Genomic DNA, 56,392 nt, shown 5'->3' with positions numbered 1-56,392 from the left:
ACCGGGACGGGCGGCGGCGCCGGACTGGCCTCCGCGGGTAGCTCGTCGCCGCCCTCCAGCGGCGGCAGGTCTTCCTCAGCACGAGCCTCGTTCACGGTGCCCATGCGGTTCCGCAACGCGATCTCGTGCGCCTGATACCGCGTCAGCAGGTCGCTGCGCAGCAGGCCCTTGCGGTTGAACTTCACGTTCCGGCCCGCCGGCAGCAGCATCGTCAAGATCCGCTCCAGCCGCACCAGCCACGGATCCACGCTGTAGGTCAGCAGGTCCAAGCTGCGTTGCTCGATGTTGGCGTAGGTCAGGGACTCGCCCGTCTCGTACCCGAAGATCTGCGCGTACCCGGGCCCGAACAGCCGGCAGCACTCGGCCGAGGTGGCGCCCTGGGTCTCCAGCATCTGCGACTCGTTCGGCGCGACCTGGATCGTCTGGAACTTCCACCCTCCGCCGAGGACGAGCGGCTCGCGCGCGCCGCCGCGCAGCGCCGACAGGAACCGCTCCTTAGCCGTCTTCGCCTGGTCGGGCTTCAGATGCGCGTCCGTGGTCAGCAGCCCGGACGGGTGCGCGCCCTGATGGAACCAGCGGAGCCCGAACTGCGTCGACTCCACCCCCAGCGAGACGACCCCGGCGCCGTACTCGATCGGAGACGCACCCAGCAGCCGACCCGGCACCGGGTACACCCGCCGGTGCCACACGTCCCGGGTCGGGACCTCGCGGCCGTTCATCCGCCACTCCGGCGGGTCCCCGTTCCACGGCTGGTGGACGCTCACGTGGTCGGGGTGCTGCAACTGGATCATCGTCGGGGTGCCGCGCAGCGTGTCGCGCATCCCGTCCGGGACGATGCCGTACAGGTTGCCGCGCAGCATGAACGACAGGACCGCCTGATACAGCCAGTCGGGCAGCCCGTGCCCGTCGCCGCCGAGGTCGGCCAGCCACGCCGGGACCGGCAGGCGCCGCTTGTCGGGCGCGTCGGAGGAGAACACCTCGATCGGCATGCACTCGGCAATCGTCGCGGTGAGATTCACGCACCCCCACACCGCGACCTTCTGCAAGCTCCACTCGATGCCCGTACCGCCCGGCACCGGTCCGCCGGCCTCGGAGTTCGCAGGGATCACGCTGGAGGCGGCGAAGAACGAACCGAGGTTCGCCGCGCGCCGCTCGACGCCGCGGCCGAACAGGACGCTCACGGCGAGGACCCTTCGCCGGGCCGCCGCCGATCGTCGAGCCGGTCGGCCAGCAGCGCCGCGCCGGCCACGATGAACCCGGCCGGGTGCCACGCCTCATACGCCCCGTACGCCACCAGCACCACACCCGCCAAGGCCCGCACCGCCAGAACCCCCGCCAGCACGGCCCGCAGCGCCGTCCCGACCGCGCCAGCCGCGCGGGCGATCACGGGTACCCCAGTCGCGCGGCGGGCCGCCAGGCGACGCCTCAGCGCCCCCGGCCGACCCGCCGCCCCAACCGCTACCACGCGCACTCCACCCGCCTATTGTCAACCATGGTTGGCAGGAACCTCAACATTGGTTGATATCCGGCTACCAGATGTCGTTCAGCGGGTCGTCGTCCTCGGCACCCCGCTCGTTGTGTGCATACGCCGCGTTCGTCACCGCGACCAGCGGACAGATGTCGGCGTCGCCCCGCCGGTCCCACGTCTTGCGATCCCCGAGCGGCCGGTCCGTAGCGCCCTTGACCGCGTCGTTCAGCGGCTCCTGGTCCAGGTGCACCACGTCGCGGGAGTCGGTGATCCCGTCCACCACCTGCCCGTACGCCTGCGCGACCTCACCCGAACCCAGGCTCATCACCTCGATCCCGGCGTCCTCCAGCTGCCGGATCAAGCTCGACGCCGGGCCGCCCTTGTCGACCGCGACCGCCGCCACCTCGTACCGCTCGCACAGGTCCACCACCCGCGGCACAACCCACGTCGACCCCGCCTCGTGCGCGATCACCTCCAGCACCAGCGCCCCGCCCTCGTCGCGGAACGCCGCGCCGATCGCCGCCATCGACCGGTCAGGCGTCATGTCGACACTGAACGCCGGCCGCCGCGCGCCCTCGTCGCCCGGGCGCGGGCCCTCGCCCTGGACGGCCTGGCGGCCCCACTGCTGCTCGGTGATGACCTCCCAACCGCCCTCGTCCTCCTCGTCGGGCGGGTAGTCGGAGATGCCGAGCCGCTCGCGGGCGAACTCGACCGCGCCCATCGTGCGGAGCTCGGCCGCGACGAACCGCTCGGTCAACCGGATCCCGTACGCCGGGTTCGCCTGCGCCCACAACCGCGGGTCGGCCATCGCGCCCTTCACCCGCGGATGGTCGTCCGGCAACGACCACTCCAAGAACGCCAGCCCGTCCCCCGCCGCGGCGCCCTTCTTCAGGTACCGGCCCACCACCTCCGCGGCCAGGCCGAGCCGCTCGGCGATCCCCTCGACCGCCTCACCGGCGGCCGCGTGCCGCGCGCAGATCGCGGCCAGCGCCCGATGCCTCAGCTTGCCGAGCTGCTCGGAGATCTCCCAGCCCTGGCTGCTGGCGTAGACGATCTGGGGGTTCGGGCGCGCGGACATCGTCGGCATGATCGCGCCCATCATCGCCGCATCTAGCTTGAACGCTTCGTCCAGGATCGTCTTGTCGCCGGAGAACCCCCGCGCGGACTTGTCCGAGCGGGCCTTGAACAGCAGCCGCTGCCCGGACCGCAGCAGGATGCCCTCCTTACCGTGGGCCTCCGACACTTTCCGCACCCGCCGCGACAGGTCCGGGCACCCCATGATCAGCTCTTGGATCCGCAGGAACATCTCCCGCGCCGTGTCGAACTGGTGGGCGCTGAACAGGATCAGCGGGTCGTCGAACAGGAACAGGCACGCCAGGACGTAGGCCTCCAGCGCTCCACCTTTTCCGTTTTGCCTCCCGACGATCAGGACGTTCTCCAGGCTGTTCCACTGCCTCGGCGCGGTCGGCGACTCGGCGGTGAAGTCGTTCAAGACGTCGGCCTGCCACTCGTCCAGGTCGAGGCCGGCCAGCCCCGCCAGGTCCCGGACATCCGCGCCCCACGTCCGCTCGTAGGCCGGGACCGTCCGAAGCCGCGGCCGCCGCGCACCCCGCAGGCTCACGCGCCGCGCTCCTCACGCCGCGACCGCAGCTCGTCCAGCCCGTCCTTCGCCGGCGCCGGCGGCCACAGATCAGCCAACCGGCGCAGCGTCTCCCGCAGCTCCTTCGCCACCTGCGCCGCCTGCTGAGGGAGGGTCGCCTTGTCCTGCCGCCGCGCCAGGTCGATCGCCGACGCCCCAAGCGTGCTCGCCTCGGCCTCCTTGCCCATCGACGCCACCTCGGCCCGCGCCGCCTCCTCCACCGGCCCCATCACACGCCCCCTGACCTGCGCTCATCACAGCCCGTCACCGTTTTCTCTCGCGAGGGGAGAGAAAACGTGGACTTGGTGACGGGTCTTCCTATATCCGTGATCAAAAACCGCTGACCTGCGGCAACGCGGTCGCGTGGTCGGGTGGTCATGGGCTCTCCTCTCGGTTGATCGTGGTCACCATGCCCGCATGCCCCTGGGGTCTGCTTGCTCTCCGTGTTCGGCGAGCCAGGTGTCGATCAGGCGGTGCCAGGCCTTGGGCCGGTCCTTGGCCCTGGCGTGCAGTACCTCGGGCGGTGCGGTGAGGGTGATGACCTGGGCTCCTGCCTTGGCGTACTGGCGTTGCCGGCCGGGGCTGGGGCTGGTGTCGATGATCCATACTCGGGCGCCGCCGCGGTGGCAGCCGATGGCTGCGCGGATCGCGGTCTGGCGTGCGGCCTTGGCGACGTAGGCGACGGGGGCGGGGTGGTCGTGGCTGTCCGGGCTGCCGAGCGCGACGGCGAGGGCGTCGTAGTCGACGACGATGTCGCCGGGCTTGGCGTGCGTCTGGACGTGGGTGGTCTTGCCGACGCAGGGCGGGCCGGTCACGACGGTGAGCACGTCACCACTTCCTCGGGCGCCAGGGCTTGCGCTTGCTGCGCTGGGTGGATCCGTCGCCCCAGCTGGAGTTGCACCCGTAGTGGGCGGGGGCGTAGTTGGCGAGGACGGTCTGCCCGCCGTTGTTGCGCTCCTCGATGTGGTGGGCGGAGAAGCTCCAGCGGGATCGGGTGGGTGGTCCGCCGTCCTTCTCTGGCCGGGTGTCGATCGGCTGGTGGCAGAGGTAGCAGGGCTCGCCGGCCGCGGCTCGCTTGCGGACGATGACGGCGATGACCTGATGGCGCTTGCCGAGGCCGGGCTTGGCCATGGTCAGTCCCGCTCGGGGTTGGGGTCGTAGACCATGACGGGTTCGATGTCGGGGCCGAGGACGACGAGGTTCACGCCCGGCATCCGTTCGGCGAACTTGGCCCTGAGCTGATCGACTTCGTAGTCGCTGAGCATGCGCCGGGCGTAGCGGATGACGAGCGTCTGCCCCGGACGGACGACGGTGACCTGGTCGGGCTGCTCGTCATCGACGGCAGGGGTGGCGGACGCGTCCTGTGGACGGTCGGGCATCGGGCTCTCCTCTCGGCGGGCCGCCCCGACGCACCACGCGTGCACGCCGGGGCGGCCGGTCGGCTACTGCTCGGCGGTCAGGGCGGGCCCGCGGAACGCCATCTCGGTAGCCGTCCCCTCGTCGACCTTCGGGCCGAAGATGGAGCGGGCGGCGTCGTCGGCACGGCAGATCTCGTACGTGCTCGTCATGTCGGTGATGCGCATCTCCTCGCCCTCGGCGGCGTCGTCGAAGGGCGCGGCCACGATCGGGACCTCGTCGGCGTCGAAGCGGCGGATGGGCATGGACAGCTTGATGGCCTCGCCGTCCTCGGTGGTGAGGTGGGCGATGGCCGTGAAGCCGGTAGGTGAGGCGCCGAATATGCCGAGGAGCCCGGACTTCTCCATGGCGTGGTGCATGAGCTCCTTGGTGTTCTCGAAGTACTCCTTGCGCCAGGGGCTGTGGGTGGCGAAAACGCGCATCACGAAGTCGTGGTGGACGAGGAGGTCCCGCGCGTCGCCGGCCTCGATGAGGTGCACGGAGGGGTGGTCGTCTTCGCGGCCCTCCTGGTCCTGTTCGGCGAGCTCTTCGAGGAAGAGGCGGTAGAGCTCGACGTCGTCGAGGCCGGTGGGCTCGATGAGGCTGAACAGCCGGACCCAGAATCCGCCGTCGGGCTCGCTGAGGACCACGCGGACGGACCCGAAGCCCCACAGGTTCGCGTGCGTGTCCGGGTTGAAGTGCAGGCCCTGCTGCTCGGCGAAGTCGACGAGCTTGTCGAGCGCGTCCCAACTGTTGCGGTCGGGCTCGGTGGTGCGCAGGGTGGCGACGGCCTCGCGCATGTCCGCGATGTGCTGGGCGTGGACGCTGGTGGTGGTCTGGTCGGTCATGGCTAGGCTCCCCTTCAGGCCGGGGCTGTTAAGGGCAGCCCCGGCCTCGTTGTGGTCGGTCATCGGGTCGCGTCGATGAGGGCGGCGATAACGAGCAGGGCGACGAGCACCAGGGGCACGAGGCGGACCATCGTGACGGCCCACCGCCGTTGGAAGTCGTTCACAGCTCCGCCTCCAGCCGGAACCGCTCGTAGGTCGCGCGGGCGTGCTCGACGACCCGCGCGGTGTGCTTCAGGCACAACTGGACGTCGGCCTCGGGATCGAGGACTTCGCCGGTGCATCGTTCGTCGTTCGCCCGGATGTATCGGCACCGGATGATGCGCTTGGGCGCCTGCTCGCTGATGGGCATGTGGATCTCCTTCTGGTGGGGGTTGCTCAGAACGGCGGGTCGTCGCTGAAGCCCTGGCGGCCCTGCTGCTGGCCGGCGGGCGCGCTCTGGCCGAACCCGCCGCCGGCCGGGGCGCCGCCGGACCGCTGGGCCTTGGTGACCTTCGCGGTCGCGTTGCGGAGGGAGGGGCCGATCTCGTCGACCTCGACCTCGAAGACGGTGCGCTTCTCGCCCTCGCGGGTCTCGTAGGAGCGCTGCTTGAGGCATCCCTGCACGATGACCCGCATGCCACGGGTGAGGGACTCGGCGACGTGCTCGGCGGCCTGCCGCCAGACGTTGCAGGTCAGGAACATCGCCTCCCCGTCCTTCCACCCGTTCGCGGCCTTGTCGAAGAACCGGGGCGTGGAGGCGAGGCGGAAGGACGCGACCGCCTGGCCGCTCGGGGTGAAGCGCAGGTTCGGGTCCTCGACGAGGTTCCCGACAATCGTGATCTGGGTTTCTCCGGCCATTTCAGCTCTCCTTCTTCGGCTGGCAGGTGGGGCAGATGTGGACTCCGGACACGCCTTCCGGCATCCAGTCCGGGTTCCAGACGACGCACTCGTTGCCGCCGCACTTCGGGCACTCGCAGCACGGGCCGCGGTGGAACCAGTCGGGGTGGTCGGCGAAGACTCGGGCGATGATGGCCGCGCTAGCGGCGGAGGTCTCGCCGCTGGCGATGTGGGCCTGCAGCTCCCGCTCGTACCGCTGGTACTCCGGCACGTTGGGGTCGGTGAGCCGCTCGTGCCATGCGACCTGGCCCTCGGTAATGCACAGGACGCTGCAGAACCGCCGCATGTGCGCGGTGGTGACGAGGGTGACGTGGTCGCGGTCGAGGGGCTTGCGGCATTGCAGGTTCGCGCAGGCGAACCAACCGATCTCTTCGTGGATGCTGTTGATCAAAATCCCTTTCCTCCGATCGTTTCGGGTGCGATCTGCCAGGGCCATCCCTCGGGGTCGCCCCAGGTCAGGTGTGTGGGCCAGTTGCGTTCGTCGCGGGCGCCGCGCCAGGGGCGGACCTCGACGTCGCGGTACGGTTCGCCAGGTCGGACCTCTTTGCCGGGGTCGGGCGCGATGCCGAACCCGAACTCCGGCCAGCGCAGTAGCAGCGAGGAGCCGAGCGGGCGGACAGAGCGGTTCTTGCCTGCCTCGCCGTGCCCGGCGTGGGCCTCGGTGACCAGGGCGCAGTCGGCCTTGGTGCGGGCGGCGTCGAGGATGCCGACGACCTTGCGGGCGACGCGCTCGTCGTTCATGTCGCCCATGTGGAGCCGGTAGAACGGGCCCACGATGAGCAGGTCGGGGCGGTGTGCCGTGACGCGCTCCATGAACCACGCGGCGTCGTTCTCGCGGGTGAGGTCGATCCCCTCGGGCCGGTGGATGAGCCGGAGCCCGCCGTCGGGGACGCGGCGCCGGGTCTTGATGGAGGCGGCGGCGAGCGGGCGGAACCGGCGGCGGCCCTGGCGCTCGGAGTTCTCGCAGTCGATCATCAGGACGCGCCGCGGCTCGTAGGTCTCGCCCCAGGCGAACGGGTGGATGCCCGCTGCCGCGCAGACGGCGAGCTGCCGGGTCAGCATGGATTTGCCGAGGCCCTCGAAGCCAGTGAGGATCAAGCGGTCGCCGCGCTCAAGCAGGCCGGGTATGACCCACTCGTACGGAGGGTCGGACTGGCCGATGAACTCCCACAGGTCCACGGCGAGGTCGACCCTGGCGGGCTCGTCGCTGGTCCAGGTCTCGACGAACTCCTCGATCGTCTTGCCGGCGGCGAGGTGGTCGGCGGCGTCCTTCCCTGCGGCTGCCTCGACGATGCGGATGCGGGCTGCGATGCCGTCGAGCATGGCGGCAACCTGCCGGGCGTGCGCCTGGCCGGGCTTGTCCGCGTCGGCAACGATGGTGACCTCGGCGTCCCGGAGAGGTTCGCCGTATTCGGCGCGCCAGCCCTGGCCGGTCCCGCCCGGGTTGCAGGTGGCGACGACGCCGCGGGCCTCCAGGGCGTGGACGTCCTTCTCGCCCTCGCAGATCCACACCGGCTTGCCGTCGCGCAAGGCCCCGATCACCGCGGGCAGCCGGTAGAGGACGCGGCGGGTGTCGCCGAGGCTCCAGCGGTATCCGCGCTTGGCGGTCGGGTCGGGGACGCGGCATGGGAACTGCTTGCCCAGAGTCCGCATGACCTGGAACAGCAGGACGCCGTTCTCGTCCACATAGTCGTAGACGGCGATGGCGGGCCCGTGCGGTGTCCACTCCTCGCGCCGCTGATCGTCGCGTGGCGTGCAGATGTCGGCCTCGGTGAGCCCGATCGCGGCGAGGATGTCCACGGTCTCGCATCCGGCCTGGCACTTCAGTACGACCGGCTGGGTATGGCCGGGCGAGACCGACAGGGACGGGTTGCGGTCGTCGTGGGCGGGGCAGCGGGCCGAGAACGAACCGCCGGACTGGCGAACACCTTCCAGCTTGGGGAGGACGAGTTCGCGGAGGACGTCCATCAGTTGTCCAACCATCCGCCGACGGCGCGCAGGTGCGGGCCGGACTCGTCTTCCCAACGCTCCCCGTTCAGCCAGCCCTCCGGCATCTTGATCTTCTGGCGTGGCGTGCCCTCACGGGCCATCCGGTCGCGGTAACGCTCGGCGCCGGTGATGATCACTTCGGGGTCGGTCTTCTTGACCGCAGTCGCCCACCTGGTCCGCGCGACCTTCTTGCCGTCCTTGCGGGGGTAGGCGTCCCAGAAGCGGCACCACTGCGGGTCGTCATCGCTGCCGGGCGTCGGCCGCTTCGATGTGGAGGTCGAGTGCTCCATGCAGGTCTCCATCGAGGTACTCGATGGAGGTACTTCCTGTACTGCATCTGATGTGTAGTGCATCTGTGTGTCGGAGGCCGTTTTGGATTCCGCGACACCCTCCGCGCGGACTCCGCTCGGATTCCGCGCGGAAGTGGTGTCGGAATCCGCAGCGCCCTCCGAGACGCCCTCCGTCGCCTTGCGCTTCCGCTCGCGGTCCTTGGCTCGGTAGCGGCCGATCTCGTCGGCGCTGCGGTTCCACTTCAGCCAGCTACGCACCTGATAGCCGTCGTCCACGGCCTCCCAGAGTTCGACGTCGACGAGCCGTCGGGCACGCTCCACGGCATCGCTCATCCCAACGCCCACGAACCGCACGAGCTGGGTCCGGCTCAGGTAGCCGTCCTGCTCGGGTCGCGAGGCGCAGAAAGCCAGCCCGCGGATGAACAGCAGCTCGGCCGCCTCGCCGGCCTCGGCGATGGCGTCGTCCATGAAGTAGTTGGCGGCCAGTGGGGCGTAGGTCCCGACGCGGCGGACGCGCTCGATGGCCACCTATCCCTCCTCATGGTTGATGAGCCCGCACGACGGGCAGTAGGAACCGGGGGCAACGCGGTCGCCGCACTCGAAGCAACCCCGAAACGGGGCGAGCTGGCCGTCGAGCGCCGCCACGATGTCGACGTGACCCTGCCGGGTGGCGATAGCACGGGCACGGGCGATGCGGCCGCGCAGGTCGACGAGTGTGGACAGCTCTTCGCCGATGAGCTGGAGGGCGGGGCCGTACTGGGCTTCACGCTCGCGCTCGGCCGCTCGGGCGTTCCGCGTGGCCCGCTTCCCCTCCGTGGTGCCGGACTCCTCCGGCTGGTTGTTGATCACAGGACACCCCAATGTGTCGAGGGTTGATCGCTGGCGCGGCGGCCGGGGAAGGTGCCGTCGCGTGGAGAGGTGTGGAGGTGGGGAGGGTCAGCCGGTCAGGCGGCCGGTCGCTCGGAAGCTGCGTTCCTCGGCGGCGAAGCCCTGGACGAGGGCGGCCCATGCAACGACCGCAGGACCGTTCCCGAGGACGTCGATGCGGGCGGCGGTCGCGAGCGCCGCGCCAACCTGGCGGGCCGCGCTGGCGGAGGCGTCGGCGGACCGGAGGACGCCATGGATCAGCACGGTCGCCAGCCCGCCGTCAGCGTCCACAGCGGCGCACGCGCGGTTGGCGGCGGTCTCGTCCACGAAGCCGTGCCGGTCGACCTGCAACTCGATGAGGGCGCCAACCTGGATCGCGGGCGCCCTCATCGGGTCGCCGCCCGGTCCTTGGCGGCCTGCTCTTCGACCCAGTTGAGCAGGTCGGACTCCCAGGCGACCAGGCGTCGGCCGAGGCGGAAGATGAAGTCCATCTCGCCCTTGTGGCGCTTCCACCGGATGGAAGCCTCGGGCATAGGGAGCCGCTCGACGATCTCCTCGAACGGCAGCAGCCGGTCCTCGGCACGTGCGTGTGCCGGTCGACTGCCGTTGGTAACGTGCATGACATCTCCGCTGGTAGGTGGGGATAGCCCGGCGAGGTCTGTACTTGGCGGTTCGGCCCTCGCCGGGCCCCCGGAAGGTACTGCTGGCGACGCAACGGCGCTGCGCGTCACACAGCACAGCACACGCCACCCCCTTGCGTCAATGCGCACCCCGCATTACCGTTGCGCCGTGTGCAGCGCTTGGCAGATGTGGGGTGGAGTGTGTGAGCGAGGTCAGTGCGGAGCGTCGCCTGGGTGCCTGGGTGCGCGACGCACGCATCAAGCGGGGCTGGAGTCAGCGAGAGCTAGCTAACGAGCTGGCCAGCTACGCCATCAAACTCGACCCGTCCGGCATCACGCGCCTTGAAAAGGGCCAGCGCCCAATCCGCCTGGATGAGGCGGCGGCGATTGCGCGCGTGTTCAACACGACCATCGAAGAGATGGTGTCGCCACCAGACAACCTCCTTTTCGAGGCCGCCGAGACGGCACGGCAATGGCTGGCCTCAACAAAGGCCGCAGAGGGATATGGTCAACAATTCGCGGAGCTGATCAAGAAATACGGCAGCATGCAAGATCTCATGCAACCGGATCTCCCGGAGGATGTCCGGGACGCGCGCAACGAAATATGGCACGCCCTTGAGTGGATGACTAACTATCTCAGTAGAGTGGCGGAGCACCACCTCGATCAGCGCGCGAAGGGTGGGGACACATCACCTTGCTTCCCCGTGGAGAAGGGCGCTTTCACCTTGACCAGGGAAGGCAAGGACTACTATCTGACGCTACGGCCTCGTGGCACAGCAGGCGAGAGACATGGGCACGCTCTCAAGACTGGTCCGTACGCATCCAGGCATGCCGCGCTCAGGAAGTACGTCTCGCTAGCGCGCAAGAACGAAGATGGATCAGTAACTCTCGAAGATAGAACAGGTCCGGCGGATGATGCACTGCGCGCACGTCAGCAGCTCGTCCGTCGCGTGCGAGCCTTGTACGAGCAGAGTATGGCCCCCGCCGATATCGCCAAACACCTCGATGAGACCGAAGAGGCAGTCGAGCAAATGATTTATGAGTTCGATGAAAATCCGCATCTTTATGACGAGCGCGGAGAGTAGTTGTGGGACGTCCCCCTCTTCCCGTAGGCACGGCCGGGAAGGTCCGCTTCCAGAAGCTCGGGCCGCGCCGGATCAGGGCCCGCGCGAGCTATCGCGACCACGACGGCGAGGTCCGCGAGATCACCCGGTACGGCACCACCCAGGCCGCGGCCGAGCGCCGGCTGAAGGAAGCCATCCGCGACCGCGTCGGCCCGCCTGCCGGCGGCGAGATCACGGCGGAGACCCGGCTGCGCGACGCGGCGAAGCTGTGGCAGGCCGAGATCGCCGAGTCCGAGACGCTGACCCCGCAGACGCGGGAGATCTACGAGCGTGCGCTCGACCGCATCCTGAAGGCGTTGGGCGGCCTGCTCGTGCGCGAGATCGACGTGCCGCGGTGCGACGCGTTCGTGAAGGCTGTGCGCACGAACCACGGCCCGAGCGCGGCGCGCACGGCCAAGTCCGTGCTCTCCCTGCTGCTCGGGATGGTCGTCAGGCACGGCGCCCTCGACGCGAACCCGGTCCGCGATGTCGCGAAGATCTCGACCGGCCGCAAGGCGCGGCCGCGGGCGCTGACGGTCGAGGACGAGACGGAGATGCTGACGAAGGTCGCCGCGGACGAGGGCGCGCGGGAGCTGGACGTCGTCGACTTGGTGGAGTTCCTCGACGGCACCGGCATGCGGATCGGCGAGGCGCTCGGCGTGCGCGCCAAGGTGGTCGACCTGGAGGCCGGCGTGCTGGAGGTGTGTGCGACCGCCGCGCGCCTGAAGGGCCTCGGCACGGTGCTGCAGCTCCGCCCGAAGACCGAGGCGGGCTGGCGCGTGATCGCCCTGCCCGTCCACGTGGTGGAGCTGTGCCGCCGCCGCATGGCGATGACGTGGCCGTACGGCGACCGGCAGGTCACGGTCCTTGCCGAGGATGGCCGGACCGTCCAGCGCCCGGCTGAGGACGTGGGCCTACTGTTCCCGGGGCTGTTCGGCGGGGTGCGTAACCCGTCCAACGGCAACCGGGACATCAAGGAGGTGCTCGGGCGCGTGGACGCCGAGCGGTTCGGGTGGGTCACCTCGCACACGTTCCGGAAGACCGTCGCGACCCGGCTGGACGACGCCGGCCTGAGCGCTCGCGCGATCGCCGACCACCTCGGACACGCCAAGCCATCGATGACCCAGGACGTCTACATGGGGCGTAGCGTGGCGTCCGCCGAGGCGGCCAAGGCGCTCGGCAGGAGAGGCTCCTAACGTGGGCGTAAAGTGGGCGCACATACAAGAAGCCGCCGACCAGAACTCGTCTGATCAGCGGCTTCTCTTGCCGTGGAGGTGGCGGGAATCGAACCCGCGTCCTTCGGTGATGGGTCAGGGCTTCTCCGGGTGCAGCCTGCTTGACGTTTTCTCAGCCCCGGCGCTCACGCAGGCGTGTCGCCGACGGGCTCAGCCGCTGTTTGTTGTCCCTACCGGTCCCGCGACCGAACTGGCAGGTGGAGTCTCCTTACGATGCCAGACCCCGGGACGGAGACGCGCCCGGGCTGACAGAGTTCGCTCCTCGCTCAGGCGGCGAGGGCGAACTCGGACTGCTTCTTGTTGGCAGTTATTGGTTTGCTGTCACAGGATTTACGAGGTCACGACAGCAACCCTCGACCCGCTTCCCCTGGCTCGAACGACCGAAGTCGAAGCCGGTCACCCCCATGTTCAGTTGTCAAAGCGACCGTCCCGTCGCCGATCAGCGAGCAGGACGTCCGCACGATGACGTTACAAGGATAACGCGTGCCGGGGCAAAGTGATTCCCGCCGGGCACACGTGAACCCCGGTGGACGCGAGCGGTGTCGCGTCCACCGGGGTCGACCGGCAGGGTCGGGCCGGTCCGGACGGCAGAGCCTCCCCCGAGACGAGGCTCTGGTCTCATCACGGCGACTGAGTCCGCAACCCCCCAAGCGGTGGCTCAGTCACCCGTAAAGACGCACGTGGGAGGCGGGTTGGTTGCGTCCCTCCGGTAAAGAACCGGCAAAAGGCCTGACGCGCCTAACCGCCCAGGAACTTCGCGGCGATGCTCGGGGTGTTGACGGGGCCCTCGACGGCGATCGCGAAGGCCCGGTCGCGGCTGGAGCCGACGAACCACGTGACGGTCTTGGGACGGCCGCCCTCGTTGTAGGTGGTGAGGTCGGCCACGCCGCCGAGGTCGCCCACCACGCGCGCCCCGTGGGCGCTGCCGTGGGTCGCGGAGCGCTTCAGGACCCTCTTGAGGTTGGAGATGGTCTCACCCGGCGGACTCACGGTCGGCGGCGCCTGGGCCGTCGTGGAGGGGTTCTTCATGACGTAGGGCGGCCGCCAGGTGCCGCTGTACGCCGCGGCGGCCACCATGGCCATCGCCAGGGGGCTGGCCTGGACGCCGCCCTCGCCGATCATGGCCGCGGCCTTGTCGCCGTCGTTCGCGGGGGCCGGGACGGATCCGGTGAAGGCCGGGACGCCGAGGCCCCAGTTCTTGCCGATGCCGAGCTGGCCCGCCTCCCGGAGTAGGGTCTGCGCGTCCAGCTTGCCGCTCAGCTGCGCGAGGGTCGTCTTGCAGGACGCCGCGAAGTGGTTGGCGAAGGTGCTGTCGGAACGGGCTCTGTTGGTGAAGGTCTTGCCGCCTATGGTCACCGTGCCGGGGCAGGTGGTCTTGGTGGACTGGTTCATGCCGGCCTGGGTGAACAGGGCTCCCGCGGACACGATCCCGAACGTGAGGCCAGGCTGGTAGTGGGCCTCGAAGGCGAGGTTCCGTCCGCCGGTGTTGTGGTTTGACACGGCGAGCACCTCGCCGGTGCTCGGCCGCACGGCCACCATCGACGCCGGGTACGGCACGTTGGCCAGTGCGGCGTCGGCGCTGCGCTGGAAGACGGGGTCGAGGGTCGTCTGGACCTCCTGCGGCTCCTGGCCGGACCAGGAGCGCAGCCGCTCGGTGTTCTTGCCGGACTCGTCCTGCGCGACGACGCTGACGGTGGGGGTGCCGGCGAGGCGTCGCTGCTGGAGCAGCTGGATGCCGTCGACGCCGATCGTGTCACCCGGCTGGTAGGGGGCGCCGACCTGCTGGAGCCGGTCGGCGGTGGCCGGGCCGAGGTTGCCGATCAGCTCGGGCGCGTACGCGGGCCCGATCGGCGCGCGGACCGCCTGGAAGCGAAGCCCGGGGATGTGGGCGAGGCGCTGGCTCAACGCGTTGTGGGTGGGGGCCTGCAGGGTCAGCAGCGGCAGGAACGTCTGCGGCGGCGCGGACCGGACGCGGCCGAGGAGGCGCTCGGAGTCCAGCCGCCGGCCACCGTCGATCTTGGTCTGCTTGGCGAGCTGGTCGATGGTCTTCTGCGGGTCGGCGAGCTGCCCGGGGAACACCCCGAACTGGTAGGCGTCGATCTCGCGCAGCGCGCTCTGGCCCCCGGTGTCGGTGATGGGGGCGCGCTTCGGGGCCTCCGACACCACGGCGAGGCGCTGCCCCGGCTTCAGCTTGGTGTTGATGATGGACGGGTCCCAGACGACCTTCCACTTGCCGCCGACGCGGCGCAGGTGCATGAGGCCCGGGTACTCCCACGGCTGGCCGTTCTCACCCAGGTCGATCTTCACGGTGAAACGGGCGTCGGCCTCGTCGCCCTTCTTGACGATCTGGTCGACCCCGGAGCCCTCGACCTCGGTACCGAGGGAGAGCCGCAGGGACGCGGCGTCGAGCTGCTCGCGGACACGGCCGAGGGCGCCCTCGACCTGCCTGCGGTCGGCGCCGACGGTCCGCCCGGCCGCGGCCTCGTAGTTGCCGACCTGCCAGGCGATGAGGAAGTCGCGCACGGCGGGCATCGCTGAGGGCTCGGCCCAGCACCCGGTCGTCATCGTCCCGACGAGGCCGCCGCAGGCGGCCAGCGCGACCACCCGGCGGCGCCGGGGCGAAAGGAGCGGCCCGCGGGCCACGGCACGGGCCCGCCTCCGGCCTCGGTTCGTCATCGACACCCTTCACCGTCTCCTGAACCGGGCCGCCGCCGCCTTCTGCATCTCCCGGTCGGCTTCCCGCTTGGCGATGGCCTGGCGCTTGTCGTAGGTCTTCTTACCACGGGCGAGGCCGATCTCGACCTTGGCCTTGCCGTCCTTGAAGTACAGCGAGAGCGGGATCAGCGTCCAGCCCGGCTCCTCCGACTTCGCGATGATCTTCTGGATCTCGCGGCGGTGCAGCAGCAGCTTGCGGCGCCGGCGGGGCGCGTGGTTGGTCCAGGTCCCCTGCGTGTACTCGGGGATGTGGACGTTCTCCAGCCACACCTCCCCGTCCCGCACGTGCGCGAAGCCGTCGGCGAGGGAGGCGCGGCCGGCGCGCAGGGCCTTGACCTCGGTGCCCATGAGCACCATGCCCGCTTCCCACGTGTCGTCGATGTGGTAGTCGTAGCGGGCCCGTTTGTTCTGGGCGATGAGCTTGCGCCCGGTGTCCTTCTTGCGCCCGGTGTCCCGTGCCACGTCCTCAGTCCTTGTCCGGCGTCTCGTCTTGGTGCGGCGTCTCGTCTTGGTCCGGCGCCGCCACCTGTACCAGCATCGTCGCCTAGTCCGGCATTTCGTCCCTAGCCCGGCATCGTCGCGTCGAGGCCGCGCAGCACCGTCCGGGCGCGCCGCTCGGCCGCCTTCGCGGGGCGGTCGGCGGAGACCTCCACGTCGGGTTCGATGCCGACCCCGTCGAGGTTACGGCCGCTCGGCGTGCGGTAGCGACCGACGGTCAGCTCGATGACCGACCCGTCGGCCAGCCGGAGGGGTTCCTGCACCGAGCCCTTCCCGTACGTACGCGATCCTACGATCACCGCGCGGTCGCGGTCGCGCAGGGAGCCCGCGACGATCTCCGCGGCGCTGGCGGTTCCCGCGTCGACGAGCACCACGAGCGGTGTCCGCGCGTCGCCGGGGGCCGTGACGGTGCGTCGCTGGACGGGCCTGCCGCGCGGCTCGTAGGTCACCACGAGGCCGCCGGGCAGGAAGGCCGACGCCGTCTCGACCGCCTCGTCGACCAGCCCGCCGGGGTTGCCGCGCAGGTCGAGCAGGACGCCGCCGCCGGGGCGGTCCGCCGGTGACCGCCCGGTCACGGCCGCGCGGACCTGCCCGCCAGTCCCGCGGGTGAAGGCGCCGACGCGGATCATCCGCGCGTGCTCGGGGAGTTCGGTCACGGTGACGTCCCCTCCGGAGACCCTTGTGCGGACGAGGTGGAACAACCTGGTTCGACGCTCGCGTTCCACGGTGAGTTCGACGGTCTCGTCCGGACGTCCGCGCAGCGCCTCGGCCACGCGTGAGATGTCCCAGCCGGTCACGGAGGCCCGCCCGACGCGGGTGACGACGTCGCCGGCCCGGACGCCTGCCCGGGCGGCGGGGGTACCGGGCTGGACGCTCGCCACCAGCACGCGGGCGCCGCCGTCCTCGCTGCCGAGCCACAGCCCTACGCCGCTGTAGCGGCCGGTGAGGCGCCCTTCGACGTCGTCGTACTCGCGGGCCGAGTAGTAGTGCGCCCACCTGTCGCCGAGCCCGCGCAGCATGCCCTCGATGGCGGCGCGGTCGAGCTCGCCGCGGTCGACGGGCCGCGCGGCGCGGCCGCCGATCTTCGCGGCCGCCTCGTCCAGTACGGAGCCGCCTCCGGCCACGGCCGCGTGGCGCTCGGAGCCCGAGCCGCTGACGACCCCTGCCCCGTAGGCGCAGACGACCGCGGCGGCTATGGCGGCGCCGCGCAGCGCGCCGCCCGGTCGCCTGTTCAGCGGGGACACGGGCTCGACGGGGGCGCGGAGGGGGTCATGCGGCCAAGTGTAGGGCGGCGTCGCGGCCCGGATCCGGCGGTTGCGCCGGATCCGGCCGCGGCATCAGATCTTCAGGTATCTGCGCAGGGTCAGGAACGAGGAGACGGCGCACAGCAGGACGCCGAAGCAGATCGACACGATGATGACGAGGATCACCACGCTCCAGCCGAGCTGGCTGACGAGCTGGACGTCCCCCGCGAGTCTGTCGACCAGGAGTTTCTTACTGAAGATCAACAAGACGGAGGCGAACAACCCGCCGATCAGCCCGGCGATGGCGCCCTCCAGGATGAAGGGCATCTGGATATAGGTGTTGGACGCGCCGACGAGCCGCATGATCCCGGTCTCCCGGCGCCGGTTGAACGCCGACAGCCGGACGGTGTTGCCCACCAGCATCACCGCGGCGATCACCTGGATCAGCGCGATCGTCAGCGCCGCGACCTGGAGGCCGTTCAGGATCCGGAAGAACCGTTTCAGGATCTCCTGCTCGTTGATCACCGAGTCGACGCCGGGCTGGTTGAGCATCGCCTGGGCGACCGCCTTGTACTCCTCCGGGTTCTTCAGCTTCACCCGGAACGAGTCGGGGATGTCGCCCTCGCGGGTGCTCTCCACGAAGCCGGGCGAGCCGGCGAAGCGGTCCTTGAAGCGGGTGTAGGCCTGCTGCTTGTTCTCGTACTGGACCTGCGAGACCTGCGGCATCTTCTCCAGCTGCGACTTGAGCGTCTGCCGCTGCTGGTCGGTGACGTCCTGCTTCTGGCAGACGGGGTTGGAGCTCGTCTTGGCGCACAGGAAGATCGACACTTCGATCTTGTCGTACCAGTAGCTCTTGGACGCGGAGACCTGCTGCCGGAGGAGCAGCCCGGTGCCGAATAGCGCCATGGCGATGGCGACGGTGATGACGAGGGAGATCGTCATCGTCATGTTCCTGCGGAGACCGATCCAGATCTCCTGGAGAACGAACTGTACGCGCATGCCTCGCTGTCCTTGATCGCCGTTGCCGGGCCGGGAGCCGGGGCGCCCGCGGGACGCGGCGCCTGCGGCCGCCTCCCGGGCACCCCTCGGGATGTCCTACGACCCGGCGGGAATCGATGGTTCAGATTTCGCTGCGCCCGTTCCGGCGCGCCTGTGTCAGTACGCCTGCCCGTACACGCCGCGGGACTGGTCGCGGACGACGCGGCCGTCCTCCAGCTCGACCACGCGCTTGCGGAACGCGTCGACGATGGCGGCGTCGTGGGTGGCCATGACGACCGTGGTGCCGGTCCGGTTGATCCGGTCCAGCACCTTCATGATGCCGATCGAGGTGGCGGGGTCGATGTTCCCGGTCGGCTCGTCGGCCAGCAGGATCATCGGGCGGTTGACGAACGCGCGCGCGATGGCGACGCGCTGCTGCTCGCCGCCGGACAGCTCGTCCGGCATCCGGTGGGCCTTGCCCTCCAGGCCGACGAGGTCGATGACCTCGGGGACGACCTTGCCGATGAACCGCCGCGGCTTGCCGATCACCTCGAGGGCGAACGCGACGTTCTCGAAGACGTTCTTGTTGGGCAGGAGGCGGAAGTCCTGGAAGACGCAGCCGATCCTGCGGCGCAGGTGCGGCACCTTCCAGTTGGTCAGCCTGCTCAGGTCCTTGCCCGCCACGTGCACGTGACCCTGGGAAGGACGCTCCTCCTTCAGGATGAGGCGCAGGAAGGTCGACTTCCCCGAACCGGACGGACCCACCAGGAACAGGAACTCGCCCTTCTCGATGGCGACGTTCACATGCTGCAGGGCGGGCCGGTTCTGGCTCGGGTAGACCTTGGTGACGTTGTCGAAGTGGATCACGGCTGCATCACGGCGGTTCGCTGTAGGGGTTGGGGAGCGGGCCGGCCCGCGGCCACGGAAGCATCCGTGGCCCCTTGCCTGCGCCGCCCGGTTTCGCGGCCAGGTGGGACGCGAAGCCTTCGAGCAGTGTAGAGGGGAGAGGCGACCACCTCGTCCCACTCGGAACGGTACGGGCGCCCAGGGCCGGCACCGCGTCCGATCTGTGCGTGACGTCCGATCAGTGCCATGTGAACCGTCTCCCGACGTCCGGTCGTTTCATACCGGCTTTGCCCCCGGACTTGCCGGAACGACCATACAGTCCGGCTACGCTGGATGATGGCGAAAGATACCTAATCGCTGGACGAACGACCAGACAGGCCGACGCTTCCCGCACGGACCGCGTGCCGTTGTCGGAGATTGGGGCCCACGACATGAGCTGCGAACATCTCATCTGCGCTCGGTGCTCGAACCCGGTGGTGGAGGGGCGCTGCCCCACCTGCCGGGAGGCCCGCTCGGAGCTGCACGACCACGGCTCGCCCGTGCCGCCCGCGGTCGTCCTGGCGATCCTCGTCGCGCTGCTGTTCGCGGCACTCGTCCTCCAGCGCGTCTACGGCTGACACCGGGTCCGGCAACGCGCTCACGGCCGCCGGAGCGTCCTAGGGCTTCTTGAGCGGCGGGGTGCCCGCCTTGGTGACGGCGCCGTCGTCGGCGAGCATGTTCGCCTTCGCCTGGTCGGTGCGCTTCTTGGCCTTGGGCGGGTCGAACGCGGCGAAGTGCAGCGTCGCCGTGGTGTCGACCTCGTTGCCCTCGACCGTCCCGTCGAGAAGGTGCTCGGCCTCCTGCGGGATCTCCGGCTTCGGCGTCTCGGGGTCCTTGGCGACCAGCGAGGTGTTGCGGAAGAGCGAGTAGAGGACGAGCCCACCGCCGCGCTCGGCGCGAAGCCCGAAGTAGGGGAACGGCGTCGCCGTGTAGACGACCGTGTAGGTGATGTCCTTCTTCTTGGCCTTCTTCCTGGCGCGCTTGGCGTCCTGGTAGAAGCCCGTGGTGACTCGATTGGACCGCATCACCTTCGAGGCGACGCTGCGCGGCCCCTCTGCGGCGATCGTCGCCTGGATCCCGCCGACGTCGCGGGGGCGGATCAGCACGGAGGCGTCGGCCGCGCTCAGGGCGGTCGCGTAACCGGAGGAGTCGATCGCGACCTTCGGCTCCTTGGCCTTGTCCTGCATGACGGTCGCGAGCGTGAGTTTCCAGTGGTCGGACGGCCCGCGCAAGATGAAGCCCATCAGCACCCTGCGCCTGCTCTTGGCCTGGTTCATGGCGGAGCGGTCGACCGACACCACGAACCACTGCGGGTAGGCGGCGTCCTTCAGCTTCGGCACGTACAGCTTGGGCCTGCCGTAGACGAAGCGCCGCACCGGGTCGCCGTCGTAGGCGGCCTTGCGGAACTCGGCCGCGGTGAGCTGGGCCTGCCCGTCGGACGTCCAGGTCAGCGCGAGGCGCTCGTCGCCCGCCGCCCTGGCCACGTCCTCGTCGGTGACGTAGGAGCGGAACGCCCGGTCCGCGACCTGCGGGGTCAGCACCACCGGCGCGGGCGGGGAGGTCGCGGGCATGGTGGGGGTGGGCCGCGCCTCCGTCTTGCCCTCGGCGCAGCCCGCGGCGGTGAGCAGGGCGAGCAGCACCCCGGCCGCGACCACCCGCAGGAAGCTGTGCAAGACCCGTCCCCCGGACCGAGATTCCAGGGCCGGCCGCCCTCGGCCGACCTCTTCGGCCCGTGATTCTGCCATCAGCATGATATTGGCGGGACCTCCGGTGGTCCGCCATCCGGCGGTGCACGCCGCCTGAACAGGCGTCACGCGGCACCGGAGCGGGCGGTGCGCGGTGCGGGGACGGCGGTGAGCAGTGCCGGACGGCGATAAGCTCGGACCGTGGCTGGCATCGAACCCGAAGAACAGCTCAAGGAGCTCGGCTCGACCCTGTCCAGCATCGAGGAGGTGCTGGACCTCGACGGCATGCGCCGCGACATCGCCGAGCTGCGCGAGCAGTCGGCCGACCCCGACCTGTGGAGCGACCAGGAGCGCGCCCAGGCGGTGACGCGCCGGCTGTCGTACCTGGAAAGCGAGCTCAACCGGGTCGAGGGCCTGCGGCAGCGGCTGGAGGACGCCGCCACGCTGTACGAGATGGCCCGGGAGATGGACGACGCCGACACCCGCACGGAGGCCGACGAGGAGCTGGCCACCCTGCACAAGGCCGTCCAGCAGCTCGAGGTGCGCACCCTCATGTCGGGCCAGTACGACGCGCGCGAGGCGCTGGTCACCATCAACGCGCAGGCCGGCGGGGTGGACGCGGCCGACTGGGCCGAGCAGCTCCAGCGGATGTACCTGCGCTGGGCCGAGCGGCACGGCTACCCGACGGAGGTCTACGAGACGTCCTACGCCGAAGAGGCCGGGATCAAGTCGACCACCTTCACGGTGAAGGCCCCCTACGCCTACGGGACGCTGCGCGGCGAGCACGGCACCCACCGGCTCGTCCGGATCTCCCCCTTCGACAACCAGGGCCGGCGGCAGACGTCGTTCGCGGGCCTGGACGTCGTGCCCGTGGTGGAGCAGAGCGACCACATCGAGATCGACGAGAGCGAACTGCGGATCGACGTGTACCGGTCGTCGGGGCCCGGCGGCCAGGGCGTCAACACCACCGACTCGGCCGTGCGGATCACCCACCTCCCCACCGGCATCGTCGTGTCCTGCCAGAACGAGCGCAGCCAGCTGCAGAACAAGGCCACCGCCATGAACGTCCTCCAGGCCAAGCTGCTGGAGCGCAAGCGCATGGAGGAGGCGGAGGAGCTCTCCAAGATCCGCGGCGACGCCACCACGAGCTGGGGCACCCAGATCCGCAACTACGTGCTGCACCCGTACCAGATCGTGAAGGACCTGCGCACCGGCATCGAGGCCGGCAACCCCTCCGCGGTCCTCGACGGCGACATCGACGAGTTCATCGAGGCCGAGATCCGCTGGCTGCGCCAGCAGGAGACCGCCTGATCCACGGGCCGCCCCCTGAGGTCCCCCACCTTTTTCGGCCGACTTTCGTGTTCATAGAGTGACTGCACGGTCACTCTGCGAGGATGCCGGGTGGTTCGGATCAATGTCGCCATTCGGGGGGGCCTCATGGCCGCACGCACTCTTGTCTCGCTACTCCTGCCCGGCCTGCTGGCCGCCGCCGTGAGCACCGGCTGCTCCGGCAGCACCTCCTCGTCCGCGGATCCGGGGAAGCCCCAGGGGGCGCCCGCCCTCACCAAGGAGCAGGCCCAGCAGGTCATCACGTCCTTCGCCGACGGGATGAACAGGGCGGGGTACAGGTTCAACGGCAGGGCGCTGCGCACGGTCGAGGCAGACCCGCAGCTCTCCATGGACGTCGCGGCGCTCAAGCTGCGGCGCGCCGTCCGGCAGCGTCCGCCGAAGGTGGCCTTCACCCACACGACGTTCTACATCCCGCGGCTGACCGGCTACCCGCACTGGTTCGCGGCCGACTCCGTGACCGGGCAGGGCAAGCGGGCGCTGCGGCACGCGCTGCTGTTCACGCAGGCCGGGAAGGGCGCGCCGTGGCTGCTGGCCGCCGACCCCTACCCGTCCGAACTCGCCCTCGGCGGCATCGCGCTCGACCCCCAGGGCTACGCCACCCCGGTCGCCCCGAACGCCAAGGACCTCGCCGTCCCGCCCGCGAGGGTCCCCCAGGCTCATGCCGCGCTGCTCACGGACGGGCCCGGCGCCTCCGGGGCGTCCCTCCTGGCCGAGGGGGCCAAGACCACCGAGACCTACAAGGCGCTCAAGGAGGGCGAGAAGAGCCTCGCCGCGCGCGGGGTCACGCTCTCGTCCCGCTTCTCCCCCTCGCAGTACAACGTCTACGGGCTGCGCACCAAGGACCGCGGCGCCGTCATCTGGTACGTCCTGAAGCAGAACGAGGCGTACTCGGCGGCCCGGCGGGGCAGGCTGACCGTGAGCGGCGACCTCGTGGGGCTCGCCCCGTCCGCCAGCCCCCGGACGCGCCTCGACACCACCGTCCTCGTGCAGTACCTGGCCACCGTTCCGCCCAAGGGCCGCGCCGCGGTCAGCGGCATGTACCGCAAGGCCATCACCGCCCAGGGCTCCTGAACCCCGTCGAGTGCCGGCCGGCCCGCTCCTCCTGACCGCTGCAGCGGAACCGGCCGGCACTCGTCGGTATTGCTTTTTTCTCCTCCTTCGGGCCTTGCGGCCCTCCATCGTCGGAAAAAGCGGGCGATCGCTGGCATCGCTCCGGCTCGCCTTGGCGGCTCGCTTCGCGATCAGTTTCTTGCTTCGCTCGAAACTGCCTTCGGACGCGATCGCAACCATTGGGGTCGTTGCGGGGTTGCGGCGGTGGCTGGGGGCAGTGCGTCCGGCGGTCCGCTTGGGTGAGTCCGTTACGGTCACCCGGTCGTTGACTCCGCCGCGTGGTCCGGGGGGCGGGCCACGCGACGGTCTCGTTTTCTAGTTCACTCTGCGGGCAGGGCGCTGGACGTGACGAGGGTGCGGATGGCGCCCAGGGCCACGGAGAGGGTTGCCAGGTCGAAGCTGTCGCTTTCCCAGATCTCGCTCAGGGTCTGCTGGGCGCGCTGGACGGCGGGCTTGTTGCGCTCCGCCCAGTGGATCATTCGCTCCTCGGGGTTGCCGCCCGGCTTGCTGGTGATGAGGACGTCGCGGGTGAGGGCGGAGTGGGCGGCGTACAGGTCGTCGCGGAGGGCCGAGCGGGCCATCGAGCGCCACTTGTCGTCGCGCGGGAGGGCGATGATGCGCTCGCGCAGGCGGGACAGCTGGAGCCGGTCCGCGAGGTCGAAGTAGGCCTCGGCGACCTCCTGCACCGGACGTCCCGTCTCGTGCGCGATGCCGACCACGTCGAAGGTGGAGTAGGCGGGGACGAACGTGGCGCACTGCTCGGCCAGCTCGTCCGGGACGCCCAGCTCGGCGAAGCCGTCGCGGCGCTGCTCGAACGCCGCTAGGTCGAGCCCGACCAGCAGCTTCGACAGGTGCGAGCTCAGCGTGGCCGCGCCGCCGGAGAAGAAGTCGATGGTCTCCTGGATGTCGAACGGGGGCCGCCGGTTGTGCAGCAGCCAGCGGGCGCCGCGCTCGGTCAGCTTGCGCGCCTCCAGCAGCATCGCGATCTGCGTGGACTCCTCGACCTGGTGCGACAGGCTCTCCACCGACCGCCAGAACCGCGGCATCTGGAAGACGTCGCGGGCGACGAGATAGGCGCGGGCGATGTCGGAGGAGGAGGCGCCGGTCTCCTCGTTCATCCGGAACACGAACGTGGAGCCGCTCGCGTTGACCACGTCGTTCACCACGGCGGTGGTGATGATCTCGCGGCGCAGCGGGTGCCGGTCCATGTGGGGGCGGAACCGCTCGCGCAGCGGCGTCGGGAAGTAGTCGACCAGCCACGACTCCAGGTAGGGGTCGTCGCAGAGGTCGGAGGCGACGAGGTCGGCGTCCAGCGCGAGCTTGGCGTAGGCGAGCAGGACCGAGAACTCGGGGCTGGTCAGGCCGTGCCCGGAGTGGCGCCGCTCGGCGAGGGCCTTGTCGTCCGGCAGGGCCTCCAGGCGCCGTTTGAGGCGGCCGTCGCGTTCCAGCTTGCGCATGTACCGGGCGTGGACGTGCAGCATCGCCGACGCCTGCGCGCGGGACGCGGCGAGCACGACGTTCTGCGCGTAGTTGTCGCGCAGGACGAGCCGCCCGACCTCGTCGGTCATCTCGTACAGCAGGCCGTCGCGCTGCTTGCCGGCCAGCTCGCCGTCCCGCACCGCCTGGTCGAGCAGGATCTTGATGTTGACCTCGTGGTCGGAGGTGTCGACGCCCGCGGAGTTGTCGATGAAGTCGGTGTTGATCAGGCCGCCGCCGCGGGCGAACTCGATGCGGCCGAGCTGGGTGACGCCGAGGTTGCCGCCCTCGCCGACGACCTTGCAGTGCAGCTCGGCGCCGTCCACGCGGACGGGGTCGTTGGCCTTGTCGCCGACGTCGGCGTTGCTCTCCAGGGACGACTTGACGTAGGTGCCGATCCCGCCGTTCCACAACAGGTCGACGGGCGCCCGCAGGATGGCCCGGATGAGCTCGAAGGGCGGCAGGGTCTTCACGCCGTCGCCGAGCCCCAGCGCCGCCCGCACCTGGGGGGTGACCTGGATCGACTTGACGCTGCGGGGGTACACGCCGCCGCCCCTGGAGATCAGCGAGGTGTCGTAGTCGCCCCAGCTGCTGCGCGGCAGCTCGAACAGCCGGCGGCGCTCGGCGAACGAGGCGGCGGCGTCCGGGTCGGGGTCGAGGAAGATGTGCCGGTGGTCGAACGCGGCGACCAGGCGGATGTGCTCCGACAGCAGCATCCCGTTGCCGAACACGTCCCCGGACATGTCGCCGATGCCGACGACGGTGAAGTCCTCGTTCTGGATGTCCTTGCCGAGGGCCCGGAAGTGGTACTTCACCGACTCCCAGGCGCCGCGGGCGGTGATGCCCATGCCCTTGTGGTCATAGCCGACGGAGCCGCCGGAGGCGAACGCGTCGCCGAGCCAGTACCCGTACTCGGCGGCGACGCCGTTGGCGATGTCGGAGAACGTCGCGGTGCCCTTGTCGGCGGCGACGACCATGTAGGTGTCGTCTCCGTCGTGGCGGACGACGTTCGGCGGCGGCACGACCTTGCCGTCCACGAGGTTGTCGGTCAGGTCGAGCAGGCCGGAGATGAAGTCCTTGTAGCAGGCGATGCCGGCCTTCTGCCACGCCTCCCGGTCGACGGAGGGGTCGGGGAGCTGCTTGCCGACGAATCCGCCCTTGGCGCCCGCCGGGACGATGACGGTGTTCTTCACCGCCTGCGCCTTGGCCAGGCCGAGGATCTCGGTGCGGAAGTCCTCGCGCCGGTCCGACCAGCGCAGCCCGCCGCGGGCGACCGACCCGAAGCGCAGGTGCACGCCCTCGACCTTCGGCGAGTAGACGAAGATCTCGTAGGTCGGGCGGGGCTGCGGCAGGTCCGGGATGCCCTCCGGGTCGAACTTCATCGCCAGGTAGGGCTTGTTCTGGTAGTGGTTCGTGCGCAGGGTCGCCTGGACGAGCGCCAGGTAGGCGCGCAGGATGCGGTCCTCGTCGAGGCTCGCGACGTCGTCCAGCTTGCCGCGGATCTCCTCGGTGATGCCGGCGCTGCGCTCCTCCTCGCCGCCCCGCAGCGACGGGTCGAGGCGGCTCTCCCACAGCCGGATGATCAGCCGGGTGATCGCGGCGTTGCGCAGCAGCACCTGCTCGATGTAGCGCTTGGAGAACGTGGTGCCCGCCTGCCGCAGGTACAGGGCGTAGGCGCGCAGCACCATCGCCTGCCACCAGGTCAGCCCGACGTGCAGGACGAGCGCGTTGAAGCCGTCGTTCTCGATGCCGCCGCGCCACAGCACGGTGAACGCGTCCTGGAACAGGTCCTTGACGCCCTTTTCGGAGACGTCCGCCGGCGGCACGTACCGCAGCCCGAGGTCGTAGATCCAGAACCGGCGGCCGTCGGAGGTGTTGATCTCGTACGGCCGCTCGTCGATCACCTCGACGCCCATGTTCTGCAGCAGCGGCAGCACCCGCGACAGCGAGATCGGCTCGCCCAGCCGGTAGATCTTCAGCCGCCGCTCGCCGGGCCCGGCCCCGTCCGGCCCGTACAGGTCGATCGAGGTGTCGGTGCCCTCGTCGAGCGCGGCGAGGCGGCGCAGGTCGGCGACGGCGGTTGCGGCGGGGAAGTCGGCCTTGTAGCCCTCGGGGAACGCCTCGCCGAACGCGCGGCCGAGCGCCCCGGAGCGGTCCTCCCCGCACTGCTCGACGATCGCGTCGGCGAGGTCGTCCTCCCAGGAGCGGGTGGCCCGGGCGAGCCGCTCCTCCAGCTCCGCGACGTCCACGTCCGGCAGCGGGCGGCCGCGCTCGCCGCGCACCACGACGTGCAGCCGGGCGAGGATCGACTCGGTCACGTTCGCGCTGTAGTCGACGCTGACGCCCTCGAAGGCCTCCTTGAGCAGGTCCTGGATGCGCAGCCGGATCTTGGTGGTGTAGCGGTCGCGCGGCAGGTAGACCATGCAGGACATGAAGCGGCCGTACAGGTCCTTGCGCAGGAACAGCTTCAGCTGGCGCCGCTCGCGCAGCCGCAGCACGCCGAGGGAGATCTTCAGCAGGTCGTCCACCGAGATCTGGAACAGCTCGTCGCGCGGGTAGCTCTCCAGGATCTCGATGAGGTCCTGGCCGTCGTAGCTGTCGGGGGTGAACCCGGCGAGCTCCAGCACCTCGTCGAGCTTGGACCGCAGGACGGGGACGTGCGCGATCGACTCGCTGTAGGCGACGTGGGTGAACAGGCCGAGGAACCGGCGCTCCCCGATCACCTCGCCGGAGGCGTCGAACTTCTTCACCCCGATGTAGTCCAGGTACAGGGGGCGGTGGACGGTGGAGCGGGAGTTGGCCTTGGTGAGGACGAGCAGGCGCTTCTCCGTCGCCTTCTCGCGGACCTCCGGCGGCAGCGCGGCGAAGCTGTCGGACTCGCGCTTGTCGTTGCGCAGGATCCCGAGCCCGGTGCCGGGCTCGGGCCGCAGCGCCGTCCCGTCGCCGGTGAGCGTGTAGTCGCGGTAGCCGAGGAACGTGAAGTGCCCGTCGGCCAGCCAGTCGAGCAGCTCGACGCCGTCGGCGAGCTCCTTGGCCGGCAGCGGCGGCGGGACCTCCTGCATCGCGGTCGCGATCTCGTGGGCGCGGGCGCGCATCTTGGGCTCGTCCTCGACGGCGACCCGGACGTCCTGCAGGACGCGGATCAGGTCCTTCTCCAGCGCCTCCAGGAAGGCCTGGTCGGTGGTGCGGTCGACCTCGACGTGCATCCACGACTCGTCGACGTCGGCGTCGCTGTCGAGCTTGCCGCGGAACGCCTTGAGATGACCCGCGACGTCGCGGTCCACGCCCAGCAGCGGGTGGAGGATCAGGTAGGTCGCCAGGTGGTGGCGGGTCAACTCCATCGTGACCGAGTCGACCAGGAAAGGCATGTCGTCGGTGACGACCTGGACGACGGTGCGGCCCGGGTCCCAGCCGTCCTCCTGGAGCGTCGGCGTGAAGACGCGCACCTTCGCGCGCCCCTGCGGCCGCTCCTCGCCGAGCGCGCGGTGCGCCATCGCGGGCCCGCAGATGTCGGCCGGGTCGCGCTCCAGCAGGTCCTCGCGCTCGACCTGGCGGTAGTAGAGGCGGAGGTAGGCGAAGGCCTCCTCCACGTCCATGCCGCGCGCCTCCGGACGCCTCACGCACGTCTCGGCGGCCCGCCGGAGCAGGTCGTCCTTCGCTTGATCGAGCATGCCGCTCATCGACAATCTCCCCTTGAGACCCATCGCCACCTCGTTGTGGCGCCGCTCACTGCACGAGCGTAGCCAGGAATCGCCGCAAAGCCGACCTGGCCCCGTGCTCGGCCTACGTGGCCTGTCCCACCCTGCCAGGGTGCCCGGCACGACTCGGGGTGATCATGGATTCCGGTGCCCGCTCGGGGGTCAGCCCGCGGCCTGCCCGGTGGTCCCGGTGCCGCCGTCGCCGCCCGTTCCGGGGTCGGTGCCGCCGCCGTCCCCGGGGTCGGGGGGCGGGTCGCTCGGCGGGTCGCTGGGGCCGCTGGACGGGTCGCCCGGGTCGGTCGGCGTCTCGCTCGGCGCCGGCTTGGTCGGCGAGTCGGACGGGGTCGGGCTGCCGGACGGCGTCGGGCTGCCGGTCGGGGTGGTGCCGCCGGTGGGCGTCGGGTCGTAGGAGGTCGGCGGCGCCTCCTCCACGGGCTCCCGGCTCGTCGGCGCGTCGGTGGACGGCACGACGTCGGTCGACGCGGGCGGGGCGCTCGGGTCGCTGACCTTCCGGCCCGCCTTGCCGTCGTTGTTCGAGCCGAGCAGCAGGACGGAGGAGATGACGATGATCGCGACGAACAGGGCGGCCGCCCCGGCGAGCATGGCCGAGCGTCCCGAGCCGCTGAGCGAGCGCCGCAGCCCGCCGGTCGGTCCGTCGGGGGCGTCGCCGGGCTGGGTCTCGTCGATGCCCCATTCGGCGGGCACGAGCGGCGGCTCGGCCGCCGGCCCGTCGAACCCGGCGTCCTCGAACGCGGCGTCGTCGTAGACGGAGGGCATGTCGGGGGCGGAGGACTCGCCGTATTCCGGGGAGTCGGCGAAGACCGGGTCGTCACCGAACACGGGGTCGGGCTCGAACACCTCGGCCTCGTCGGCGCCCTCCGCCGCGAGGACGGACCCGGCGGCGAGCATCGCGGTCTCGTCGGTGTCGCCGGACGGCCGGGCGACGGGACGCGCCGCCTCCTCGTGGCCGAGCAGCCGCATCAGCACCTGCCGGGCGCCCGGACGCGTGGACGGGTCCTTCTCCAGGCAGTCGAGCACGAGATCGCGCAGCGGCCCGTCCAGGCCGCCGAGCTCGGGCTCCTCGTGCAGGATCCGGTTGATCACGGCGGGGATGGTGTCCTGCCCGAACGGCGGCGCCCCGGTGGCGGCGAAGGCCAGCGTGGCCGCCCAGCAGAACACGTCGGCGGGCGTCCCCACCTCGTCGCCGCTGATCTGCTCGGGCGCCATGTAGGACGGCGTGCCGATCACCCGGCTGGTGAGGGTGGTGCCGCCGCTGAGCGCGCGGGCGACGCCGAAGTCGATGACGCGCGGGCCGTCCGGGCCGATCAGCACGTTGTGCGGCTTGAAGTCGCGGTGGACGATGTTCGCCTGGTGGATCGCGGCGAGCGCCGTCGCGGTGCCGACGGCGAGCCGGTCGAGCGCGGCGCCCGACAGCGGGCCGTCCGCCAGGACCTGCTCGTTCAGCGACGGGCCCGGCACGTACTCGCTGACGATGTAGGGCCGGTCGCCGGTCGCGTCGGCGTCGATCACCTGCGCCGTGCAGAACGGCGCGACCTGCTTGGCGACCTCCAGCTCGCGCAGGAATCTGGCGAGCGCCTTGTCGTCGGTCGTCAGCTCGGCGTGCAGCAGCTTGATGGCGACCTGCCGGCCGTCCTCGGCCACGCCGAGGAACACCGTGCCCTGGCCGCCCTCACCCACCCGGCCGATCAGGGCGTACGTCCCCAGCCGGTCCGGGTCTCCGGACCGCAGCGCCCCAACCTCCATGCGTGGAACCGTCCCTCTCCTTGATCGACGGACCGAGCGAGCCCCGACCCGGATCACCCCTCCGACTGTGTGACGCGCGAGACACGAGGCAAGTTCACCCGATCTCGCGATCATTCGGAGCGAACCGGAACATCGCCTCCGGCGGCCAGCTTTCGGGTCGGGTACCACCCTAATGGCGCCGCATCCCCGGCGCCGGGGGCGCGCCCGATGTCACTACGGAACCGGGCCCCTCCGGCGGCGGTGGCGCGCGGCGGAACGGCGCCGCACGCGGGAGACTGACCGCATGGCGACACTCGAAGGCCGCCGCGTCCGCACGCGGGCCGAACTCATGGACGAGCACGGGCTCGGCCGCAGCACCCTGGAGAAGTGGTACCGCGAGCGCGCCTCCAACGGCCACCCCGAGCCGGTGGGGACGGTCGGCTCGCAGCTCGCCTGGGACGCGGACGAGTGGGACCGCTGGTACGAGGCGCGCCGCTCCCGGGACGTCCCGCCCGGCCTCGCCACCCGCGACGAGCTCGCGGAACGCCACGGCGTGAGCCGGCACCGCCTCAAGCAGCTCTGGGCGGACCGCGCGTCCAACGGCCACCCCGACGCGGCGTACCGCGCCGGCAAGGCCCTGTACTGGGACGAGGCCGCCTGGACGGCCTGGTACCGCGCCCTCGCGGAGCGCCCCGCCGAGGAGGGGCCGGACGACCTGGTCACCCTGGCCGACGCGGCCCGCATCCTCGGCCTGGCGCAGACGAGCGTCACCGTCTACGCCAGGCGCCCGCCCGCGGGCTGGCCGGAGCCCGCCCGGGTGGAGCCCCTCGGAGGAGGGCGCGTCCGCCGCCTCTACCGCCGGCGCGACATCCTCGCCTACGCCGCCTCCAAGGGGTGAGGGGCGAAAGGCTACGGGGTGAAGTGGGGGAGGACCTCGGGATTGGCCATGGAGTCGCGGTTGGCGGCCTTGTCGACCGGGGTCCCCTGGAGGATCTTGCGGACCGGGACCTCCAGCTTCTTGCCGGACAGCGTGCGCGGGATGCCGGGGACGGCGGTGATCTCGTCCGGGACGTGCCGGGGCGACAGCGCGGACCGGATCCGCCCGCGCAGCTCCGCCACCAGCTCGTCGGTGAGCGACGCGCCCTCCGCGAGCTGGACGTAGAGGAGCAGCCGGCCCTCCTGCCCGAGGCGCCCGGTGTCGATGACGAGGCTGTCGGTGATCTCGTCGAACGCCTCGACGACGCGGTAGAAGTCGGACGTGCCCATGCGGACGCCGCCGCGGTTGAGCGTGGAGTCGGAGCGCCCGTAGATGACGCAGCCGCCGTCCGGAAGGATCTTGATCCAGTCGCCGTGCCGCCACACGCCCGGGTACATGTCGAAGTAGGAGCCGCGGTAGCGCTCGCCGTCCTCGTCGTGCCAGAAGTACACGGGCATGGACGGCATGGGCTCGGTGATGACCAGCTCGCCCACCTCGTCGGTCACGGGCTTGCCGTCCTCGGTGAAGGCCTCCACCTTGGCGCCGAGGCCCCGGCACTGGATGACGCCGGCGCGCAGCGGCAGCAGGGGCGACGGGCCGACGAAGCCGGTGCACAGGTCGGTCCCGCCGGAGAAGGAGCCGAGCAGCAGGTCGCGTCCGACCGCCTCGTACACCCAGGCGAAGCCCTCGGGCGGGAGCGGCGAGCCGGTGGAGCCGATGCCGCGCAGGCCGGACAGGTCGTGCTCCTCGCCGGGGCGGCGCCCCTCCTTCTGCGAGGCCGTGATGTAGGGCGCCCCGACGCCCATGTAGGTGACGCCGGTCTCCGCGGCGAGCGTCCAGAGGTCGAGGGGGGCGCCGTCGTACATGACGACGGTGGAGCCCACCAGCAGGCCGCCGATGAGGTAGTTCCACATCATCCAGCCGGTGGTGGTGTACCAGAAGAACACGTCCCCTGGGCCGAGGTCCTGGTGGAAGGACAGGGCCTTGAGGTGCTCCAGCACCACGCCGCCGTGGCCGTGGACGATCGGCTTCGGCAGGCCGGTCGTCCCGGAGGAGTACACGACCCACAGCGGATGGTCGAACGGGACGGCCTCGAACTCCAGGGTGTCGTGGCCCTGCCGGGGAAGCTCGCCGTAGTGCATGCCGACGCGCAGCCCCTCGGGGGTCGCGGCCGGGTCCAGGTAGGGGACGAGGACGGTGGCGGCCAGGCTCGGCAGCGCGGCCTCGATCTCGCCGACGATCTCGCGCCGGTCGAACCGCTTGCCGTTGTAGGCGTAGCCGTCCACGGCGATCAGGACCTTGGGCTCGATCTGCGCGAACCGGTCGATCACCGACGAGGACCCGAAGTCGGGAGAGCACGACGACCACACCGCCCCGAGCGACGCCGTGGCCAGGAAGCAGATCAGCGCCTCGGGGATGTTCGGGATGTAGGCGGCGACCCGGTCGCCCTTGCCCACGCCCAGCTCGGCCAGGCCCGCGCGGACCTCGGCGACGTGCAGCGCCAGCTCCCGGTGCGTCAGCACCCGGTGCCCGCCCGCCTCCGAGCGGAAGACCACGGCCGTATCGTCGGGCGACTCCTGCGCCCGGCGCAGCGCGTTCGCCGCGTAGTTGAGGGTCGCGCCGGGGAACCACTTCAGGCCGTCGACCGGCATGGGGCCGCCCGTCCGGACGGGCCCGTCGCCGCGCTCGCCGACGACCTGGAAGTACGACCAGATCGCGTCCCAGAACGCGTCGACCTCCGTGACGGACCAGCGCCAGAGCTCGTCGTAGGACTCGGCGAGGACGCCCCGGTCCCCCAGCCAGTGGACGAACCGCGTGACCCGCGCGTTCGCGACCACCTCCTCCGACGGCTCCCAAAGCGCCGAACCCTCGGATACCTCGCGGGCCATCTGTCTCCCTCCCCGCCGCGCCACGCCGCACGGCCATCCCAATATCGGGCTCGCCCGGCACACCGCGCAACTTGCCCGCCGCGCCCGCCGCCAAGCCCCGGAACCCGTCCTGTCGCAGGTCAACCCGTCCTATCGCAGGGCAGAACACCTCCCGGGGCAACCCCGGGGCCCCACACAGAACATGCCCCGCGCATCCCCCCTCCCCACACACCCGGGAGAAGGGCAGGTCGAAGGGGGCACACCGGCATGCTCGGCGGTATGTAGGGCGGCCGCGCGCGGCGACGCGGCGTCGCGGGGAGGGGGATCAGCCCCGCAGGAACCGGCAGCCCTGGCCGCTGACCCACAGGGAGCCCTCGGCCGCGCCGGTGGGGCAGTGGTAGGTGTCGTTGTTGCGGCGGTCGACGATGGTGAAGTCCGAGACCGCGCCCCACTGGCCGGGGCTGCAGTCATGTCCCTGGACCTGGGGGATCCGCGAGTCCACCCGCTCGCACACCGAGATCTCCCCGGCGCGTTCGGAGCCGGCCTGGACGGGGTCGCCGGGGGGCGTGGTCATGATGAGCGCGGTGGCGCCGAGGACCGCCGCGGCGACGGTGGACAGGGCGAGCGCACGACACGTCAAGTGAATCACTCCTCGTCATCAAGTGATTACTCGAAGTTATCCACGGCGTGGCGGTGGCGCTGCCCTTCCGGGGTGACAACCTTGTCCCGTCCGCGGCCATTATCAGCGGGGCGAGCCTCACATACGGGTCAGATCGGCTACCGCGCCGACCACCGCGTTCGTGTCGGCGAGCGTCGCCAGGACCCTGTCCGCCCCGGCGGAGCGGAGCTCGGCCTCGGTGGCGCTGCCGGTGGCGACGGCGATGACCGGCGAGCGGGCGATGCGCGCGGCCTGGACGTCGCGGGGCGAGTCGGCGATGTAGACGGTCGCCGACTCGGGGTAGCGGGCGCCGTGCCGTTCCCCCGCGCGGGTGCGGGCGAGCTCCAGCAGCGCGGCCTTGCTGTAGACCCCGTTCTCGTAGCCGCCGGCCTCCAGGTCGAGGCGCCCGGCGAGGCCCAGCTCGGTCACCTTGAGCACGGCGTTGGGCTGGAGCGATCCGGTCAGCACCGACTGCACGACGCCGGGCACGTGCGCGAGCGCCTCGACGGCCTCCCCGGCGCCGGCGAGGACCCGGCCGTGCGCGCGCAGGTCGGCGCGGCGGCTCGCGAACGCCTCGGCCAGCGCGTCGAAGAAGGCGGGCAGGTGGTCGTCGGTGGTGATGACGTCGTTGAACGCCAGGGTCTCGAAAATGATCTCGGATTCGGTGCGGCCGGGGGTGGGCGCCAGGCGCAGCAGCGGCCGCCCGATGATCCGCTGGAACGCCTCGGCATAGGCGTCCCGGGTGATCCGTCCGACGTCGACCAGGGTGTGGTCGATGTTCCACAGCACGAGACGGTTCAGCGTCGACATCCCGTTCCCATGACGGCTCCAGGGGGTGTGCACAGGCGCCGTCCAGCGGGCGGCGAGGCGAGCCTATCGTCAAGCCTCCCACCCCTTCGACCGGTGGTGAAGAGGTCCCGGCGAGGGAGCGTCAGCCCATGTGCGGGTAGCGGTGGTCGGTGGGCGGGACGAAGGTCTCCTTGATGGAGCGGGCGCTCGTCCAGCGGGTGAGGTTGAAGATCGAGCCCGCCTTGTCGTTGGTGCCGGAGGCGCGGGCGCCGCCGAACGGCTGCTGGCCGACGATCGAGCCCGTCGGCTTGTCGTTGACGTAGAAGTTGCCGGCGGCGAAGCGGAGCCGCTCGGTGGCCTCGGCGACGGCGGCGCGGTCGCCCGCGATGACCGCGCCGGTGAGGGCGTAGTCGGAGACGCCCTCCATCTGGGTCAGGACGCCGTCGTAGTCGGCGTCGTCGTAGACGTGGACGCCCAGGATCGGGCCGAAGTACTCGGTGGTGAAGATCTCGTCGGTCGGGTCGGAGGACTCCAGGACCGTGGGGCGCACGAAGTAGCCGCGCGAGTCGTCGAACTCGCCCCCGGCGAGGATCCGCAGGCCGTCGGTCCCGCGGGCGCGCTCGATGGCGCGGCGGTGCTTGGCGAAGGCGCGGTCGTCGATCACGGCGCCCATGAAGGCGGACAGGTCGTCGGCGACGTCGCCCATGGTGAGGGCGTCGACCTCGGCGCAGAAGTCGTCGCGCATGCCGTCCCAGATGGAGCGCGGGACGTACGCGCGGGACGCGGCGGAGCACTTCTGGCCCTGGTACTCGAAGGCCCCGCGCACGAGGGCCGTCTTCAGCACGGCCGGGTCGGCGGAGGGGTGCGCGACGACGAAGTCCTTGCCGCCGGTCTCGCCGACGATCCGCGGGTAGCCGCGGTAGCCGGAGATGTTCTCGCCGATCGTCCGCCACAGGTTCTGGAAGGTGGCGACCGATCCGGTGAAGTGCAGGCCGGCGAGCTCGGGGTGGCGCAGGGCCACCGCGGAGACGGCGCCGCCGTTGCCGGTGACCATGTTGATCACGCCGGGCGGGAGGCCGGCGGCCTCCAGCAGGCGCATCGTGTGGTGGGCGGCGAGCTGCTGCGTCGGGGACGGCTTCCACACCACGACGTTGCCCATCAGGGCGGGCGCGGTCGGCAGGTTCCCGGCGATCGCGGTGAAGTTGAACGGGGTGATGGCGAGGACGAAGCCCTCCAGGGGCCGGTACTCCAGCCTGTTCCACACCCCCGGCGGTGACAGCGGCTGCTGCTCGTGGATCTGCCGCGCGTACGAGGCGTTGAAACGCCAGAAGTCGATCAGCTCGCAGGCGGCGTCGATCTCGGCCTGCTGCACCGACTTGGACTGGCCGAGGATCGTCGCGGCGTTCAGCGTGGCCCGCCACGGCCCGGCGAGCAGCTCGGCGGCGCGCAGGAAGATCGCGGCGCGGTCGTCGAAGGACATCGCCCGCCAGGCGGGCGCCGCCTCCCGCGCCGCGGCGATCGCCTCGGTCACGTCCGCCTCGGTGGCCTCGCCCATCCGGCCGAGCACGTGCCCGTGGTCGTGCGGCTCGACGACGTCGACGGGCGTGCCCGCGCCCATGCGCCGCTCGTCCCCGATCGCCATCGTCAGCTCGGTCTGCGCCCCGCCCAGCTCCTTGATCGCGGCTTCCAGCGCGGCCCGCTCTGGGCTCCCCGGCGCGTGCGTCCTGACCGGTTCGTTCATCGGAACCGGCACGGCGGTGACGGCGTCCATCTGACGTCCCCCTGCGATCCGACGGCATTGTCGACGTGCCGGGGGACCTACCCCGCGCCCGTGCCGCTAGTCGAGGAGGTGGACGAGTTCCTGGGTGGCGTACCAGAGGAGCTCGTGGCCCTCGGCGCCGTCCACGGTGAAGCGGGCGTCGTCGTCGCCGGCGTCGGCGGCCGCGAGGGCCAGCGCCGCGGCGGCGATGTCGGGCTCGGCGCCGGAGTCGTCGACGTGGCCGGAGGCGATCCGCTTCCACGGGACGGGGGCGGCGAGCTCGACGAGGGCCCGGTCGCCGTTGCCGAGCGCGGCGTCGCCGCGGGCCCAGGAGACCTGGTCGTCGGGGACCTCGGCGGCCAGCACGACCCGGCGCGGCGGGACGGACGGGTCGGCGGCGAGCAGGCGCAGCGAGGAGCGGGCGGCGGCGGTCATCGCCGCGTACTCCAGCTCCTCCAGGTCGCCGCCCGCGTACCACTCGCGCAGCGCGGGCGTGACCGCGTGGGCGGCGAGCGGCGCAGGGCCGATCTCCCGGGCGGAGTGGACGCCGGCGAGCAGCGTGAGCGTGGACGGAAGGTAGACGCGCATGACGGTCTGCAGTCTGCCAGACCGTCAGGGCAGCAGGTCCATCCCGCGCAGTTCGGCGATCGTGGTGTCGGGGGCGGTGTGCAGGATGCCGCGGATGCCGAGGGCCTCGGCGGCGCGGATGTTGTGCTCGATGTCGTCTATGAAGACGCACTCGGCGGCGGCCAGGCCGAGCAGGTCGAGGGCGTGCCGGAAGATCCGCTCGTCGGGCTTGCGCATGCCGACCTCGCAGGAGATGACGACCGCGTCGAAGAGCTCCGCGAACAGGTCGTGGGGGTACTCGTTGCCCCAGGAGTTCGACAGCAGGGCGGTGCGGGCGCCCCCGGCGCGGACCGCGCGCAGCGCGTCGTACATCGGCTCGACCGGGGCGAACGCGCCGAACATGCGGGCGATGAGCCCGGCGCCCTCCACGGGGCCGCCGTCGACGGTGAGCAGCTCGGCCGCGAGCAGCCGCTCGAACTCGGCGGTGGGCAGGGACCCGTCCTCCAGGCCGTGGATGGGGTTGGTCCCGGCGCCGTCGTAGGCCTGCTTCACCCAGGCGCGCATCACGGTCTTGTAGCGCTCGACGTCGATGCGGTCGGCGGTCAGCCAGACCTCGACGGCCTCGGCCAGGGGGGAGGTGAGGACGCCGCCCCAGTCGGTGATCACAGCTTTGACGCTCACGGGCCGATGGTAGGCGATCCCCGGCAAAACGACCGAATCCCGTTCTGTCAGAATGCCGCTCATGGACTTCGAACCCAGCCCGAAGGCACGCGACTACCGGGACCGCCTCCAGGAGTTCATGGACGCGCGCGTCTACCCGGCCGAGGCCGTCTACGCCGCCTGGCGGGCGGAGAACGACCCGCACGCGCTGCCGCCGGTCGTCGAGGAGCTGAAGGCCGAGGCGCGCGAGCGCGGCCTGTGGAACCTGTTCCTGCCGGACGTGTCCGGGCTGTCGAACCTGGACTACGCGACGCTCGCCGAGCTGACCGGACGATCGCCGGACCTCGCCCCCGAGGCGGTCAACTGCGCGGCGCCCGACACCGGGAACATGGAAGTCCTGCACATGTTCGGGACGGACGAGCAGAAGGAGCGCTGGCTCAGGCCCCTGCTGGACGGGGAGATCCGCAGCGCGTTCGCGATGACCGAGCCCGAGGTCGCCTCGTCCGACGCCACCAACATCACCACCTCGATCGTCCGGGACGGCGACGAGTACGTGATCAACGGCCGCAAGTGGTTCATCACCGGTGCCGCCGACGAGCGCTGCAAGATCTTCATCGTCATGGGCAAGACCGACCCGGACGGCCCGGCGCACCGGCAGCAGTCGCAGGTGCTCGTGCCGCGCGACGCGCCGGGCGTGCGGGTCGTCCGGCACCTGCCCGTGTTCGGCTACCAGGACCAGCACGGCCACTCGGAGATCGTCTTCGAGGACGTCCGGGTGCCGGCCTCCCACCTCCTCGCGGCCGAGGGCGACGGGTTCATGATCGCGCAGGCGCGGCTCGGGCCCGGCCGCATCCACCACTGCATGCGCGCGCTCGGCATGGCGGAGCGGGCGCTGGAGCTCATGTGCCGCCGCGCCCTCTCCCGCGAGGCCTTCGGCGGCCCGCTGGCGAAGCAGGGCGTCGTCCGCGAGCAGATCGCCGAGTCGCGCATGGCGATCGAGCAGGCGCGGCTGCTGACCCTCAAGACCGCCTGGCTGATCGACAGGCACGGCGCGAGGGGCGCGCGGACGGAGATCGCCGCGATCAAGGTGGTCGTGCCCCGTATCACGCACGAGGTGCTCGACCGGGCGATCCAGGTGCACGGCGCCGCCGGCGTCTCCGACGACACCCCGCTGGCCGCGATGTACTCCTGGGTCCGCGCCATGCGCATCTTCGACGGCCCCGACGAGGTCCACATCCGCACCGTGGCCCGCCAGGAACTATGCAAGTACGAAAACTGACGTGTTTATTGCATTTCTCTCCTCCCTCGGGCCTTGAAGGCCCTGCTGTGCCTATTGCAGTGCCCTCCTCCTTCGGGCCCGGGGGCCCTCCATCGTCGGGCACTGCGGCGATCGCTGGCATCGCTCCGTCTCGCCTTGCGGCTCGCTGCGCGATCAGATTCTTGCTTCGCTCGAACCTGCCTTCGGACGCGATCGCGAGTGTTGAGGTCGTCGCTGGTTGCGGCGGCGGCTGGTGTTGTCGCGATCGCGAGCTTTAGGTGAGGGCGCAACGGTGAGGTCGTTGCGGGTCCCTGCTACGCCGATCTAAGCCTCTGCAGCGCTTCTCTTACGCCGCCGTCTGTTTCCTCCAGGACCATCGTGGCGCGGGACGCGGGGACCTCGCCGAGGAGCGAGACCAGTGCGACGCGCGTGTTGCCGCCCGCCTCGGACAGCGCGTTCTCGCAGGTGCGGGCGTCCATTCCGGTCGCCTCGGTGAGGATGCGCACCAGCCGGGCCCGCAGCTTGGAGTTCAGCGCGTTCACGCTGACCATCAGGTTGGAGTAGGTGCGCCCCATCCTGATCATCAGCGTGGTGGAGAAGGAGTTGAGCACCAGCTTGGTCGCGGTGCCCGCCTTCATCCGGGTGGACCCGCTGATCACCTCGGGCCCGGTGGCGAGCCCGATGTGCACCTCCACCTCGGCCCCGTAGGGCGTGTGCGGGTTGCAGCTGATCAGCGCGGTGCGCGCCCCGACCTCGGCGGCGGCGCGCAGCGCCCCCACCACGTACGGGGTGCGGCCGCTCGCCGCGATGCCGATCGCGACGTCGCCCGGCGCGACGTCGAGGGCGTCCCGGCGGCCGAGTTCGGTGTCGTCCTCCACGTCGGAGACGGCCTGCGACAGCGCGCCGGGGCCGCCGGCGTGGTGCGCCACGACCCGGCCCCAGATGCCGAACGTCGGGGGGAGTTCGGCGGCGTCCAGCACCGCGAGCCGGCCGGACGTGCCCGCCCCGAAGTAGTGCACGCGGCCGCCCGCGCGCAGCGACTCCACGGCGAGGTCGACCAGCCGGGCGACCTCGGGCAGGACGGCGCCGACGACCCTCGGCACGGTCGCGTCCTCAGAATTGATCAGGCGTAGCACCTCCAGGGTCGGCAGCGTGTCGACGTCGAGGGTCCGGGGGTTCCGTCCCTCCGTGGGGAGCTCGCAATCGATCACCGACGCCTCCGGTCGGGTCGCACGGTCCGTCCGCGGACCGCCTCGTACGTGGCTTCGAGGGCCTTGCGGGTAGACCCGTAGGTGCGCTGCGCAACTCCGACGAAGAGGCAGTCCACCACCGTGAGCTGCGCCAGCCGGCTGGCGGTGGCGCCCGAGCGGAACGTGGTCTCCCTGGCGGCGGTCGTCAGGATCAGGTCCGCGACCTCCGCGATGGGGGACTTCGGGAAGTTGGTGAGCGCCACGGTCCTGGCGCCCCTGGTCTTCGCGACCTCCAGCGCGTCGATGGTCTCCACGGTCGCGCCGGTGTGCGAGATGCCGATCGCCACGTCGCCGGGGTTCAGCACGGCGGCGCTGGTCAGCATGATGTGGGCGTCCGCCCAGGCGGAGCAGACGCGTCCGATGCGGTGCAGCTTCTGCTGGAAGTCGGCCGCGACGAACGCGCTCGCGCCGACGCCGTAGACGTCGGTCCGGTCGGCGGCGACGACGGCGTCCACGACCTGCTCCAGCATCTTGATGTCGAGCTGGGCGGCGGTCTCCTCGACCGCCCGCGCGTCCGCGAATGTGACCTTCTCCACGATCTGCTCTAGCGAGTCGTCAGGACTGATGTCGCTGCCGATGACCCGGCCGCCGGTGGCGCTCTGGGCCCGTCCCGCCTCGGTGGCGAGGGTCAGCCGCAGCTCTGGGTAACCATGGAACCCGATCGCCCTGCAGAACCTGATGACGGTGGTCTCGGAGGTTCCGCAGTTCTGGGCGAGCTCGGTGATGGTCGAGTTGGCGACCCCTTCGGGGTCGTCGATGACGCGTTGAGCGACTCGTCGCTCGGCGGGGGGCAGCGAGGGAAGCAGCGAACGGACCCGCACCACGGTGCTCAGCGGCGTGGCGTCCTTCTCCTTGCCCGCCGCGTCGTCCCGTGGCGCAGCGGGCTCCCCCGTGATCCCCCGCTCGGGGCCCCGACCGGGGCCGATGGGTTTCCTCATGGAGGAAATTTTCTTACGTGCAGGATGTCACGTCAACGTTAGGAAAGGCTACGGTCGCCATGTGTTGACCCATTTGGCCGGTCCTTACGTGGTCGGTATCGACGCGGGTGGCACGAAGACCCGCTGCGTCGTGCTGACGCTCGGGGGAGCCCTGGCCGGTTCCGGCACCGGCCCAGGGGCCAACCCCAACTCAGGAGGCGACACCGCGGGGGCGCTGACCACCGCCCTGCGGGAGGCGCTCGGAGACCTCGACCGTACCCACATCCTCACCGGCGTGTTCGGCATCGCCGGTGCCGGCTCGGCCGGCCGGCCCGCCGCCGTCGCGGCGGCCCGGCGGGCCTGGCAGTCCGTCGGGCTGCGCGGCTCGCCCGCGGTGGTGACCGACATCGCGGTGGCGTTCGCCGCCGGGACCAGCGAGCCCAAGGGCATCGTTGTGTTCTCCGGCACGGGCGCCGGCGCGGCGGTCATCAACGACGGCGCGATCGTGCAGCGCGCGGACGGCTACGGCTGGCTCGTCGGGGACGAGGGTTCGGCGGTGTGGCTCGGGAAGGAGGCCGTACGGGCGGCGCTCGCCGCCTACGACGGCCGCGGCTCCCCGACGCTGCTCACCGATTCGGTCCCCCGGGCGCTGCTCGGCGCCACCGTGGTCGCGCAGATCGACTCGGAACGGCGAAGACACCGCCATCCAAGGGCGCTGGCCATGGCCGGCGCCCCTTCGCCGTCACCGGGCCCTTCCGCCGTGCCGCAGTCCGCGACCCTGTCCACCGGAGGAGGACTCCCCGGCGGACGCGCCGGGGGGACCGCCGTCCTCGCGCCCGAATCCGCCTACCCGCCGTCCGCCCGCTACCCCGTCCCGGGCGGGGGGCCGCCCGGCCCGCACGGGCCGCCGTGCCATCCCGAGTCACCCGGGGCCCGGCCCAATCCCCGGCTCGCCCAGGCGATCATCAAGGAGGTCTACGGCCGCCCGCCGGCGGCGCTGGGCCGGCTCGGCCCGGTGGTCGCCGCCGCCGCGGCCGCCGGCGATCCCGTGGCCAGGCGCATCACCGACGAGGCCGCGCAGTGGCTGCTGGCCGACGTCGACGCGGTGCGCCCGGCCCTGTCCGACCCCTGCGCACCGGTCGTCATGCACGGCTCGGTGCTCCGAGAAGGCCCCGTGGCCGAGGCGGTCCGCTCCGGGCTGCGCGCCCGCTTCGCCGAGGCGCCGCGCAGCGCCGGCGACGGAGCCGTCGGTGCGGCCGGGTTGGCGCTGCGCCGCCTCGGCCACCCTCTGCCCGACTGAGCCGACCGCGCCGCCCCGGCGCACGGCCCCGTCCGGCTCCGGCCCAGCCGTCCCGATTCCGGCCCGGCCGGCAGGTTCATCGCGATGGACCCCAATGATCCGCGAACCGCTTGCGATCCCGGGGTCCATCGTGATTAAGCTGTGACCACGGTGGCAGCAGTGCCGTGGAAGCGGTCCCGATGGGGCCGCGCCCCGCGGGACCACCGGCCACAGACGTGGCTCCAGCGATTCGGCTGCGAAATCGTCGCAGCGTCGTCCGTGCGGGATGTTCCCGGTCCGCATGCGCCCCAGCTCCCCTGGCGCGTGCCAGACGCATGCCCGCCCTGCGCTCCCCTGGCCTGGACGACGGCCGACTCCGTACTCCACGTCGAACGAGGTCCCATGCCGCCCCTGCCCAGGGCACGCCGTCTCCGGCCTGTCCTCTCCCGCCTGTCCCGCGCCGTCCGGACCCGGCTGCGCCCGCGCCGCGCGGCGCTGGTGATGATCATCACATCGGCCGTCCTGGTGACCGCCGGCGCCACCGGCACCGTCGTCGCCTACCTCCGGACGCCGCTGCCGACGCAGCCGCAGGACGGCGTCACCGACGAGGGCTCCGCCGTCTACTACGCCGACGGCCGGACGCCGCTGTTCCGCCTCGGCGCCAACCGCGAGAGCGTCCGGCACGACCAGATCCCCGACCGGCTGCGCTGGGCGGTGCTCGCCGCCGAGGACCGCGGCTTCTACGGCGGCCACGGCGTCTCCCCCAGCGGGACGTTCCGCGCGCTGTGGAACAACGCGTCCGGCCGCGACACGCAGGGCGGCTCGACCATCACCCAGCAGCTCGCACGCAACTACTTCAGGGGGCTCAGCCGCGACCGGACGATGCGCCGCAAGGTCAAGGAGATCTTCATCGCGATGAAGCTCGACCGCAGCCGCGGCAAGGACGAGATCCTCGACCTGTACCTCAACACGATCTACTTCGGCCGGCAGACGTCCGGGGTGCAGGCGGCGGCCCGCGCCTACTTCGACAAGGACGTCTGGCAGCTCGACGTCGCCGAGTGCGCGCTGCTCGGCGCGATGATCCAGCGGCCGACGTACTTCCGGACGCGGGGCGACGGCCCCGCGGCCCGCGCCCTGCGCACCCGCTGGAAGTACGTCCTGGACGGGATGGTGTCGATGGGCAGGCTCGGCCGGGCCGAGGCCGACCGGCAGCGCTTCCCCCGCACCGAGGACGAGTGGACCGGCGTCGGCCTGTCCGGCCAGGACCTCCTCGTCCGGCACCGGGTCGAGGAGGAGCTCGCGAGCGTCGGCATCCCGATCGACAGCGTCGTCAACGGCCGCCTGAAGATCTACACCGGGCTGGACCAGCGCTGGATGCGGGAGGCCGAGCGGGCCATGCGCGAGGCCGGCGAGCCCCGGTGGCCCGGGACCGTGCACGCCGGGCTCGTCGCCGTCGACTCCCGGACCGGCGCGGTCAGGGCGCTCTACGGCGGCGACCCGAAGCGCAGCCAGGTCGACTCGGTGTTCGCGCCGGTCGCGCAGGCGGGCTCGACGTTCAAGCCGTACGTACTGGCGGCCGCGCTGCGCAAGGGCTTCAGCGTCCGGACGAGGGTGAGCGGCGCCTCCCCGCAGAAGTTCGCGCCGAACGGCGAGGTCACGCCGATGACGGCGCCGGGCTACAAGGTCGACAACGACGAGGAGATCGGCTCGCTCGGCCCGATGGACCTGGTCAAGGCGACGGCCCTGTCGGTCAACACCGGATATGTGAAGGCAGCCCTGAAGACGGGGATCCCGGACGTCATGGAGACCGCGCGCCTGCTCGGGGTGCCCGCCTCCGCGCTCGCGCCGTTCAAGGGGCAGGCCGGGGTCGCGCTCGGCACCCCCGACGTCGCGGCGGTGACCCAGGCCGCCGGGTACTCGGCGTTCGCCAACGGCGGCACGGCCGTCGTCCCCCACCTCGTCACCAAGGTCGTCGACGCGCACGGCCGGCGGGTCCCGCTGCCCTGGGACCGCCCGGGGCGCCGGGTGCTGAGCACCGAGCAGGCGGCACAGGCCGCCTATGCGCTGCATGCCACCGTCACCGGAGGGACGGGCGAGCGCGCGGCACTGCCCGACCGCGAGGCCGCCGGGAAGACGGGCACCACCGAGCACAACCGCGCCGCCTGGTTCGTCGGCTTCGTCCCCCAGGTCTCGACGGCCGTGGTGATGGGCAACGCCAGGCCCGCCCCGCTGCGGGGCCTGCCCGGCTTCGCGGGGAAGGTCGCCGGGGAGAACCTGCCCGCGACGATCTGGCGCTCCTTCATGGGCGAGGCCGCCCGCGACCTGCCGGTCCGGCCGTTGCCCCGGCCCGCGTTCTCCGGCGTCGCCGCGAACTGGGCCGACACCGACCCGGCGAAGCAGAGCGGGGCCCCGCGGCACCCCGGGGAGCCGAAGCCCGGCGGTCCGGACGGCGGCTCCCCTTCCACCGCCCCGTCCCCCTCCAGCCCGCCGTCCCCCGCCCTGCCACCGGAACTCGCCCGCCGCAAGGCCGCCAAGGCGAGGGCCGGTGCGACCCCCGTCCCGTCCGCCACCCCGCGCTGAGCCGGGAGAGATCGGGTCGACAGCGGCACCCGGGGGCGGCTACGGTCGCGTGCGTCCGATGCGACCGAATGACCGAATACCGAGACCACGTCGGGGGGCCTGGTCAGGTGCGTGCTTCACGTTCACTCGCGCTCGCGGCGGCGGTGTCCGCGCTGGTCGCGGGGGCTGCCGGCTGCGGCGGCGGCGATGGCGGCAAGGGCGGGCGGGCGCCGTCCGCCGGGTCCGCCGCGCCCGGGGGTCCGCGCACGCCCGCACCGGACGCGTGGATCCCCGGCCATGTCGCGAAGATGAGCGTGGAGGACAAGGTCGGGCAGCTGTTCGTCCCGACCTTCTCCAGCCGCGCCGACGCGCTGGCGAAGATCAGGAAGTACCGCGTCGGCGGGCTGATCTACTTTCCCGGCAACATCGGCACCCCGGCGCGGACGGCCGCGCAGTCCAACGCGCTGCAGAGGGCCTCGAAGATCCCGCTGCTGCTCGGCGTCGACGAGGAGCAGGGCATCGTCTCGCGGACGCCGTTCGTCACGACCTTCCCCGGCAACATGGCGCTCGGCGCGACCCGCAGCCGGGCGGACGCCCGCGCCGCCGCCCAGGTCACCGGCGCCGAACTGCGCGCGGTCGGCATCAACCTCGACTACGCGCCCGACGCCGACGTGAACGTGAACCCGCGCAACCCGGTCATCGGGCTGCGCTCGTTCGGGTCCGACCCGGCCCTGGCGTCGACGCTGGTGCAGGGCGCGGTCGGCGGCTTCCAGGCGGCGGGGGTCGCCGCGACCGCCAAGCACTTCCCCGGCCACGGCGACACCGCCACCGACAGCCACACCGGCCTGCCGGTGATCCGGCACTCGCGGAGCACGTGGGAGCGGCTCGACGCGCCCCCGTTCAAGGCGGCGATCGCGGCGGGCGTCGACCTCGTCATGACCGCGCACATCGTCGTCCCGAAGCTCGACGGATCGGGCGACCCGTCCACGCTCTCCAAGACCGTCCTCACGGGGCTCCTGCGAGAGAAGCTGGGCTACCAGGGCGTCATCACCACGGACTCGCTGGAGATGGCCGGGGTGCGGGAGAAGTACGGCGACGCCGCCGTCCCGGTCAGGGCGATCAACGCGGGCGCCGACCAGCTGCTCATGCCGCCGAACCTGCCGCGCGCCTACGGCGCCGTGGTGAAGGCCGTCCGGTCCGGGAAGATCACGCGGAAGCGGCTGGACGAGTCGGTGACGCGGATCCTCCGGCTGAAGCAGCGGCGCGGCCTGTTCCAGGGGACGGCCGCCGATCCGGCCAAGGCCGCCTCGGCCGTCGGCACCGCCGCGAACAAGGCGGTCGCGCGGCGGGTGGCGGAACACGCGGTCACCCTCGTCCGCAACGACGGCGGCCTGCTGCCCCTCAAGGGGAGGAAGGTCGCCGTGTCCGGTCCGGCCGGCGACCGGCTCCAGGCGGCGCTGCGCCGGCAGGGGGTCGCGATCGCGGCGCCCGGTTCGGCGGACGTCACGGTGCTGACCACGCTGAACGCGGGAGCGGGGACCGCCTCCCGGATCCGGGCGGCCGGATCGAGGCCGGTGGTCGTCGCCGCACTCGGGCGCCCCTACGACCTCGACTCGGCGGGCGGCGCCAGGGCGGCGCTCGCCACCTACTCCTCCAGCCGCGTGTCGGTGGACGCCCTGGCGAAGGTGCTGAGCGGAGCGGTGAAGCCCACGGGCAGGCTGCCGGTGCCCGCGGGCGGGAAGCCCGCCGGATACGGGATCGGCTACCGGTAGGCGCGGCCGCCCGATGGACGCGAAGGCCGCTCTGCTGGGAGGATCGGGCCGCCTTCGCGCCCCCAGGAGGTCCCCGTGCACGCCCGCCCGTTCCTCGCCGCCCTGACACTGCTCCCGCTGCTGGCGGCCTGCGGGGGCGGGAACGAGGTCACGATGCCGCCGCTCACCCCCGAGCCGGGCGACTCCCGCCTCACCGAGGCGCCGCGGGACCGGAGCCTTCCGCGCCGGACCCTGCCCGCGCGGCTGGCGCTCTACAAGTACCTGCGCGGGGTGGCGGCGGGGAACGTCAGGGCGTGCGCCTACCTCGCGCCCGCCTACGAGCAGCGCGTATTCGGCGGGCCCGGCCGCTGCCGTTCGGGGCTCGGCCGGGCCCGCGCGAGGCTGCGCCCCGAGGACGTCGCGGCGCTGCGCGGCGTGACCGTCCCGGCCTGCCAGGTGGGGCCGGACGGCGGGGACTGCACCGTCCGGTTCGAGGACCTGCGGTGGAAGGGCGCGCCGGCCCGGCCCGGCGGCCTGCTCGCCGCGAGCTTCGTCCTGCGCAGGAACGGCGCGCGCTGGCAGGTCGCGGGCTGACCGCGGGCCGGGCCGCGGGTCACAGCCCGAGGTCGGCCAGCCCGGGCAGGTGGGCGCGGGCGGCCTCCCTGGCCTGCTCGGCGCTTCGGGCGCCCCGCGCCGCCGCTGCCGCCGCGCGGCACTGCTCCAGGGTGTGGCGCGCCAGCGCGGCCCGCACCAGCGGGAGGGACGGCGCGCTCATCGACAGGGACGTCACGCCGAGGCCCACCAGCACGCAGGCGAGCGCCGGGTCGCCCGCCGCCTCCCCGCACACCCCGCACGGGACGCCCGCGCCGGCCGCGGGGGCGACCAGGTCGAGGACGGCGGGCTGCCACGGGTCCTGGAGGTGCGCGAGGCCGCCGACCTGCCGGTCCGCCGCGCACGCGTACTGGGTGAGGTCGTTGGTGCCGATGCTGAAGAACTCCACCTCGGGCGCCAGGTCGCGGGCCCGCAGCGCGGCGGCGGGCACCTCGACCATGACGCCGGGATGCTCGACGCCGGCCTTCCGGCACGCCGCCGCGAAGTAGGCCGCCTCGTCCGCGCCGGTCACCATCGGCGCCATGACCTGGAGCTTGACGCCGAGGCCCGCGGCGGCGCGGGTCAGCGCGGCGAGCTGGGAGGCCAGCACGTCCGGGTGCCGGCGCATCATCCGCAGGCCGCGCTCGCCGAGCGCGGGGTTCGGCTCGTCGCCGGGGGCGGGCAGGAACGCCAGCGGCTTGTCGGCCCCGGCGTCGAGCGTCCGGACGACCACGCGGCCCTCCGGGAACGCCTCCAGCACCTTCCGGTATGCCTCCTCCTGCTCCGCGTCGGACGGCGGGGACGCCCGGTCGAGGAACAGGAACTCCGTCCGGTACAGGCCCACGCCCTCGGCGCCGTTCGCCAGCGCCGCCTCCACGTCCTTCGGGCCGCCGACGTTCGCCAGCAGCGGGACGCGGTGCCCGTCGCTCGTGGCGCCCGGCCCGGTGGACTCCTCCAGCGCGGACGCGCGGGCTTCGGCGGCGGCCCGCGCCGTGGCCACCTCGGCCTCGGACGGGTCGGGGCGCACCGTCCCCGCCGCGCCGTCGACCAGGACGCGGGTGCCCTCGGCGAGCGCGGTCGCGCCGGGCAGCGCGACCACCGCGGGGACGCCCATCGTCCGGGCCAGGATCGCGGTGTGGCTGGTCGGGCCGCCCTCCTCCGTCACGAACGCGACGACCTGCGCGGGGTCGAGGACGGCCGTGTCCGCGGGGGCGAGGTCGCGGGCGACGAGCACGAACGGCTCGCCGGACTCCGGGACGCCCGGGACCGGGAGGCCGAGCAGCCGCGCGATCGCGCGGTCGCGGATGTCGTCGAGGTCGGTGACCCGCGCGGCCATGTACTCGCCGGCCCCGGCGAGCATCTCCCGGTAGACGCCGAACGCCTCGAACACCGCGCGGGCCGCCGCAGTGCCCTCACCGATCTTGGCGCGGACGCCGTCGGCGAGGCCGGGGTCGCGGGCCATCATCGCCTGCGCGCCCAGCACGTCGCGGCCGTCGGGGTTGCCGGCCGCGGCGGCGCGCTCCCCGCGCTCCTCCAGGTCGGCGGCGACGGCCTCCAGCGCGGCGAGGGCGGAGTCGCGCTCGGCGTCGGCGTCGCCGCCGTGCCGCGACCCGGCGGGCGGCTCCGGCACCTCGCCGGCGACCGTGCGCACCGGCCCGATCCCGACGCCGCGGCTGACGCCCGCGCCCTGCATCACCTGGCCCACGTCACGCCCCCTCGGGCTCCGGGGTGGACAGCAGCTTCTCCAGATCGTCGAGCAGCACGTCGGCCCCCTCGCCCTCCGCGGACAGGACGATCTCCTCGCCGTGCCGCGCGTCCAGGCCGAGCACGGCGAGGATGCTCTTGGCGTTCACCGGGGCACCGCCGCGCTTGGACACCGTCACGTCCATCGGGGCCTTGGCCGCGGTCTGGACGAACAGCGCGGCGGGCCGCGCGTGCAGGCCCACCCTGGACTCGATCTTGACGTTGCGCTCGGTCACCGCACACTCCCAATCAGCTCGTTACCGTCCGGAGCACCCGCAGCGCGGGGCCCGGCACGACGTCCACTTCCATGAAATCGGCCACCACGTGGTCGGCGCTCGCCAGCGCTCCCACCGACTGGGTGGTGATGACGCCCACGCACGTCATCCCGGCCGCCTTGACGGCGGCCACGCCCGCCGGGGCGTCCTCGAACCCGACCGCCTCCACCGGCGGGACGTCCAGGTCGCGCGCGGCGGCCAGGTACCCCTCCGGATGCGGCTTGCCCGTGACGACGTCCCCGGCCGTCACCACGAGGTCGAGCAGGGAGCGGACGCCCAGCTCGTCCAGGAGGCGCTCGGCGTAGGGCCGCTGCCCCGAGGTCACGACCGCCAGCGGCACGCCCGCGTCCGCCAGCGACCGGACGAGGTCGACCGCGCCGGGGACGGGGGCCACGTCCGGCATCCCCGGCAGCGACTCGTAGGAGATCGCCTGCTCGAACAGCTCCTCGACCGTCCGGCCGGGGAACAGGTGCGCGAGGTCGGACAGCACCTCGACCCCGCGCCGCCCCGCGAACGAGCCGATCAGCGCCTCGTCGTAGGGGACGCGGTGCGCGTCGAACAGCCGCGACCACATCACGCGGTTGCGCGGCTCGGTGTCGATGAGGGTGCCGTCGAGGTCGAAGACCGCCGCGCCGAGGCCGATCACCGCCATGTGCTCACGTCCATGTGAAGAGCTCGGCCCCCTCCGCCACCTCGCCCGACTCGCGCACGTCCGACAGGGCGTCGGCGCCCGCGTCCAGGGCGACCACCGCGCAGATCGGCGAGCGGCCGCCCGCCTCGATCACCGCCGGGTCCCAGCCGACGAGCGGCTGCCCGGCGGTGACCTCGTCGCCCTCGGAGACCAGGAGCTCGAAGCCCTGCCCCTTCAGTTTGACGGTGTCGATGCCGAGGTGGACGAGGACGCCGTGGCCCTCCTCGTCCACCACGACGTACGCGTGGGGGTGAAGCTTGACGATCTTCCCGGTGACGGGCGCGATGGCGTGGCCGGGGCCGCGCTCGGGGTCGACGGCCGTGCCCGGGCCGACCATGGCCTGGGCGAACACCGGGTCGGGGACGCCGGCGAGGCCGACGACCCGGCCGGCCACCGGGGACAGTACTCGGGTCATCAGGGGTTCCCTTGGTCGGTCGGGGTGGGGCGGGTCAGTCGAGGATGTCCTCGATGTCGCTGGCGATGGTGTCGGCCTCGGGGCCCACGACGACCTGGACGACGGTGCCGCTGCGCATGACGCCGTACGCGCCCGCCTTCTTCAGCGCCGCCTCGTCGACCCTTCCGGCGTCGGAGACCTCGGTGCGCAGCCGGGTCGCGCACGGCTCGATCTCCACGATGTTGTCGGCTCCGCCCAGGGCGGCGACGATGGCCTCGGCCTTGTCCATGCTCTTTCTCTCTTCTCGGGTGGGGGTCACTCGGTCAGTGCTGCGGATCGTCCGGGTGGCTCGGTCCGTAGGGGCGGCTCAGTCCGTCTGGGTCACCTTGTTGAGCCCGCGCGGGACGTCGGGGTCGATCCCGAGCCGGCGGGCCAGGTTCTCGACCAGGATCTGGCCGGGGACGATGAGGCCCAGCGGCGCCACCCACTCGGGCAGGCCGGGGCCCGGCAGCGCGGCCGTGCACGCCTCCGCCAGCTCCGTCCCGCCGCCGACGCCGAACGCGCGCGCCCCGGCGCCGCGCACCCGCCGGGCGAGCGCGACGGTGCCGGGCAGCGTCGGGCCGGAGTCGGCGGCGACCAGCAGCGCGGGGGTCTGCGCGTCGACGACGGCGATCGGGCCGTGCAGGAGGTCGGCGTACGAGAGGCCCATGGCGTGCAGGTAGCACGCCTCCTTGATCTTCAAGGCCAGCTCCAGCGCGGTTCCGAACGCGATGCCGCGCCCGGAGACCACCGTACCCGGCACCTTCGCCAGGTCATCGACGATCTCGGGCAGGGCGGGCGAGGCCTCGGTCAGCTCGATCATCCGGGCGGTCTCGTCCGGGACGCGGCGCAGGTCGCCGGCCGCGACGTCCGCGCCGAGCCCGAGGCCGAGCACCGACAGCGCCGCGAGCTGCGTCGTGTAGGTCTTGGTGGCCGGGACGGCGACCTCGGCGCCCGCCTGGGTGACCAGCGCGACCTCGGCGGCCTCGGCCAGCGGCGACCCGGCGCCGTTGGTGACCGCGACGGTCCGGGCGCCGCAGCCGCGTGCCCAGTCGAGGGTCTCGACGATCTCCTCGGTCTTGCCGGACTGGCTGATCGCCACGGCCAGCACGCCGGACAGGTCCAGCCGGCGCCGGTAGGCGGTCGCGACGGACGGCGCGGCGAGCGTGGCCAGCCGCCCGGCGTGCGTCTCCACCAGGTAGCGCCCGTACACCGCGGCGTTGTCGGACGACCCGCGCGCGATGAACAGCACCTGCCGGGTCTCCCGCGCCAGGGCGGCGACGTCCGGCGTGCGCGGGAGGAGCGCGTCGATCGTCCGGCGCAGCGCGTCCGGCTGCTCACCGATCTCGGCGCGCATCTGACTGGTCATGATCCCCCTCCGAAGACTTCCTGCCCGTTGACCCACGTCGCATGCGCCCGGTGGTCCGGGCCCAACCAGACCAGGTCGGCCGCCGCGCCGGGGGCGATTCGGCCGAGGTCCGGCCGGCCGGCGAGGTCGGCCGGGATCCGGGTCGCGGCGTCCACCGCGAGGGCCGGGTCGATCCCGAGGGCGACGGCGTTGCCGACGGCCTCGTCCAGCCGGAGGCCGGAACCGGCGATGGTGCCGTCGGCGCGCAGCGGCGGGCCCTGCTCGGGCATGGTGATGGGCTCGCCGCCGAGGTCGTAGGTGCCGGGGGGCATCCCGGCGGCCGAGGCCGCGTCGGTGACGAGCACGACCCGTCCGGCCGCGGCCCGCAGCACCAGCGTCGCCGCCTCGGGCCCGACGTGGTGCAGGTCGAGGATGAGGCCGGGGCTCAGCCGCTCGTCGATGAGGGCCTGCACGGCCACGCCCGGGTCGCGGTGGTGGACGCCGGACTGCGCGTTGAAGACGTGGGTGACCATGCGGGCGCCGGCGTCGGCCGCCGCGGCGGTCTGCGCGGCGGTGGCGTCGCTGTGCCCGACGCTGACCAGCACGCCGGCCGCGGTGAGGGCGCGGATCGCCGCCAGGGCGCCGTTCCGCTCCGGCGCGAGCGTGACGAGCTTGACCAGGCCCGTCTCCAGCAGGGTCTCGATGTCCCCGGGCACGGGGTCGGTGATGTACGCGGCGTTGTGGGCGCCCTTGCGCTTCTCCGACAGGAACGGGCCCTCGAGGTGGACGCCGAGGACGCGCGCCCCGGCGGGCAGGCCCGGCAGGAGATCGCGCGTGCGGCGGAGCGCCTCGGCCTGCGTCCGTACCGGAGCGGTGATGAAGGTGGGCAGGAACGCGGTCACGCCGGTCTCGGGGAGGCGGGACACCACGGTGTGCCAGGCGGCCTCGTCGGCGTCCACCATGTCGTGGCCGAAGTAGCCGTTCACCTGGAGGTCGACGAGCCCCGGCGCGAGGAGGCCGCCGGGCAGGTCCACGTCGGGCGCGCCGTCCGGGCGCCCCTCACCGGCCTCCGCGATCACACCGTCCGCCACGCGGACGTATCCCGGGGACACGACGCGATGCGGGCCGCCGGCCGGGGTGAGGATCATGCGGTCGGCCGTGATCAGCAGTGATGCCATGGGGGACGCGCTCTCTGTGACGCGAAGATCGCGGGTGGTTTCCTGCGGATTCCAACTGGTCTAGTCCGGACTAGACCAGTACGCACCATACTCCACGCACTGGACGGAGATGAAGGGGCCGAGCGCGATCGGGCCGTTACGGATTCGTGCATTGACATGCGTTTCGATGCTGTGGTCTAGTCCGGCCTAGACCAGTACGAACCCAATCGAACACCGGCCCAGCACCGACCAGCCGATCGTCGAGCCCCGGAACCCCCCATCGATCCGGCCCCCGGCCATCGAGGAAACCCCCGTGACCACCATCGACCCGCACAGCCCGGTACCGAAGTACTTCCAGCTCCGCGCGATCCTGCTCGACCTCATCGAGAGCGCGGAACTGCCCGTCGACGCCCCGATCCCCTCGGAGCGCGAGCTGTGCGTCCGGTACCGGCTGTCCCGCATGACCGTCCGGCAGGGCGTCGACCAGCTCGTGTCCGAGGGGCGGCTCTACCGCGTCCCCGGCAAGGGCACCTTCGTCGCCCGGCCCAAGATCGAGATGCCGCTGCGGCTCGTCTCGTTCACCGAGGACATGCTGGCCCGCGGACTGCGACCCGGCGCCGTCGACCTCGACCGGCGCACGGTGCCGGCCGACGCGCGCCTCGCCCGGATCTTCGACGTCGAGCCGGGCACGCAGATCCACGTCATCGAGCGGCTGCGCACCGCCGACGGCGAGCCGATGGCACTCGAACGCGCGCACATCCTGGCCTCGCTCGCTCCCGACCTGCTCGACCGCAGGCTCGCCGACCGCTCCCTGTACGGCGTTCTCGAAGCGGTCTACGGGCTCGTCTTCGACGCGGGCGACCAGACCATCGACGCCAGCCTGGCAGACGCGGCCGATGCCAGGCACCTGCAGATCGCCCGGGGCAGCGCCGTGCTGCTGCTGCAACGTCGCTCCTACACCGGAGGGGTGTGCGCCGAGCTGGGCGTGTCGACCTACAGGGCGGACCGATACCAGATCCACACGGCCCTCGGAAATCCCCCACCGCACTCCTGAATCCCCTGAGGAGGAACCTCGCGATGACTGCGACAACAGTGGACTCCGCGCCGCGCCGAGGGTCGAGCGCCCTCGCGGTGCTGCAGCGGATCGGCCGCAGCCTGATGCTGCCGATCGCCGTGCTGCCCGCCGCCGCGCTGCTGCTCCGGTTCGGCCAGCCCGACATGCTCGGTGCGGACGGCCTCGGCTGGACCCGCGTGGCCGAGGTCGTCGGCGGCGCCGGCCAGGCCCTGTTCAGCTTCCTGCCGCTGCTGTTCGCGGTGGGCGTGGCGATCGGGTTCGCCCGCAAGTCCGACGGCTCCACCGCGCTCGCGGCCGTGGTCGGGTACCTGGTGTTCGACCAGGTCTCCAAGATCATGTTCTCGCACAGCGACGAGCTCAAGGGCAACGTGCTGATCACCAAGGTGGTGGACGGCGCGCCCAAGGAGGTCATCGACTTCGGGGCCAAGAACCCCACCGACGTCCTCGGCGGCATCCTCATCGGCGTCACCGCCGCGCTGCTCTACCAGCGCTTCTACCGGGTGAAGCTGCCCACCTACCTGGCGTTCTTCGGCGGCCGCCGGTTCGTCCCGATCATCACGGCGGTGGCCGGCCTGGTCCTCGGCGTCGTGATCGGCTTCATCTGGCCCGTGTTCGGCAGCTGGCTGACCGACTTCGGCAACTGGATCACCGGCGCGGGCGCGGCCGGGGCCGGCATCTACGGCGTCATCAACCGCCTGCTGCTGCCGTTCGGCCTGCACCACATCCCGAACTCGCTCATCTGGTTCGTGTTCGGCTCCTACAACGGCCCGGACGGCACCGTCCACGGCGAGATCAACCGGTACCTGGCCGGCGACCCGCACGCGGGCGGCTTCCTCGCCGGGTTCTTCCCCGTGTTGATGTTCGGCCTGCCCGGCGCGGCCCTCGCCATCTGGCGCGCCGCTCCCCCGCACCGGCGCCCCGCGGTCGGCGGCATCATGATCTCCGCCGCGCTCACCGCGTTCGTCACCGGCGTCACCGAGCCGATCGAGTTCGCGTTCATGTTCGTCGCGCCGGTCCTGTACGGCGTGCACGTCGTCCTCACCGGCATCTCGATGGCGGTCCTGGAGGCGGCCGGCGCCCAGCTCGGCTTCGGCTTCTCCGCGGGCGGCATCGACCTGCTGCTGAACGCCACGAAGGACAACACCAAGGGGCTGTGGCTCATCCTCGGGATGGGCGTCCTGTACTTCTTCCTGTACTACTTCATCTTCAAGTTCCTGATCACGAAGTTCAACATCGCGACCCCGGGCCGCGAACCCGACGACGAGGAGTCGACGGCCGTGGACGCCGCCGCCGATCCCGAGCTCGGCGGAGGCAAGGAGAAGAGCCGCAAGGGCACCGCGGAGCCGCAGGACTCCCCGGCCGGCTGAGGCCCCGCCGGGGGCGGCGCGCACCCGCCGCCCCCGGCCTCCACGAGTCCCGGGACCCCGCACCCCGGGACTCGCTCCCCGAAGGCGGCGGGACGCACTCCGCGTCCCGCCGCCTTCCGCGTCCCCGGGCGGTGTTACGGGAGCGGCCGTAAGCGGTCAGGACGTATTTTCCGCGGGCTTCGTGACTCCTGTTTCACAAAGCGACTCGGGAGGTTCCATGGCTCGTCCGTCCAGAACCGCGGCGGTGCGGTTCGTCCGGTACCGTCCGGCACCCGGCGTTCAGGGGGCACTGGCGCTGCGCCCGGCGGCGGGCTCCGCACCGCGAGGGCCCGGATTACGGCTCGTCCGGCCGGCGGACGGGGTGGACGCGGAGGTCCAGGCCGTCGCCGAGGCCGCCGTGCGGCTCGCCGTGGAGGTCCTCGCGGGCACGCGGCCGGCGCAGCAGCTCGCCCTCGTGGCCGCCCCGGCGGTGTGCCGGGAGCTCGCCGCGCAGTGCGGCCGCCGGGCCCCGGGCGGCCGGGTCGTCCCGCCGAAGGTGCTGTCGACGCGGTCGCAGCGGCCGTCGCCCGCCGTCGCGGAGGCGGTCGCCGTGGTGGTCGTGGCGGGACGCGTCCACGCGCTGGCCCTGCGGCTGGAGCACGCGCGGGGGCGGTGGCGCTGCACGGCGCTGGAGACGACCGCTCCCTGACATGCGGGAGCGGCCTCCCGGGAACCCCTGGGAGGCCGCTCGCGCACCGTGCTCGCGCTGTCCGGCGTCTACCTGCTCTTGCTGCGCGGGTCGCCGTGGCAGCGCTTGAACTTCTTGCCCGAGCCGCAGGGGCACGGGTCGTTGCGGTTCACGCCGGCGTACTCGTCGGCGGTCTCCTCGCTGTGGTGCTCGACGCCGCCCTCACCGTCGACGGTCGGGGCCGAGTACTCCAGCTTCTTGGGGCGCTTCGGCTCGTCGAGGCCCTTCGCCTTGATCGCGACGGGCTCCTCGGCCTCCTCGGGCTCGGCCTCCGCCTCGGCCTTGTCCATGTCCACCGCGGTGGCGGACTTGGCGACCGACACCGGCTCGGCGCCCACGACCGGGGTCTCCGGCTGGTCCTCGACCTCGACCTCGAGGTTGAACAGGTAGCCGACCGACTCCTCCTTGATGCCGTCGAGCATCGCGTTGAACATGTCGTAGCCCTCGCGCTGGTACTCGACCAGCGGGTCGCGCTGCGCCATGGCCCGCAGGCCGATGCCCTCCTGGAGGTAGTCCATCTCGTAGAGGTGCTCGCGCCACTTGCGGTCGAGCACCGACAGCACGACGCGGCGCTCCAGCTCGCGCATGACCTCCGCGCCGAGCTCCTCCTCGCGCTTGTCGTAGGCCGCCCGGGCGTCCTCGCGGATCTTGTCGGCGAGGGTCTCGGCGTCCAGGCCGGAGATGTCGCCGCCGATGTCCTCGACCAGCTCGTCCACCGTGATCGAGATCGGGTAGAGCTGCTTGAATGCCTTCCACAGCTTGTCGAGGTCCCACTCCTCGGCGAAGCCCTCGCCGGTGGCGCCCGCGACGTAGCCGGCGACGACCTCGTCGATCATCCGGCGGACCTGCTCCTGCAGGTCCTCGCCCTCGAGCACCTTGCGGCGCTCGGCGTAGATGACCTTGCGCTGCCGGTTCAGCACCTCGTCGTACTTCAAGACGTTCTTGCGCATCTCGAAGTTCTGCTGCTCGACCTGGCTCTGCG

At 71.9% G+C, this 56,392-nt stretch carries 54 protein-coding genes and 1 other RNA gene (2 of these 55 only partly in view); 14 read left to right on the top strand and 41 right to left on the bottom strand.

The window, feature by feature from the left end:
* The 16 genes from FKD65_RS30535 to FKD65_RS30460 all read right to left on the bottom strand — a co-directional run.
* On the bottom strand, window positions 1-1,181 hold the 5' portion of the coding sequence (locus tag FKD65_RS30535; protein ID WP_141579665.1) for a phage portal protein. It extends 16 nt beyond the left edge of the window; only the first 1,181 of its 1,197 coding nucleotides appear in the window; its start codon is at window positions 1,179-1,181; its stop codon lies beyond the left edge, outside the window.
* Complete coding sequence (locus tag FKD65_RS30530) at window positions 1,178-1,387, bottom strand: hypothetical protein (RefSeq protein WP_141579666.1); 210 nt, start codon at window positions 1,385-1,387, stop codon at window positions 1,178-1,180. The genes FKD65_RS30535 and FKD65_RS30530 overlap by 4 nt, the downstream gene beginning before the upstream one ends.
* A 142-nt stretch (window positions 1,388-1,529) precedes the next feature.
* Window positions 1,530-3,089, bottom strand: coding sequence for a terminase (locus tag FKD65_RS30525; protein WP_141579667.1), 1,560 nt, complete (start codon window positions 3,087-3,089; stop codon window positions 1,530-1,532).
* Window positions 3,086-3,337 carry a hypothetical protein gene (locus FKD65_RS30520; protein WP_141579668.1) on the bottom strand — a complete coding sequence of 84 codons (252 nt, stop codon included), beginning with the start codon at window positions 3,335-3,337 and terminating at the stop codon, window positions 3,086-3,088. Before FKD65_RS30520 ends, FKD65_RS30525 begins: the two co-directional genes overlap by 4 nt.
* A 174-nt stretch (window positions 3,338-3,511) precedes the next feature.
* Window positions 3,512-3,934, bottom strand: a complete 423-nt coding sequence (locus FKD65_RS30515) for an AAA family ATPase (RefSeq protein ID WP_141581288.1) — start codon at window positions 3,932-3,934, stop codon at window positions 3,512-3,514.
* 1 nt (window position 3,935) lies between these two features.
* Complete coding sequence (locus tag FKD65_RS30510; protein WP_141581285.1) at window positions 3,936-4,238, bottom strand: HNH endonuclease; 303 nt, start codon at window positions 4,236-4,238, stop codon at window positions 3,936-3,938.
* A gap of 2 nt (window positions 4,239-4,240) precedes the next feature.
* On the bottom strand, window positions 4,241-4,486 hold the full coding sequence (locus tag FKD65_RS30505) for a hypothetical protein (RefSeq protein WP_141581283.1): 246 nt from the start codon (window positions 4,484-4,486) through the stop codon (window positions 4,241-4,243).
* A 63-nt stretch (window positions 4,487-4,549) separates the two neighbouring features.
* Window positions 4,550-5,350: a hypothetical protein gene (locus FKD65_RS30500; protein ID WP_141581281.1), complete on the bottom strand. Its 801-nt coding sequence runs from the start codon at window positions 5,348-5,350 to the stop codon at window positions 4,550-4,552.
* Window positions 5,351-5,510: 160 nt separating this feature from the next.
* A complete protein-coding gene (locus FKD65_RS30495; protein WP_141581279.1) occupies window positions 5,511-5,699 on the bottom strand; it encodes a hypothetical protein in 189 nt (62 codons plus the stop codon).
* A 26-nt stretch (window positions 5,700-5,725) separates the two neighbouring features.
* Window positions 5,726-6,187: a single-stranded DNA-binding protein gene (locus tag FKD65_RS30490; RefSeq protein ID WP_141581277.1), complete on the bottom strand. Its 462-nt coding sequence runs from the start codon at window positions 6,185-6,187 to the stop codon at window positions 5,726-5,728.
* Window position 6,188: 1 nt separating this feature from the next.
* Complete coding sequence (locus tag FKD65_RS30485; protein WP_141581275.1) at window positions 6,189-6,617, bottom strand: hypothetical protein; 429 nt, start codon at window positions 6,615-6,617, stop codon at window positions 6,189-6,191.
* Window positions 6,614-8,194, bottom strand: a complete 1,581-nt coding sequence (locus FKD65_RS30480; RefSeq protein ID WP_141581273.1) for an AAA family ATPase — start codon at window positions 8,192-8,194, stop codon at window positions 6,614-6,616. Before FKD65_RS30480 ends, FKD65_RS30485 begins: the two co-directional genes overlap by 4 nt.
* Entirely contained in the window at window positions 8,194-9,033 is an 840-nt protein-coding gene (locus tag FKD65_RS30475) for a hypothetical protein (RefSeq protein WP_141581270.1), read from the bottom strand. The genes FKD65_RS30480 and FKD65_RS30475 overlap by 1 nt, the downstream gene beginning before the upstream one ends.
* On the bottom strand, window positions 9,034-9,354 hold the full coding sequence (locus FKD65_RS30470) for a hypothetical protein (RefSeq protein ID WP_141581267.1): 321 nt from the start codon (window positions 9,352-9,354) through the stop codon (window positions 9,034-9,036).
* Between the two features lie 87 nt (window positions 9,355-9,441).
* Window positions 9,442-9,762, bottom strand: coding sequence for a hypothetical protein (locus FKD65_RS30465; RefSeq protein ID WP_141581265.1), 321 nt, complete (start codon window positions 9,760-9,762; stop codon window positions 9,442-9,444).
* The gene (locus FKD65_RS30460) at window positions 9,759-9,992 is read right to left on the bottom strand and encodes an AlpA family transcriptional regulator (RefSeq protein ID WP_141581263.1); all 234 of its coding nucleotides are present in this window, start codon (window positions 9,990-9,992) and stop codon (window positions 9,759-9,761) included. The genes FKD65_RS30465 and FKD65_RS30460 overlap by 4 nt, the downstream gene beginning before the upstream one ends.
* A gap of 203 nt (window positions 9,993-10,195) precedes the next feature.
* On the opposite strand from FKD65_RS30460, the gene FKD65_RS30455 reads away from it, so the two are divergent.
* A complete protein-coding gene (locus tag FKD65_RS30455; RefSeq protein ID WP_168221244.1) occupies window positions 10,196-11,077 on the top strand; it encodes a helix-turn-helix domain-containing protein in 882 nt (293 codons plus the stop codon).
* Between the two features lie 2 nt (window positions 11,078-11,079).
* Window positions 11,080-12,291 carry a tyrosine recombinase XerC gene (gene xerC / locus FKD65_RS30450; protein WP_141581259.1) on the top strand — a complete coding sequence of 404 codons (1,212 nt, stop codon included), beginning with the start codon at window positions 11,080-11,082 and terminating at the stop codon, window positions 12,289-12,291.
* A 70-nt stretch (window positions 12,292-12,361) separates the two neighbouring features.
* Here xerC and ssrA read toward each other — a convergent pair.
* From ssrA to ftsE, 6 genes are all read right to left on the bottom strand, one after another.
* Window positions 12,362-12,734, bottom strand: a transfer-messenger RNA (tmRNA) gene (gene ssrA, locus FKD65_RS30445).
* Between the two features lie 334 nt (window positions 12,735-13,068).
* Entirely contained in the window at window positions 13,069-15,006 is a 1,938-nt protein-coding gene (locus FKD65_RS30440; protein ID WP_141581257.1) for a penicillin-binding transpeptidase domain-containing protein, read from the bottom strand.
* 9 nt (window positions 15,007-15,015) lie between these two features.
* Window positions 15,016-15,507 (bottom strand): SsrA-binding protein SmpB, encoded by a 492-nt coding sequence (smpB, locus tag FKD65_RS30435; RefSeq protein WP_141581255.1) that lies wholly within the window; start codon window positions 15,505-15,507, stop codon window positions 15,016-15,018.
* Between the two features lie 101 nt (window positions 15,508-15,608).
* On the bottom strand, window positions 15,609-16,787 hold the full coding sequence (locus FKD65_RS30430) for a S41 family peptidase (protein WP_240809676.1): 1,179 nt from the start codon (window positions 16,785-16,787) through the stop codon (window positions 15,609-15,611).
* Between the two features lie 93 nt (window positions 16,788-16,880).
* Entirely contained in the window at window positions 16,881-17,786 is a 906-nt protein-coding gene (gene ftsX, locus FKD65_RS30425) for a permease-like cell division protein FtsX (RefSeq protein WP_141581253.1), read from the bottom strand.
* 156 nt (window positions 17,787-17,942) lie between these two features.
* Window positions 17,943-18,632 (bottom strand): cell division ATP-binding protein FtsE, encoded by a 690-nt coding sequence (gene ftsE, locus FKD65_RS30420; RefSeq protein ID WP_131944148.1) that lies wholly within the window; start codon window positions 18,630-18,632, stop codon window positions 17,943-17,945.
* A gap of 410 nt (window positions 18,633-19,042) precedes the next feature.
* Between ftsE and FKD65_RS30415 the strand changes: the two genes are divergently transcribed.
* Window positions 19,043-19,228: a hypothetical protein gene (locus FKD65_RS30415; RefSeq protein ID WP_141581251.1), complete on the top strand. Its 186-nt coding sequence runs from the start codon at window positions 19,043-19,045 to the stop codon at window positions 19,226-19,228.
* A 39-nt stretch (window positions 19,229-19,267) separates the two neighbouring features.
* On the opposite strand, the gene FKD65_RS30410 is transcribed toward FKD65_RS30415, so the two are convergent.
* A complete protein-coding gene (locus FKD65_RS30410; RefSeq protein ID WP_141581249.1) occupies window positions 19,268-20,323 on the bottom strand; it encodes a hypothetical protein in 1,056 nt (351 codons plus the stop codon).
* Between the two features lie 213 nt (window positions 20,324-20,536).
* Between FKD65_RS30410 and prfB the strand changes: the two genes are divergently transcribed.
* Together prfB and FKD65_RS30400 are read left to right on the top strand one after the other, a co-directional pair.
* Complete coding sequence (prfB, locus tag FKD65_RS30405) at window positions 20,537-21,646, top strand: peptide chain release factor 2 (protein ID WP_141581247.1); 1,110 nt, start codon at window positions 20,537-20,539, stop codon at window positions 21,644-21,646.
* A gap of 126 nt (window positions 21,647-21,772) precedes the next feature.
* Window positions 21,773-22,756, top strand: a complete 984-nt coding sequence (locus tag FKD65_RS30400) for a hypothetical protein (RefSeq protein ID WP_141581245.1) — start codon at window positions 21,773-21,775, stop codon at window positions 22,754-22,756.
* A 359-nt stretch (window positions 22,757-23,115) separates the two neighbouring features.
* Here FKD65_RS30400 and FKD65_RS30395 read toward each other — a convergent pair whose 3' ends face one another.
* Both FKD65_RS30395 and FKD65_RS30390 read right to left on the bottom strand, forming a co-directional pair.
* Window positions 23,116-27,951 carry an NAD-glutamate dehydrogenase gene (locus FKD65_RS30395; RefSeq protein WP_141581242.1) on the bottom strand — a complete coding sequence of 1,612 codons (4,836 nt, stop codon included), beginning with the start codon at window positions 27,949-27,951 and terminating at the stop codon, window positions 23,116-23,118.
* Between the two features lie 180 nt (window positions 27,952-28,131).
* The gene (locus tag FKD65_RS30390; RefSeq protein WP_141581239.1) at window positions 28,132-29,733 is read right to left on the bottom strand and encodes a serine/threonine-protein kinase; all 1,602 of its coding nucleotides are present in this window, start codon (window positions 29,731-29,733) and stop codon (window positions 28,132-28,134) included.
* 283 nt (window positions 29,734-30,016) lie between these two features.
* Between FKD65_RS30390 and FKD65_RS30385 the strand changes: the two genes are divergently transcribed.
* Window positions 30,017-30,610, top strand: a complete 594-nt coding sequence (locus FKD65_RS30385) for a hypothetical protein (RefSeq protein WP_141581237.1) — start codon at window positions 30,017-30,019, stop codon at window positions 30,608-30,610.
* Window positions 30,611-30,621: 11 nt separating this feature from the next.
* Here the strand turns inward: FKD65_RS30385 and FKD65_RS30380 are convergent, their stop codons facing one another.
* From FKD65_RS30380 to FKD65_RS30355, 6 genes are all read right to left on the bottom strand, one after another.
* A complete protein-coding gene (locus FKD65_RS30380; protein ID WP_141581235.1) occupies window positions 30,622-32,577 on the bottom strand; it encodes an acetoacetate--CoA ligase in 1,956 nt (651 codons plus the stop codon).
* Between the two features lie 304 nt (window positions 32,578-32,881).
* The gene (locus tag FKD65_RS30375) at window positions 32,882-33,196 is read right to left on the bottom strand and encodes a hypothetical protein (protein WP_141581233.1); all 315 of its coding nucleotides are present in this window, start codon (window positions 33,194-33,196) and stop codon (window positions 32,882-32,884) included.
* Window positions 33,197-33,313: 117 nt separating this feature from the next.
* Window positions 33,314-34,024, bottom strand: a complete 711-nt coding sequence (locus FKD65_RS30370; RefSeq protein WP_141581230.1) for an HAD family hydrolase — start codon at window positions 34,022-34,024, stop codon at window positions 33,314-33,316.
* A gap of 121 nt (window positions 34,025-34,145) precedes the next feature.
* Window positions 34,146-35,774, bottom strand: coding sequence for an L-glutamate gamma-semialdehyde dehydrogenase (gene pruA, locus FKD65_RS30365; RefSeq protein ID WP_141581228.1), 1,629 nt, complete (start codon window positions 35,772-35,774; stop codon window positions 34,146-34,148).
* A gap of 66 nt (window positions 35,775-35,840) precedes the next feature.
* Window positions 35,841-36,350 (bottom strand): hypothetical protein, encoded by a 510-nt coding sequence (locus tag FKD65_RS30360; protein WP_141581226.1) that lies wholly within the window; start codon window positions 36,348-36,350, stop codon window positions 35,841-35,843.
* Window positions 36,351-36,374: 24 nt separating this feature from the next.
* A complete protein-coding gene (locus FKD65_RS30355) occupies window positions 36,375-37,010 on the bottom strand; it encodes an HAD family phosphatase (protein WP_240809675.1) in 636 nt (211 codons plus the stop codon).
* Window positions 37,011-37,071: 61 nt separating this feature from the next.
* Between FKD65_RS30355 and FKD65_RS30350 the strand changes: the two genes are divergently transcribed.
* Window positions 37,072-38,268 (top strand): acyl-CoA dehydrogenase family protein, encoded by a 1,197-nt coding sequence (locus FKD65_RS30350; protein ID WP_141581222.1) that lies wholly within the window; start codon window positions 37,072-37,074, stop codon window positions 38,266-38,268.
* Window positions 38,269-38,561: 293 nt separating this feature from the next.
* On the opposite strand, the gene FKD65_RS30345 is transcribed toward FKD65_RS30350, so the two are convergent.
* Window positions 38,562-39,458 carry an N-acetylmuramic acid 6-phosphate etherase gene (locus FKD65_RS30345; protein WP_141581219.1) on the bottom strand — a complete coding sequence of 299 codons (897 nt, stop codon included), beginning with the start codon at window positions 39,456-39,458 and terminating at the stop codon, window positions 38,562-38,564.
* Complete coding sequence (locus tag FKD65_RS30340; RefSeq protein ID WP_240809674.1) at window positions 39,455-40,435, bottom strand: MurR/RpiR family transcriptional regulator; 981 nt, start codon at window positions 40,433-40,435, stop codon at window positions 39,455-39,457. The genes FKD65_RS30345 and FKD65_RS30340 overlap by 4 nt, the downstream gene beginning before the upstream one ends.
* Window positions 40,436-40,496: 61 nt before the next feature.
* Between FKD65_RS30340 and FKD65_RS30335 the strand changes: the two genes are divergently transcribed.
* The 4 genes from FKD65_RS30335 to FKD65_RS30320 all read left to right on the top strand — a co-directional run bounded on the left by FKD65_RS30335 (window position 40,497) and on the right by FKD65_RS30320 (window position 46,597).
* Window positions 40,497-41,714: an N-acetylglucosamine kinase gene (locus FKD65_RS30335; RefSeq protein ID WP_240809673.1), complete on the top strand. Its 1,218-nt coding sequence runs from the start codon at window positions 40,497-40,499 to the stop codon at window positions 41,712-41,714.
* Between the two features lie 381 nt (window positions 41,715-42,095).
* Complete coding sequence (locus FKD65_RS30330; RefSeq protein WP_141581217.1) at window positions 42,096-44,273, top strand: transglycosylase domain-containing protein; 2,178 nt, start codon at window positions 42,096-42,098, stop codon at window positions 44,271-44,273.
* Between the two features lie 68 nt (window positions 44,274-44,341).
* A complete protein-coding gene (locus FKD65_RS30325) occupies window positions 44,342-46,024 on the top strand; it encodes a glycoside hydrolase family 3 protein (RefSeq protein WP_240809672.1) in 1,683 nt (560 codons plus the stop codon).
* Window positions 46,025-46,099: 75 nt separating this feature from the next.
* Complete coding sequence (locus FKD65_RS30320; protein WP_141581214.1) at window positions 46,100-46,597, top strand: hypothetical protein; 498 nt, start codon at window positions 46,100-46,102, stop codon at window positions 46,595-46,597.
* Window positions 46,598-46,616: 19 nt separating this feature from the next.
* On the opposite strand, the gene ptsP is transcribed toward FKD65_RS30320, so the two are convergent.
* The 7 genes from ptsP to nagA are packed head-to-tail and all read right to left on the bottom strand — an operon-like array spanning window position 46,617 to window position 52,262.
* Window positions 46,617-48,287, bottom strand: coding sequence for a phosphoenolpyruvate--protein phosphotransferase (ptsP, locus tag FKD65_RS30315; RefSeq protein WP_141587174.1), 1,671 nt, complete (start codon window positions 48,285-48,287; stop codon window positions 46,617-46,619).
* 13 nt (window positions 48,288-48,300) lie between these two features.
* Window positions 48,301-48,573 (bottom strand): HPr family phosphocarrier protein, encoded by a 273-nt coding sequence (locus FKD65_RS30310; RefSeq protein ID WP_141581211.1) that lies wholly within the window; start codon window positions 48,571-48,573, stop codon window positions 48,301-48,303.
* A gap of 13 nt (window positions 48,574-48,586) precedes the next feature.
* The gene (locus tag FKD65_RS30305) at window positions 48,587-49,264 is read right to left on the bottom strand and encodes an HAD family phosphatase (RefSeq protein WP_141581209.1); all 678 of its coding nucleotides are present in this window, start codon (window positions 49,262-49,264) and stop codon (window positions 48,587-48,589) included.
* Between the two features lie 4 nt (window positions 49,265-49,268).
* Complete coding sequence (locus FKD65_RS30300; RefSeq protein ID WP_141581207.1) at window positions 49,269-49,718, bottom strand: PTS glucose transporter subunit IIA; 450 nt, start codon at window positions 49,716-49,718, stop codon at window positions 49,269-49,271.
* A gap of 34 nt (window positions 49,719-49,752) precedes the next feature.
* Window positions 49,753-50,016 (bottom strand): PTS glucose/sucrose transporter subunit IIB, encoded by a 264-nt coding sequence (locus FKD65_RS30295; RefSeq protein ID WP_302931557.1) that lies wholly within the window; start codon window positions 50,014-50,016, stop codon window positions 49,753-49,755.
* 48 nt (window positions 50,017-50,064) lie between these two features.
* Window positions 50,065-51,105 carry an SIS domain-containing protein gene (locus FKD65_RS30290; RefSeq protein ID WP_141581201.1) on the bottom strand — a complete coding sequence of 347 codons (1,041 nt, stop codon included), beginning with the start codon at window positions 51,103-51,105 and terminating at the stop codon, window positions 50,065-50,067.
* Window positions 51,102-52,262, bottom strand: coding sequence for an N-acetylglucosamine-6-phosphate deacetylase (gene nagA, locus FKD65_RS30285; protein WP_141581199.1), 1,161 nt, complete (start codon window positions 52,260-52,262; stop codon window positions 51,102-51,104). Before nagA ends, FKD65_RS30290 begins: the two co-directional genes overlap by 4 nt.
* Window positions 52,263-52,554: 292 nt before the next feature.
* On the opposite strand from nagA, the gene FKD65_RS30280 reads away from it, so the two are divergent.
* The 3 genes from FKD65_RS30280 (at window position 52,555) to FKD65_RS30270 (ending at window position 55,371) form a co-directional block, all read left to right on the top strand.
* A complete protein-coding gene (locus FKD65_RS30280; protein ID WP_141581197.1) occupies window positions 52,555-53,295 on the top strand; it encodes a GntR family transcriptional regulator in 741 nt (246 codons plus the stop codon).
* Between the two features lie 23 nt (window positions 53,296-53,318).
* Window positions 53,319-54,683: a PTS transporter subunit EIIC gene (locus FKD65_RS30275; RefSeq protein ID WP_141581195.1), complete on the top strand. Its 1,365-nt coding sequence runs from the start codon at window positions 53,319-53,321 to the stop codon at window positions 54,681-54,683.
* A gap of 217 nt (window positions 54,684-54,900) precedes the next feature.
* Window positions 54,901-55,371 carry an Rv3235 family protein gene (locus FKD65_RS30270; protein ID WP_141581193.1) on the top strand — a complete coding sequence of 157 codons (471 nt, stop codon included), beginning with the start codon at window positions 54,901-54,903 and terminating at the stop codon, window positions 55,369-55,371.
* 68 nt (window positions 55,372-55,439) lie between these two features.
* On the opposite strand, the gene secA is transcribed toward FKD65_RS30270, so the two are convergent.
* Window positions 55,440-56,392, bottom strand: partial view of a preprotein translocase subunit SecA gene (secA, locus tag FKD65_RS30265; protein ID WP_141581191.1) — the 3' end only. The gene runs 1,918 nt beyond the window's last position; the window shows 953 of its 2,871 coding nt (coding positions 1,919-2,871); its start codon lies beyond the right edge, outside the window; it ends in the stop codon at window positions 55,440-55,442.

The organism is Actinomadura sp. WMMA1423 (genome assembly GCF_006547145.1).
Classification (GTDB): Bacteria; Actinomycetota; Actinomycetes; order Streptosporangiales; family Streptosporangiaceae; genus Spirillospora.
This window is presented reverse-complemented; position numbering and strand designations above follow the sequence as displayed.

Excerpts from the sequence above, each read along its gene's own strand:
- FKD65_RS30520 (WP_141579668.1), bottom strand. The coding sequence starts at position 3,337 with ATGGGGCCGGTGGAGGAGGCGGCGCGGGCCGAGGTGGCGTCGATGGGC.
- FKD65_RS30510 (WP_141581285.1), bottom strand. The coding sequence starts at position 4,238 with ATGGCCAAGCCCGGCCTCGGCAAGCGCCATCAGGTCATCGCCGTCATC.
- FKD65_RS30505 (WP_141581283.1), bottom strand. The coding sequence starts at position 4,486 with ATGCCCGACCGTCCACAGGACGCGTCCGCCACCCCTGCCGTCGATGAC.
- FKD65_RS30500 (WP_141581281.1), bottom strand. The coding sequence starts at position 5,350 with ATGACCGACCAGACCACCACCAGCGTCCACGCCCAGCACATCGCGGAC.
- FKD65_RS30495 (WP_141581279.1), bottom strand. The coding sequence starts at position 5,699 with ATGCCCATCAGCGAGCAGGCGCCCAAGCGCATCATCCGGTGCCGATAC.
- FKD65_RS30490 (WP_141581277.1), bottom strand. The coding sequence starts at position 6,187 with ATGGCCGGAGAAACCCAGATCACGATTGTCGGGAACCTCGTCGAGGAC.
- FKD65_RS30480 (WP_141581273.1), bottom strand. The coding sequence starts at position 8,194 with ATGGACGTCCTCCGCGAACTCGTCCTCCCCAAGCTGGAAGGTGTTCGC.
- FKD65_RS30465 (WP_141581265.1), bottom strand. The coding sequence starts at position 9,762 with ATGAGGGCGCCCGCGATCCAGGTTGGCGCCCTCATCGAGTTGCAGGTC.
- FKD65_RS30460 (WP_141581263.1), bottom strand. The coding sequence starts at position 9,992 with ATGCACGTTACCAACGGCAGTCGACCGGCACACGCACGTGCCGAGGAC.
- FKD65_RS30440 (WP_141581257.1), bottom strand. The coding sequence starts at position 15,006 with ATGACGAACCGAGGCCGGAGGCGGGCCCGTGCCGTGGCCCGCGGGCCG.
- ftsX (WP_141581253.1), bottom strand. The coding sequence starts at position 17,786 with ATGCGCGTACAGTTCGTTCTCCAGGAGATCTGGATCGGTCTCCGCAGG.
- FKD65_RS30415 (WP_141581251.1), top strand. The coding sequence starts at position 19,043 with ATGAGCTGCGAACATCTCATCTGCGCTCGGTGCTCGAACCCGGTGGTG.
- FKD65_RS30400 (WP_141581245.1), top strand. The coding sequence starts at position 21,773 with ATGGCCGCACGCACTCTTGTCTCGCTACTCCTGCCCGGCCTGCTGGCC.
- FKD65_RS30395 (WP_141581242.1), bottom strand. The coding sequence starts at position 27,951 with ATGAGCGGCATGCTCGATCAAGCGAAGGACGACCTGCTCCGGCGGGCC.
- FKD65_RS30390 (WP_141581239.1), bottom strand. The coding sequence starts at position 29,733 with ATGGAGGTTGGGGCGCTGCGGTCCGGAGACCCGGACCGGCTGGGGACG.
- FKD65_RS30385 (WP_141581237.1), top strand. The coding sequence starts at position 30,017 with ATGGCGACACTCGAAGGCCGCCGCGTCCGCACGCGGGCCGAACTCATG.
- FKD65_RS30380 (WP_141581235.1), bottom strand. The coding sequence starts at position 32,577 with ATGGCCCGCGAGGTATCCGAGGGTTCGGCGCTTTGGGAGCCGTCGGAG.
- FKD65_RS30370 (WP_141581230.1), bottom strand. The coding sequence starts at position 34,024 with ATGTCGACGCTGAACCGTCTCGTGCTGTGGAACATCGACCACACCCTG.
- pruA (WP_141581228.1), bottom strand. The coding sequence starts at position 35,774 with ATGGACGCCGTCACCGCCGTGCCGGTTCCGATGAACGAACCGGTCAGG.
- FKD65_RS30360 (WP_141581226.1), bottom strand. The coding sequence starts at position 36,350 with ATGCGCGTCTACCTTCCGTCCACGCTCACGCTGCTCGCCGGCGTCCAC.
- FKD65_RS30350 (WP_141581222.1), top strand. The coding sequence starts at position 37,072 with ATGGACTTCGAACCCAGCCCGAAGGCACGCGACTACCGGGACCGCCTC.
- FKD65_RS30340 (WP_240809674.1), bottom strand. The coding sequence starts at position 40,435 with ATGAGGAAACCCATCGGCCCCGGTCGGGGCCCCGAGCGGGGGATCACG.
- FKD65_RS30330 (WP_141581217.1), top strand. The coding sequence starts at position 42,096 with ATGCCGCCCCTGCCCAGGGCACGCCGTCTCCGGCCTGTCCTCTCCCGC.
- FKD65_RS30325 (WP_240809672.1), top strand. The coding sequence starts at position 44,342 with ATGACCGAATACCGAGACCACGTCGGGGGGCCTGGTCAGGTGCGTGCT.
- ptsP (WP_141587174.1), bottom strand. The coding sequence starts at position 48,287 with ATGCAGGGCGCGGGCGTCAGCCGCGGCGTCGGGATCGGGCCGGTGCGC.
- FKD65_RS30305 (WP_141581209.1), bottom strand. The coding sequence starts at position 49,264 with ATGGCGGTGATCGGCCTCGGCGCGGCGGTCTTCGACCTCGACGGCACC.
- FKD65_RS30300 (WP_141581207.1), bottom strand. The coding sequence starts at position 49,718 with ATGACCCGAGTACTGTCCCCGGTGGCCGGCCGGGTCGTCGGCCTCGCC.
- FKD65_RS30290 (WP_141581201.1), bottom strand. The coding sequence starts at position 51,105 with ATGACCAGTCAGATGCGCGCCGAGATCGGTGAGCAGCCGGACGCGCTG.
- nagA (WP_141581199.1), bottom strand. The coding sequence starts at position 52,262 with ATGGCATCACTGCTGATCACGGCCGACCGCATGATCCTCACCCCGGCC.
- FKD65_RS30275 (WP_141581195.1), top strand. The coding sequence starts at position 53,319 with ATGACTGCGACAACAGTGGACTCCGCGCCGCGCCGAGGGTCGAGCGCC.
- FKD65_RS30270 (WP_141581193.1), top strand. The coding sequence starts at position 54,901 with ATGGCTCGTCCGTCCAGAACCGCGGCGGTGCGGTTCGTCCGGTACCGT.